Origin of the sequence: Marinococcus sp. PL1-022 (genome assembly GCF_033845285.1) — a bacterium.
Lineage (GTDB): Bacteria > Bacillota > Bacilli > Bacillales > Marinococcaceae > Marinococcus.
The window spans coordinates 1-56,663 of record NZ_JAWXCX010000001.1; the positions used below are offsets into that span (position 1 = coordinate 1).

63 protein-coding genes, 3 rRNA genes and 2 other annotated features (1 of these 68 running past the window's edge) are annotated in these 56,663 nt (G+C 48.3%); all 66 genes read left to right on the plus strand.

Annotated features, from left to right (window positions below; all coding sequences use genetic code 11):
- Window positions 1-94 precede the first annotated feature (94 nt).
- Window positions 95-1,667 (plus strand): 16S ribosomal RNA (locus SIC45_RS00005).
- A 198-nt stretch (window positions 1,668-1,865) separates the two neighbouring features.
- Window positions 1,866-4,798, plus strand: a 23S ribosomal RNA gene (locus tag SIC45_RS00010).
- 65 nt (window positions 4,799-4,863) lie between these two features.
- Window positions 4,864-4,980: ribosomal RNA gene (gene rrf / locus SIC45_RS00015) — 5S ribosomal RNA — on the plus strand.
- Together the 16S, 23S and 5S rRNA genes form the textbook arrangement of a ribosomal RNA operon.
- A 105-nt stretch (window positions 4,981-5,085) precedes the next feature.
- A complete protein-coding gene (locus SIC45_RS00020) occupies window positions 5,086-5,796 on the plus strand; it encodes an MgtC/SapB family protein (RefSeq protein WP_319630629.1) in 711 nt (236 codons plus the stop codon).
- A gap of 140 nt (window positions 5,797-5,936) precedes the next feature.
- Window positions 5,937-6,401 carry a CtsR family transcriptional regulator gene (locus SIC45_RS00025; protein WP_079475078.1) on the plus strand — a complete coding sequence of 155 codons (465 nt, stop codon included), beginning with the start codon at window positions 5,937-5,939 and terminating at the stop codon, window positions 6,399-6,401.
- 14 nt (window positions 6,402-6,415) lie between these two features.
- Window positions 6,416-6,985 (plus strand): UvrB/UvrC motif-containing protein, encoded by a 570-nt coding sequence (locus SIC45_RS00030; protein ID WP_319630630.1) that lies wholly within the window; start codon window positions 6,416-6,418, stop codon window positions 6,983-6,985.
- On the plus strand, window positions 6,985-8,049 hold the full coding sequence (locus SIC45_RS00035; RefSeq protein ID WP_319630631.1) for a protein arginine kinase: 1,065 nt from the start codon (window positions 6,985-6,987) through the stop codon (window positions 8,047-8,049). The genes SIC45_RS00030 and SIC45_RS00035 overlap by 1 nt, the downstream gene beginning before the upstream one ends.
- Before the next feature lie 30 nt (window positions 8,050-8,079).
- On the plus strand, window positions 8,080-10,536 hold the full coding sequence (clpC, locus tag SIC45_RS00040) for an ATP-dependent protease ATP-binding subunit ClpC (protein ID WP_298788767.1): 2,457 nt from the start codon (window positions 8,080-8,082) through the stop codon (window positions 10,534-10,536).
- Between the two features lie 132 nt (window positions 10,537-10,668).
- On the plus strand, window positions 10,669-12,057 hold the full coding sequence (gene radA / locus SIC45_RS00045; RefSeq protein WP_298788778.1) for a DNA repair protein RadA: 1,389 nt from the start codon (window positions 10,669-10,671) through the stop codon (window positions 12,055-12,057).
- Window positions 12,058-12,241: 184 nt separating this feature from the next.
- Entirely contained in the window at window positions 12,242-13,366 is a 1,125-nt protein-coding gene (locus tag SIC45_RS00050) for a PIN/TRAM domain-containing protein (RefSeq protein WP_298788766.1), read from the plus strand.
- 240 nt (window positions 13,367-13,606) lie between these two features.
- Window positions 13,607-14,302 (plus strand): 2-C-methyl-D-erythritol 4-phosphate cytidylyltransferase, encoded by a 696-nt coding sequence (ispD, locus tag SIC45_RS00055; RefSeq protein WP_298788764.1) that lies wholly within the window; start codon window positions 13,607-13,609, stop codon window positions 14,300-14,302.
- Complete coding sequence (ispF, locus tag SIC45_RS00060; RefSeq protein WP_319630632.1) at window positions 14,302-14,781, plus strand: 2-C-methyl-D-erythritol 2,4-cyclodiphosphate synthase; 480 nt, start codon at window positions 14,302-14,304, stop codon at window positions 14,779-14,781. Before ispD ends, ispF begins: the two co-directional genes overlap by 1 nt.
- A gap of 53 nt (window positions 14,782-14,834) precedes the next feature.
- Window positions 14,835-16,295, plus strand: coding sequence for a glutamate--tRNA ligase (gene gltX, locus SIC45_RS00065; protein ID WP_298788761.1), 1,461 nt, complete (start codon window positions 14,835-14,837; stop codon window positions 16,293-16,295).
- A gap of 9 nt (window positions 16,296-16,304) precedes the next feature.
- Window positions 16,305-16,522 (plus strand) — a binding site (T-box leader).
- Between the two features lie 89 nt (window positions 16,523-16,611).
- Window positions 16,612-17,286, plus strand: coding sequence for a serine O-acetyltransferase EpsC (gene epsC / locus SIC45_RS00070; RefSeq protein WP_298788759.1), 675 nt, complete (start codon window positions 16,612-16,614; stop codon window positions 17,284-17,286).
- Window positions 17,286-18,680, plus strand: coding sequence for a cysteine--tRNA ligase (gene cysS / locus SIC45_RS00075; RefSeq protein ID WP_319630633.1), 1,395 nt, complete (start codon window positions 17,286-17,288; stop codon window positions 18,678-18,680). The genes epsC and cysS overlap by 1 nt, the downstream gene beginning before the upstream one ends.
- 1 nt (window position 18,681) lies before the next feature.
- Window positions 18,682-19,098: a Mini-ribonuclease 3 gene (locus SIC45_RS00080; protein WP_319630634.1), complete on the plus strand. Its 417-nt coding sequence runs from the start codon at window positions 18,682-18,684 to the stop codon at window positions 19,096-19,098.
- Window positions 19,095-19,847, plus strand: coding sequence for a 23S rRNA (guanosine(2251)-2'-O)-methyltransferase RlmB (gene rlmB, locus SIC45_RS00085; protein WP_298788754.1), 753 nt, complete (start codon window positions 19,095-19,097; stop codon window positions 19,845-19,847). The genes SIC45_RS00080 and rlmB overlap by 4 nt, the downstream gene beginning before the upstream one ends.
- Window positions 19,844-20,356, plus strand: a complete 513-nt coding sequence (locus tag SIC45_RS00090; protein ID WP_298788752.1) for an NYN domain-containing protein — start codon at window positions 19,844-19,846, stop codon at window positions 20,354-20,356. Before rlmB ends, SIC45_RS00090 begins: the two co-directional genes overlap by 4 nt.
- A gap of 61 nt (window positions 20,357-20,417) precedes the next feature.
- Window positions 20,418-21,086 (plus strand): RNA polymerase sporulation sigma factor SigH, encoded by a 669-nt coding sequence (sigH, locus tag SIC45_RS00095; RefSeq protein WP_319630635.1) that lies wholly within the window; start codon window positions 20,418-20,420, stop codon window positions 21,084-21,086.
- Window positions 21,087-21,437: 351 nt separating this feature from the next.
- Window positions 21,438-22,265 carry an MIP/aquaporin family protein gene (locus SIC45_RS00100; RefSeq protein WP_298788748.1) on the plus strand — a complete coding sequence of 276 codons (828 nt, stop codon included), beginning with the start codon at window positions 21,438-21,440 and terminating at the stop codon, window positions 22,263-22,265.
- Between the two features lie 33 nt (window positions 22,266-22,298).
- Window positions 22,299-23,828: a glycerol kinase GlpK gene (glpK, locus tag SIC45_RS00105; RefSeq protein ID WP_298788746.1), complete on the plus strand. Its 1,530-nt coding sequence runs from the start codon at window positions 22,299-22,301 to the stop codon at window positions 23,826-23,828.
- Window positions 23,829-24,125: 297 nt separating this feature from the next.
- The gene (gene secE, locus SIC45_RS00110) at window positions 24,126-24,323 is read left to right on the plus strand and encodes a preprotein translocase subunit SecE (protein WP_298788744.1); all 198 of its coding nucleotides are present in this window, start codon (window positions 24,126-24,128) and stop codon (window positions 24,321-24,323) included.
- Between the two features lie 55 nt (window positions 24,324-24,378).
- Window positions 24,379-24,912: a transcription termination/antitermination protein NusG gene (nusG, locus tag SIC45_RS00115; protein WP_298788742.1), complete on the plus strand. Its 534-nt coding sequence runs from the start codon at window positions 24,379-24,381 to the stop codon at window positions 24,910-24,912.
- 179 nt (window positions 24,913-25,091) lie between these two features.
- A complete protein-coding gene (rplK, locus tag SIC45_RS00120) occupies window positions 25,092-25,517 on the plus strand; it encodes a 50S ribosomal protein L11 (RefSeq protein ID WP_022794455.1) in 426 nt (141 codons plus the stop codon).
- A 120-nt stretch (window positions 25,518-25,637) separates the two neighbouring features.
- Window positions 25,638-26,336 carry a 50S ribosomal protein L1 gene (gene rplA / locus SIC45_RS00125; RefSeq protein ID WP_022794456.1) on the plus strand — a complete coding sequence of 233 codons (699 nt, stop codon included), beginning with the start codon at window positions 25,638-25,640 and terminating at the stop codon, window positions 26,334-26,336.
- A 101-nt stretch (window positions 26,337-26,437) separates the two neighbouring features.
- Window positions 26,438-26,596, plus strand: a sequence feature (ribosomal protein L10 leader region).
- Window positions 26,597-26,640: 44 nt separating this feature from the next.
- Entirely contained in the window at window positions 26,641-27,147 is a 507-nt protein-coding gene (gene rplJ / locus SIC45_RS00130) for a 50S ribosomal protein L10 (RefSeq protein ID WP_298788738.1), read from the plus strand.
- A gap of 52 nt (window positions 27,148-27,199) precedes the next feature.
- Window positions 27,200-27,562 carry a 50S ribosomal protein L7/L12 gene (gene rplL, locus SIC45_RS00135; RefSeq protein WP_319630636.1) on the plus strand — a complete coding sequence of 121 codons (363 nt, stop codon included), beginning with the start codon at window positions 27,200-27,202 and terminating at the stop codon, window positions 27,560-27,562.
- Window positions 27,563-27,666: 104 nt separating this feature from the next.
- Window positions 27,667-28,263 carry a class I SAM-dependent methyltransferase gene (locus tag SIC45_RS00140; protein ID WP_319630637.1) on the plus strand — a complete coding sequence of 199 codons (597 nt, stop codon included), beginning with the start codon at window positions 27,667-27,669 and terminating at the stop codon, window positions 28,261-28,263.
- A 573-nt stretch (window positions 28,264-28,836) separates the two neighbouring features.
- Window positions 28,837-32,376 carry a DNA-directed RNA polymerase subunit beta gene (gene rpoB, locus SIC45_RS00145; protein ID WP_298788733.1) on the plus strand — a complete coding sequence of 1,180 codons (3,540 nt, stop codon included), beginning with the start codon at window positions 28,837-28,839 and terminating at the stop codon, window positions 32,374-32,376.
- A gap of 122 nt (window positions 32,377-32,498) precedes the next feature.
- A complete protein-coding gene (gene rpoC / locus SIC45_RS00150) occupies window positions 32,499-36,116 on the plus strand; it encodes a DNA-directed RNA polymerase subunit beta' (RefSeq protein ID WP_319630638.1) in 3,618 nt (1,205 codons plus the stop codon).
- Between the two features lie 77 nt (window positions 36,117-36,193).
- The gene (locus tag SIC45_RS00155; protein WP_022794462.1) at window positions 36,194-36,445 is read left to right on the plus strand and encodes a 50S ribosomal protein L7ae-like protein; all 252 of its coding nucleotides are present in this window, start codon (window positions 36,194-36,196) and stop codon (window positions 36,443-36,445) included.
- A gap of 117 nt (window positions 36,446-36,562) precedes the next feature.
- Complete coding sequence (gene rpsL, locus SIC45_RS00160; RefSeq protein ID WP_319630639.1) at window positions 36,563-36,985, plus strand: 30S ribosomal protein S12; 423 nt, start codon at window positions 36,563-36,565, stop codon at window positions 36,983-36,985.
- Window positions 36,986-37,021: 36 nt separating this feature from the next.
- Window positions 37,022-37,492 (plus strand): 30S ribosomal protein S7, encoded by a 471-nt coding sequence (gene rpsG / locus SIC45_RS00165; protein ID WP_022794464.1) that lies wholly within the window; start codon window positions 37,022-37,024, stop codon window positions 37,490-37,492.
- 51 nt (window positions 37,493-37,543) lie between these two features.
- On the plus strand, window positions 37,544-39,622 hold the full coding sequence (fusA, locus tag SIC45_RS00170; RefSeq protein WP_298788726.1) for an elongation factor G: 2,079 nt from the start codon (window positions 37,544-37,546) through the stop codon (window positions 39,620-39,622).
- A gap of 130 nt (window positions 39,623-39,752) precedes the next feature.
- A complete protein-coding gene (tuf, locus tag SIC45_RS00175) occupies window positions 39,753-40,943 on the plus strand; it encodes an elongation factor Tu (RefSeq protein ID WP_022794466.1) in 1,191 nt (396 codons plus the stop codon).
- A 332-nt stretch (window positions 40,944-41,275) separates the two neighbouring features.
- The gene (rpsJ, locus tag SIC45_RS00180; protein ID WP_027847395.1) at window positions 41,276-41,587 is read left to right on the plus strand and encodes a 30S ribosomal protein S10; all 312 of its coding nucleotides are present in this window, start codon (window positions 41,276-41,278) and stop codon (window positions 41,585-41,587) included.
- Window positions 41,588-41,630: 43 nt separating this feature from the next.
- Entirely contained in the window at window positions 41,631-42,272 is a 642-nt protein-coding gene (gene rplC / locus SIC45_RS00185) for a 50S ribosomal protein L3 (protein WP_022794468.1), read from the plus strand.
- Between the two features lie 18 nt (window positions 42,273-42,290).
- The gene (gene rplD, locus SIC45_RS00190) at window positions 42,291-42,914 is read left to right on the plus strand and encodes a 50S ribosomal protein L4 (RefSeq protein WP_022794469.1); all 624 of its coding nucleotides are present in this window, start codon (window positions 42,291-42,293) and stop codon (window positions 42,912-42,914) included.
- Window positions 42,914-43,201 carry a 50S ribosomal protein L23 gene (gene rplW, locus SIC45_RS00195; protein ID WP_022794470.1) on the plus strand — a complete coding sequence of 96 codons (288 nt, stop codon included), beginning with the start codon at window positions 42,914-42,916 and terminating at the stop codon, window positions 43,199-43,201. The genes rplD and rplW overlap by 1 nt, the downstream gene beginning before the upstream one ends.
- A gap of 32 nt (window positions 43,202-43,233) precedes the next feature.
- Entirely contained in the window at window positions 43,234-44,073 is an 840-nt protein-coding gene (gene rplB / locus SIC45_RS00200; RefSeq protein ID WP_022794471.1) for a 50S ribosomal protein L2, read from the plus strand.
- Window positions 44,074-44,133: 60 nt separating this feature from the next.
- Entirely contained in the window at window positions 44,134-44,412 is a 279-nt protein-coding gene (gene rpsS, locus SIC45_RS00205; RefSeq protein ID WP_022794472.1) for a 30S ribosomal protein S19, read from the plus strand.
- 23 nt (window positions 44,413-44,435) lie between these two features.
- The gene (rplV, locus tag SIC45_RS00210) at window positions 44,436-44,777 is read left to right on the plus strand and encodes a 50S ribosomal protein L22 (protein WP_022794473.1); all 342 of its coding nucleotides are present in this window, start codon (window positions 44,436-44,438) and stop codon (window positions 44,775-44,777) included.
- A gap of 3 nt (window positions 44,778-44,780) precedes the next feature.
- Window positions 44,781-45,440, plus strand: coding sequence for a 30S ribosomal protein S3 (gene rpsC, locus SIC45_RS00215; protein ID WP_091616712.1), 660 nt, complete (start codon window positions 44,781-44,783; stop codon window positions 45,438-45,440).
- 1 nt (window position 45,441) lies between these two features.
- Window positions 45,442-45,876, plus strand: coding sequence for a 50S ribosomal protein L16 (gene rplP / locus SIC45_RS00220; protein ID WP_022794475.1), 435 nt, complete (start codon window positions 45,442-45,444; stop codon window positions 45,874-45,876).
- The gene (gene rpmC, locus SIC45_RS00225) at window positions 45,866-46,069 is read left to right on the plus strand and encodes a 50S ribosomal protein L29 (RefSeq protein WP_091616711.1); all 204 of its coding nucleotides are present in this window, start codon (window positions 45,866-45,868) and stop codon (window positions 46,067-46,069) included. The genes rplP and rpmC overlap by 11 nt, the downstream gene beginning before the upstream one ends.
- Window positions 46,070-46,092: 23 nt before the next feature.
- The gene (gene rpsQ, locus SIC45_RS00230; RefSeq protein WP_091616709.1) at window positions 46,093-46,359 is read left to right on the plus strand and encodes a 30S ribosomal protein S17; all 267 of its coding nucleotides are present in this window, start codon (window positions 46,093-46,095) and stop codon (window positions 46,357-46,359) included.
- A 32-nt stretch (window positions 46,360-46,391) separates the two neighbouring features.
- Entirely contained in the window at window positions 46,392-46,760 is a 369-nt protein-coding gene (rplN, locus tag SIC45_RS00235; RefSeq protein ID WP_022794478.1) for a 50S ribosomal protein L14, read from the plus strand.
- A gap of 47 nt (window positions 46,761-46,807) precedes the next feature.
- A complete protein-coding gene (rplX, locus tag SIC45_RS00240) occupies window positions 46,808-47,131 on the plus strand; it encodes a 50S ribosomal protein L24 (RefSeq protein ID WP_079475115.1) in 324 nt (107 codons plus the stop codon).
- 31 nt (window positions 47,132-47,162) lie between these two features.
- Window positions 47,163-47,702: a 50S ribosomal protein L5 gene (gene rplE / locus SIC45_RS00245; RefSeq protein WP_022794480.1), complete on the plus strand. Its 540-nt coding sequence runs from the start codon at window positions 47,163-47,165 to the stop codon at window positions 47,700-47,702.
- A 64-nt stretch (window positions 47,703-47,766) separates the two neighbouring features.
- Window positions 47,767-48,165 (plus strand): 30S ribosomal protein S8, encoded by a 399-nt coding sequence (rpsH, locus tag SIC45_RS00250; protein WP_022794481.1) that lies wholly within the window; start codon window positions 47,767-47,769, stop codon window positions 48,163-48,165.
- A gap of 32 nt (window positions 48,166-48,197) precedes the next feature.
- The gene (gene rplF, locus SIC45_RS00255) at window positions 48,198-48,734 is read left to right on the plus strand and encodes a 50S ribosomal protein L6 (RefSeq protein WP_298788704.1); all 537 of its coding nucleotides are present in this window, start codon (window positions 48,198-48,200) and stop codon (window positions 48,732-48,734) included.
- Between the two features lie 45 nt (window positions 48,735-48,779).
- Window positions 48,780-49,139, plus strand: coding sequence for a 50S ribosomal protein L18 (gene rplR, locus SIC45_RS00260; RefSeq protein ID WP_298788702.1), 360 nt, complete (start codon window positions 48,780-48,782; stop codon window positions 49,137-49,139).
- 20 nt (window positions 49,140-49,159) lie between these two features.
- Window positions 49,160-49,660: a 30S ribosomal protein S5 gene (rpsE, locus tag SIC45_RS00265; RefSeq protein WP_022794484.1), complete on the plus strand. Its 501-nt coding sequence runs from the start codon at window positions 49,160-49,162 to the stop codon at window positions 49,658-49,660.
- Window positions 49,661-49,673: 13 nt separating this feature from the next.
- Window positions 49,674-49,862, plus strand: coding sequence for a 50S ribosomal protein L30 (gene rpmD, locus SIC45_RS00270; protein WP_298788699.1), 189 nt, complete (start codon window positions 49,674-49,676; stop codon window positions 49,860-49,862).
- A 32-nt stretch (window positions 49,863-49,894) separates the two neighbouring features.
- Entirely contained in the window at window positions 49,895-50,335 is a 441-nt protein-coding gene (rplO, locus tag SIC45_RS00275) for a 50S ribosomal protein L15 (protein ID WP_298788697.1), read from the plus strand.
- Window positions 50,335-51,627 (plus strand): preprotein translocase subunit SecY, encoded by a 1,293-nt coding sequence (gene secY / locus SIC45_RS00280; protein WP_298788695.1) that lies wholly within the window; start codon window positions 50,335-50,337, stop codon window positions 51,625-51,627. Before rplO ends, secY begins: the two co-directional genes overlap by 1 nt.
- Before the next feature lie 70 nt (window positions 51,628-51,697).
- Window positions 51,698-52,351 carry an adenylate kinase gene (locus SIC45_RS00285; protein ID WP_319630640.1) on the plus strand — a complete coding sequence of 218 codons (654 nt, stop codon included), beginning with the start codon at window positions 51,698-51,700 and terminating at the stop codon, window positions 52,349-52,351.
- Window positions 52,352-52,602: 251 nt separating this feature from the next.
- Window positions 52,603-52,911 (plus strand): KOW domain-containing RNA-binding protein, encoded by a 309-nt coding sequence (locus SIC45_RS00290; protein ID WP_022794489.1) that lies wholly within the window; start codon window positions 52,603-52,605, stop codon window positions 52,909-52,911.
- A 3-nt stretch (window positions 52,912-52,914) separates the two neighbouring features.
- The gene (gene infA, locus SIC45_RS00295; RefSeq protein ID WP_022794490.1) at window positions 52,915-53,133 is read left to right on the plus strand and encodes a translation initiation factor IF-1; all 219 of its coding nucleotides are present in this window, start codon (window positions 52,915-52,917) and stop codon (window positions 53,131-53,133) included.
- Window positions 53,134-53,203: 70 nt separating this feature from the next.
- Complete coding sequence (rpmJ, locus tag SIC45_RS00300; RefSeq protein WP_084687350.1) at window positions 53,204-53,317, plus strand: 50S ribosomal protein L36; 114 nt, start codon at window positions 53,204-53,206, stop codon at window positions 53,315-53,317.
- Window positions 53,318-53,335: 18 nt separating this feature from the next.
- Entirely contained in the window at window positions 53,336-53,704 is a 369-nt protein-coding gene (gene rpsM / locus SIC45_RS00305) for a 30S ribosomal protein S13 (protein ID WP_022794491.1), read from the plus strand.
- 26 nt (window positions 53,705-53,730) lie between these two features.
- A complete protein-coding gene (gene rpsK, locus SIC45_RS00310) occupies window positions 53,731-54,126 on the plus strand; it encodes a 30S ribosomal protein S11 (RefSeq protein ID WP_022794492.1) in 396 nt (131 codons plus the stop codon).
- Between the two features lie 131 nt (window positions 54,127-54,257).
- Window positions 54,258-55,202 (plus strand): DNA-directed RNA polymerase subunit alpha, encoded by a 945-nt coding sequence (locus SIC45_RS00315; RefSeq protein ID WP_298788682.1) that lies wholly within the window; start codon window positions 54,258-54,260, stop codon window positions 55,200-55,202.
- A 36-nt stretch (window positions 55,203-55,238) separates the two neighbouring features.
- Complete coding sequence (gene rplQ, locus SIC45_RS00320) at window positions 55,239-55,598, plus strand: 50S ribosomal protein L17 (protein ID WP_022794495.1); 360 nt, start codon at window positions 55,239-55,241, stop codon at window positions 55,596-55,598.
- A gap of 137 nt (window positions 55,599-55,735) precedes the next feature.
- Window positions 55,736-56,539 (plus strand): energy-coupling factor transporter ATPase, encoded by an 804-nt coding sequence (locus SIC45_RS00325; RefSeq protein ID WP_319630641.1) that lies wholly within the window; start codon window positions 55,736-55,738, stop codon window positions 56,537-56,539.
- A 4-nt stretch (window positions 56,540-56,543) separates the two neighbouring features.
- Window positions 56,544-56,663, plus strand: partial view of an energy-coupling factor transporter ATPase gene (locus tag SIC45_RS00330; RefSeq protein WP_319630642.1) — the start only. Its footprint extends 756 nt past the window's final position; 120 of the gene's 876 nt are visible here — the first part of the coding sequence; its start codon is at window positions 56,544-56,546; the stop codon falls past the right edge of the window.

Consider the following 56,663-nt stretch of genomic DNA (forward strand, 5'->3'; position numbering starts at 1 on the left):
AGCGGCAGATCGTTCTTTGAAAAGGAAAGACAAGCCAGAGCCCCAAAGAAAAGAACCAAATTTAGGGCATTTCGGATGCCACAGCATCAAACTTTTTACGGAGAGTTTGATCCTGGCTCAGGACGAACGCTGGCGGCGTGCCTAATACATGCAAGTCGAGCGCGGGAAGCCGGCGGACTCCTTCGGGAGGAAACCGGTGGAACGAGCGGCGGACGGGTGAGTAACACGTGGGCAACCTGCCGGACTGATGGGAATAACCCCGGGAAACCGGGGCTAATGCCCAATACGCCCTGACCTCGCCTGAGGTCAGCGGTAAAGCAGGGATCTTCGGATCCTTGCACAGTCCGATGGGCCCGCGGCGCATTAGCTAGTTGGAGAGGTAAGGGCTCCCCAAGGCGACGATGCGTAGCCGACCTGAGAGGGTGATCGGCCACACTGGGACTGAGACACGGCCCAGACTCCTACGGGAGGCAGCAGTAGGGAATCATCCGCAATGGGCGAAAGCCTGACGGTGCAACGCCGCGTGAGTGATGAAGGTTTTCGGATCGTAAAGCTCTGTTGACAGGGAAGAACCCACGTCAGTCGAACAGGCTGGCGTGCTGACGGTACCTGTCCAGAAAGCCCCGGCTAACTACGTGCCAGCAGCCGCGGTAATACGTAGGGGGCAAGCGTTGTCCGGAATTATTGGGCGTAAAGGGCACGCAGGCGGTTTCGTCAGTCCGATGTGACAGGCCACGGCTCAACCGTGGAAGGCCATTGGAAACTGCGAAACTTGAGGACAGAAGAGGAGAGTGGAATTCCACGTGTAGCGGTGAAATGCGTAGATATGTGGAGGAACACCAGTGGCGAAGGCGACTCTCTGGTCTGTACCTGACGCTGAGGTGCGAAAGCATGGGGAGCAAACAGGATTAGATACCCTGGTAGTCCATGCCGTAAACGCTGAGTGCTAGGTGTTAGGGGTTTCGATACCCGTAGTGCCGAAGCTAACGCATTAAGCACTCCGCCTGGGGAGTACGACCGCAAGGTTGAAACTCAAAGGAATTGACGGGGGCCCGCACAAGCGGTGGAGCATGTGGTTTAATTCGACGCAACGCGAAGAACCTTACCAGATCTTGACATCTTCCGCTACGCCTCGAGAGAGGCGGTTCCCCTTCGGGGGACGGAATGACAGGTGGTGCATGGTTGTCGTCAGCTCGTGTCGTGAGATGTTGGGTTAAGTCCCGCAACGAGCGCAACCCCTAATCTTAGTTGCCAGCATTCAGTTGGGCACTCTAAGGTGACTGCCGGTGACAAACCGGAGGAAGGTGGGGATGACGTCAAATCATCATGCCCCTTATGATCTGGGCTACACACGTGCTACAATGGATGGTACAACGGGATGCGAACCCGCGAGGGGGAGCCAATCCAGAAAAGCCATTCTCAGTTCGGATTGCAGGCTGCAACTCGCCTGCATGAAGCCGGAATCGCTAGTAATCGCGGATCAGCATGCCGCGGTGAATACGTTCCCGGGCCTTGTACACACCGCCCGTCACACCACGAGAGTTTGCAACACCCGAAGTCGGTGAGGGAACCCTTCTGGGACCCAGCCGCCGAAGGTGGGGCAGATGATTGGGGTGAAGTCGTAACAAGGTATCCCTACCGGAAGGTGGGGATGGATCACCTCCTTTCTATGGAGCAGTACCCCGGTCCCGCAGGGACCGGGCAGGGGCCTGGCTTGGCTTTCCTTTTGAGAGACACGATCTCTCTATTTGTTTTTTGCACGTGGGACCTTGACAACCGAATACCGAGACCAACACACACAAGCAACACAAGGCTGCCGGCTGTTTCGGCCGGCGGCCGCGTCGAAGAATGACCGCGTATCGAGTGGTTAAGAAGAAAAGGGCGCACGGTGGATGCCTTGGCACTAGGAGCCGAAGAAGGACGCGACGAACGGCGAAACGCTCCGGGGAGCTGTACGTAAGCTTTGATCCGGAGATGTCCGAATGGGGAAACCCGCCTTCCGTCATGGGAAGGCGTCCGGCCGCTGAACACATAGGCGCCGGACGGTAGACCCGGAGAACTGAAACATCTTAGTACCCGGAGGAAGAGAAAGCAAACGCGATTTCCCGAGTAGCGGCGAGCGAAACGGAATCAGCCCAAACCGGGATGCTTGCATCCCGGGGTTGTAGGACCCCCGCACGGCAGGCGGGGAGGATAGGCGAAGCGGCCTGGAAAGGCCCGCCAGAGACGGTAACAGCCCGGTAGCCGACATCCTCCCCCCGCCGGGGGTATCCTGAGTACGACGGGACACGAGAAATCCCGTCGGAAGCTGGGAGGACCATCTCCCAAGGCTAAATACTCCCTAGTGACCGATAGTGAACCAGTACCGTGAGGGAAAGGTGAAAAGCACCCCGGAAGGGGAGTGAAACAGATCCTGAAACCGTGTGCCTACAAGAAGTCGGAGCCCGTTAAGGGGTGACGGCGTGCCTTTTGTAGAATGAACCGGCGAGTTACGCTCGTCTGCAAGGTTAAGCCGCAAAGGCGGAGCCGCAGCGAAAGCGAGTCTGAAGAGGGCGATGCAGTAGGCGGGCGTAGACCCGAAACCAGGTGATCTACCCATGACCAGGGTGAAGGCCAGGTAACACTGGCTGGAGGCCCGAACCCACGCAAGTTGAAAATTGCGGGGATGAGTCGTGGGTAGCGGTGAAATGCCAATCGAACCTGGAGATAGCTGGTTCTCCCCGAAATAGCTTTAGGGCTAGCCTCGGGTATGAGAGTCCTGGAGGTAGAGCACTGATTGGACGAGGGGTCCTTCCCGGATTACCGAATTCAGTCAAACTCCGAATGCCAGCGACTTGCTGCCCGGGAGTCAGACGGCGAGTGCTAAGATCCGTCGTCGAGAGGGAAACAGCCCAGACCACCGGCTAAGGTCCCTAAGTCTGCGTTAAGTGGAAAAGGATGTGGAGTTGCTTAGACAACTAGGATGTTGGCTTAGAAGCAGCCATCATTGAAAGAGTGCGTAATAGCTCACTAGTCGAGTGACTCTGCGCCGACAATGTACCGGGGCTAAACGCAGCACCGAAGCCGTGGACTCTCCCGCATGGGAGAGATGGTAGGGGAGCGTTCCAGGGGCTTTGAAGCCGGACCGTGAGGACCGGTGGAGCGCCTGGAAGTGAGAATGCCGGTATGAGTAGCGAAAAGAAGGGTGAGAATCCCTTCCGTCGAAAACCCAAGGTTTCCTGAGGAAGGCTCGTCCGCTCAGGGTTAGTCGGGTCCTAAGCCGAGGCCGAAAGGCGTAGGCGATGGAAAACAGGTTGATATTCCTGTACCACCTCCGTTCCATTTGAGTGATGGGGGGACGCAGGCAGGCACGGCCGCGCGCTGCTGGACATGCGCGTTGAAGCTGGCAAGGCCGGGGGAGCGGCAAATCCCTCCCCCAGACGGCCAAGCGGTGACCAGGAGGGCCCTACGGGGCCCGAAGGGCCGGCACCTACCCTGCCAAGAAAAGCCTCTAGCGAGGAACGTGGTGCCCGTACCGTAAACCGACACAGGTAGGTGGGATGAGTATTCTAAGACGCGCGGGAAAACTCTCGTTAAGGAACTCGGCAAAAGGACCCCGTAACTTCGGGAGAAGGGGTGCTCCCCGGGGTGAATAGCCCCAGGGAGCCGCAGTGAAAGGGCCCAAGCGACTGTTTATCAAAAACACAGGTCTCTGCGAAGCCGTAAGGCGAAGTATAGGGGCTGACACCTGCCCGGTGCTGGAAGGTTAAGAGGAGGCGTTATCCCCCTTCGGGGGAGAAGCGCCGAATTGAAGCCCCAGTAAACGGCGGCCGTAACTATAACGGTCCTAAGGTAGCGAAATTCCTTGTCGGGTAAGTTCCGACCCGCACGAAAGGTGCAACGACTTGGGCACTGTCTCAACGAGAGACCCGGTGAAATTATAATACCTGTGAAGATGCAGGTTCCCCGCGACAGGACGGAAAGACCCCATGGAGCTTTACTGTAGCTTGACATTGGATGTGGGTACCACTTGTACAGGATAGGTAGGAGCCATCGAATCCGGACCGCCAGGTTCGGAGGAGGCGCTGGTGGGATACTACCCTGGTGGTATCGACATTCTAACCGCAGGCCGTGATCCGGCCTCGGGACCGTGTCAGGTGGGCAGTTTGACTGGGGCGGTCGCCTCCCAAACAGTAACGGAGGCGCCCAATGGTTCCCTCAGAATGGTCGGACATCATTCGCAGAGTGCAAAGGCACAAGGGAGCTTGACTGCGAGACCTACAAGTCGAGCAGGGACGAAAGTCGGGCTTAGTGATCCGGCGGCACCGCATGGAAGGGCCGTCGCTCAACGGATAAAAGCTACCCTGGGGATAACAGGCTAATCTCTCCCAAGAGTTCACATCGACGGGGAGGTTTGGCACCTCGATGTCGGCTCATCGCATCCTGGGGCTGAAGTAGGTCCCAAGGGTTGGGCTGTTCGCCCATTAAAGCGGTACGCGAGCTGGGTTCAGAACGTCGTGAGACAGTTCGGTCCCTATCCGTCGCGGGCGCAGGAAAGGTGAAAGGAGCTGTCCTTAGTACGAGAGGACCGGGATGGACACACCGCTGGTGTACCAGTTGTTCCGCCAGGAGCACTGCTGGGTAGCTACGTGTGGACGGGATAAGTGCTGAAAGCATCTAAGCATGAAGCCCCCCTTAAGATGACCTTTCCCCTCTACGGAGATAAGACCCCTTGAAGATGACGAGGTAGATAGGTCCGGCGTGGACGCATGGCGACATGTGCAGCGGACGGATACTAATCGGTCGAAGTCTTATCCACGCACAGCACGATACGCGGCAGTGGCTGCGGTCTCGGTATTTGGTTGTCAGGGCCCGACGGGCCAGTCCGGTGGCAACAGCGAAGAGGATCCACCCGTTCCCATGCCGAACACGGAAGTTAAGCTCTTCAGCGTTGATGATAGCCGGGGGTTCTCCCCCCGTGAAAGTAGATCGCTGCCGGGCGAGTTAAACCGTTTCCCTTTTCGGAGGGAGGCGGTTTTTTTATATGATGAGGCTTTAAACAAAGCAAAAAAGATAAGATATGATAAGAGAAAGGATGTGATTCAGATGGAGCAGTGGATGGAATATGAATCAATTATTATACTCATTCGTTTAATTCTTGCTGCTTTTTTGGCGGGAATAATAGGAATTGAGCGGGAATCGAAAGGCCATCCAGCTGGTTTTCGAACCCATATGCTGGTGGGGACCGGGTCCTGCTTAGTAATGCTGCTTGCCTTATTTGGCTTCCAGGATTATTTAAACCAAAACGGTGATCTGGTTGCTTATGATCCTTCACGTTTGGCCTCTTATGTGATAAGCGGGATTGGCTTCCTGGGTGCTGGCACTATTATAGTCCAGGGTGCCTCTATCCGGGGGCTGACCACTGCTGCCTCCATCTGGATAGTCGCTGCTATCGGGTTAACTATAGGAGCTGGTATGTTTTTTGCTGGTATTGCTGCAACAGTCATTGTATTGACAAGTCTTATCTTTTTAAATCATGTAGACAAATGGTTTAAAAACGTTTCTGATACAGACGTATTGTTTATAGCTATGGATAAAAAAGCTAACGAGCTTGGCGAAACGATTCAGCGACTCGAAAGTATGGAGGTTCAGGTTCAGAAAATAAAGGGTAAGGAATTTGACGAAGACGAAACACCTCTGCTTCATTATTATATTAAAATTCATCTGCCGGGAGGCGTGACTGAAACAGAACTGTATCAGTCTTTATATAAAATAGATAGCATAAAAGAAATAGAGCTGAATCCGTCCTATGATTGATTATCACAGGACGGATTTTTCATTTTGCCTTTCTCTAGCTTGAAAACAACTGAATAATATTATATATTATAGTCAAAGATAGTCAAAATCAATTTTTTGATAATAGCAAGACGAACCGGGGCGGAGAGGAGGTCGCGGGAATGAAAAGCATGTCTGATGTTATTGAAAATTATTTGAAACAAATTTTAACACAGAGTGAACAGGATTTAATTGAAATTAAAAGAAGTGAACTTGCAAAGCGTTTTGAGTGTGTCCCCTCCCAGATTAATTATGTTATAAGCACGCGTTTCACTATTGAAAAAGGCTATGTAGTAGAGAGTAAACGTGGCGGTGGCGGGTATATACGAATTACAAGGGCTAAAATTTCAGATCACGCAGAACTGCTTCGGCAAGTTTCAGATCTTGTGGGACACGGGATTGATCAAAGAACAGCTGAGAGCGTTATTATGCGTTTGTTTGAGGAAAAAGTCGTGAATAAACGTGAAGCAAATTTGATGCTTGCGGCAGTTGATAGGTCTATACTGGCCTTAAAGTATCCAGAAGAAAGGGATATTGTTCGTGCGCGGATCATGCAAGCTATGATAGAAAGTCTGCGCTATGAATAAGGGAGGGAAGATATATGATCTGTCAGAATTGCGGTCAGCGGCCGGCCTCTTTGCATTACACGAAAATCGTGAATGGAGCTAAAACAGAGCTTCATTTATGCGAAGAGTGCGCAAAAGAACAGGGGGAATCTTCTGAAACGGAGCATTCTTTCATGTCGGCTGCGGGCGGCTATACAATCCAGGACTTATTGTCGGACTTATTAAACATGGATCAGTCCAACACAGCTGGAAATGCTGAAAAGAAACAGCCGAAAAAAGCAGCCAGGCCGCTCATATGCGACAATTGCGGACTGACGTATAAACAGTTCACTAAAACCGGCCGTTTGGGCTGTGCTCATTGCTATCACGCATTTGAATCGAAGCTGACTCCTGTTTTTCGCCGGGTGCACAGCGGCAATACCAATCATACCGGCAAGGTTCCAAAGCACAGGCATGAAAAGCTGCATGCCCAAAGGGAGCTGGATGAGAAAAAACGCCAGATTACCATCCTCGTCCAAAATGAAGAGTTTGAAAAGGCTGCGGAATTAAGGGATGAAATCCGTACCCTTGAAAAACAGTTTCAGGGAAGGGAGGAAGACAGCTGATGGCATCCGAACACTTTTTTTCAGCAGCGATCAGTCCATGGATGCAGGAAGGCCCGGGGCCGGAAGGCGATATTGCTCTTAGCACCAGGGTCCGGCTTGCCCGTAATATAGAGCAGTACCCCTTCCCTGTGTTTGCTTCAGAAGAAGCAAGTGCAACACTTCTGCGCTACACTTCCTCCACTCTGTTGAATCAATCAGAAGAAGTAGGCTCTCTTGAAGCGTTGAACATGAATGAGCTTCGCCCGAATGAACGGCAGGTACTGGTGGAAAAGCATCTCGTCAGCCCGTATTTAATAAAAAACATGGAACATAGTGCTGTTCTTTTGAATAACGATGAATCAATCAGTATTATGGTTAATGAGGAAGATCATTTGCGTCTTCAATGTCTGAGTAACGGCATGCAGCTTGAAGAATGTTACAATGAAGCTGATCGTCTGGATGATTGGGCGGAAGCAAACCTCACCTATGCGTTTGACGAACGGCTCGGTTACTTAACAAGCTGTCCGACAAATGTGGGTACAGGTATGAGAGCTTCAGTAATGGTACACCTGCCCGCTTTAGTCTGGACCAATCAGCTTAGCCGTATTCTTCCGGCTATTCACCAGCTTGGTCTGGTCGTGAGAGGTATTTATGGAGAGGGCAGTGAAGCACTCGGCAACCTTTTTCAAATTTCCAACCAGATGACACTGGGAAAATCTGAAAAAGATATCATCGAAGATCTTCGCGGTGTAGTAATGCAGGTGATTCAAAGAGAACGCCATGCACGCGAATCCCTTCTTAGCTCTTCAAAGGTAAAGCTCGAAGACCGGGTGTTCAGGTCTTACGGTATCCTTGCATACAGCCGCACGATGACGACCAAAGAGGCGGCCAATCGTTTGTCAGACGTAAGACTTGGTATCGATCTGGATTTAATCAAAGGGATTTCGGGTAATATTTTAAATGAACTTATGTTACTGACTCAGCCTGGTTTTCTTGAACAGTATGCAGGAGAATCACTGACTCAGGAAGAAGCAGATATAAGACGGGCAAATGTGATCCGTGAAAGAATAAAACTTGAATTATAGATTCACCAATGCGTAGGAGGTGCGTGCAACATGATGTTCGGCCGTTTTACAGAACGAGCGCAAAAAGTATTGGCGCTAGCTCAGGAAGAAGCTATCCGCCTTGGCCATAATAATATAGGAACAGAGCATATTCTGCTCGGTTTAGTGCGTGAAGGTGAGGGTATTGCTGCCAAAGCTCTGCAGGCACTGAATTTGGATACAGACCAGATTCAGCAGGAGGTGGAAACCCTTATAGGCACAGGTCAGCAGGGATCGAAAACAATTCATTATACCCCAAGGGCGAAAAAAGTTATTGAGCTTTCCATGGATGAAGCAAGAAAGCTTGGCCATTCCTATGTGGGCACAGAACACATTCTGCTCGGCCTAATTCGTGAAGGGGAAGGCGTTGCAGCCCGGGTACTGAATAATCTTGGTGTCAGTCTGAACAAAGCCCGTCAGCAGGTGCTTCAGCTTCTCGGAAGCAATGAAGGAGCTTCGAGCTCTGGCAGCCAGCAGGCTCCAGGAGCAGGCGGGAGTGCCAACACCCCGACTCTTGACAGTTTAGCAAGGGATTTGACGGCAGTAGCGAAAGAAGAAGGCCTCGATCCGGTCATCGGAAGAAGCCAGGAAATTGAACGTGTTATTCAGGTATTAAGCCGCCGGACAAAAAACAACCCGGTTCTTATCGGGGAGCCTGGTGTAGGTAAAACAGCTATCGCTGAAGGCCTGGCGTTGTCGATCGTTTCCAATGAAGTGCCGGAAACGCTCCGCAATAAACGGGTTATGACTCTCGATATGGGTACTGTAGTTGCCGGCACGAAATACCGCGGTGAATTTGAAGATCGTTTGAAGAAGGTAATGGAAGAAATCCGTCAGTCCGGAAATGTGCTGTTGTTCATTGATGAACTGCATACATTAATCGGGGCCGGCGGCGCAGAAGGTGCAATCGATGCCTCGAACATCCTGAAGCCGTCACTTGCACGTGGAGAGCTTCAATGCATCGGTGCTACCACTCTGGATGAATACCGGAAATATATTGAAAAAGATGCTGCGCTTGAGCGTCGTTTCCAGCCAATTCAGGTGAATGAACCGACACTTGAAGAATCTATTCAAATTCTTGCCGGTCTGAGAGACCGTTACGAAGCCCACCACCGGGTAACTATCGGGGATGAAGCGATTGAACAGGCAGTGAAATTATCCGACCGGTATATTTCGGACCGTTTCCTCCCGGATAAAGCGATCGACTTAATCGATGAAGCCGGTTCACGGGTGCGTCTGCGTTCTTACACAGCGCCGCCGAACCTGAAAGAACTTGAGCAGAATCTCGAAGAAACACGCAAGGAAAAAGATGCGGCCGTGCAGAGCCAGGAATTCGAAAAAGCGGCCTCGCTCCGTGATTCCGAACAACGGCTTCGTGCAGAAGTCGAAGAGATGAAAAATGAATGGAAAGAAAAGCAGGGACAGGAAAACTCTGCAATTACGACAGAAGACATTGCCCAGGTGGTTTCAAGCTGGACCGGTGTTCCGGTATCCAAGCTTGCAGAAGAAGAAACAGACCGCCTGCTTCATATGGAAGATATCCTGCATAACCGGGTCGTCGGCCAGGATGAAGCAGTCAATGCTATTTCCAAAGCAGTGCGCCGTGCCCGTGCCGGCTTGAAGGATCCGAAACGTCCAATTGGTTCCTTTATTTTCCTCGGACCTACCGGTGTAGGTAAGACGGAACTGGCCCGTGCAGTTGCAGAAACGTTATTTGGCGATGAAGAGTCGATTATCCGAATCGATATGTCCGAATATATGGAACGGCACGCGACGAGCCGCCTGGTCGGTTCTCCTCCAGGCTATGTCGGCTATGAAGAAGGCGGACAGCTGACAGAAAAAGTGCGCCGCAATCCGTATTCCGTGATTTTGCTGGACGAAATTGAAAAAGCGCACCCAGAAGTATTTAACATTCTGCTTCAGGTACTTGAAGACGGTTTTCTTACCGACTCTAAAGGACGCCGGGTCGACTTTAGAAATACAGCGCTGATCCTTACCTCTAACGTCGGGGCAAGCACGCTGCGCCAGAATAAAAGTGTCGGCTTTGCGGCCCAGTCCACCGAGCAGAAATTCGATGATATGCGGGATAAAATCATGGGCGAGCTGAAAAATACGTTCCGTCCTGAATTTATTAACCGTCTGGATGAAATCATTGTCTTCCACAGCCTGGAAAAAGAGCACATCAAAAAGATCGTGCGCTTAATGACAGAACAGCTTAAAAAGCGTGTGGAAGAGCACGGTATCAGCATTGAAATTACCGATGCAGCACTCGATAAGATTGCCGATGAAGGTTTTGACCCTGAATACGGGGCCCGGCCGCTCAGACGTGCTCTGCAGCGTCACGTGGAAGACCGTTTATCCGACGAGCTGCTTAAAGGCACGCTTGAAGAAGGCAACACTGCTGTGATTGACGTGAAAGATGACGAATTCATTGTTGAAACGAAATCAGGCACGGCGAAAGCGCAATAAAGCTATACTCGAAACAGCTGCCTTGTGGCATATTGATGTCAGGGGGCAGCTGTTTTTCTTTTTATGAACGATAAAATCGTGTGGAATCGAAACGAAAAATGGATACAGCTCGTAGTAAAAGAGGAGGCTCGTATGGCAAAAGCAAAAACAAAATTTGTCTGCCAGGAGTGCGGGTATGAAACTCAAAAGTGGATGGGGCGCTGTCCAGCCTGCAACAACTGGAATACGATGGTAGAAGAAAAGGAAGCTCCGGCATCGAAAGCAGGCCGACGACCGGCGGCAAATGTATTCAGCGAAGCTGACAAACCGACACCGATTACCCAGGTGACTGGAGAAAAGGAAAACCGCATTTCAACGTCTGTAGGCGAACTAAACAGAGTGTTAGGCGGGGGGATCGTGCCCGGATCACTCGTGTTGGTCGGGGGAGACCCGGGGATCGGGAAGTCAACGCTGCTTCTGCAGGTTTCTGCTCTGCTTGCTTCTCAGAAGTACCGTGTCCTTTATGTTTCCGGAGAGGAATCGGTCAAGCAGACGAAAATGAGAGCGGAACGCCTCGGTGTGGAAGCAGATACGCTGTTTGTCTTTACAGAAACAAATATGGAGCGGATCGAAGCGGCGATGGAGGAAGTGAAGCCGGATCTTGTAATTATCGATTCGATTCAGACCGTCCATTCGGATGAAATTCAGTCGGCGCCCGGAAGCGTAGCGCAGGTGCGTGAATCAACCTCGACCTTTATGCACATTGCAAAAAATCAGGGCATTGCTGTATTTGTTGTAGGACACATGACTAAGCAGGGGTCGATTGCCGGACCGAAAATGCTCGAGCATATGGTGGATTCCGTGCTTTATTTTGAAGGCGAGCAGCATAATACGTACCGGATTTTACGGGCCGTGAAAAATAGATTTGGCTCGACGAATGAAATCGGGATCTTTGAAATGAAAGAGGCAGGCCTGAAGGAAGTAACAAATCCTTCAGAAATTTTTCTCGAAGAGCGGACGGAAGGCACATCGGGCTCGGCTGTTGTAGCTTCTCTGGAGGGGACCCGGCCGGTGCTTGTAGAACTGCAGGCACTGATCGCCCCTACGAGCTATGCTTACCCGCGGCGGACAGCTACAGGAATCGATCAGAACCGGATTGCACTTCTGATGGCAGTGCTTGAAAAGCGTCTTGGCATGCTTCTTCAAAACCAGGATGCCTATATTAACGTCGCCGGAGGCGTGAAGCTCGACGAACCGGCAGTTGATCTTGGTATTGCTATATGTGTTGCCTCGAGCTTTCGGAACCAATCCACGAACCCGGGGGACATTGTCATGGGAGAAGTCGGTCTTACCGGAGAAATCCGGCGTATTTCCCGGGTGGAGGAGCGCGTGAAAGAAGCAGCGAAGCTTGGATTTTCGCGGGCGATAATTCCATCGAAGAACATTGGTGGCTGGACATTTCCCGAAGGCATTCAGGTAGTAGGCGTCAAAACGCTTGAAGAAGCACTGGACGCTGCACTCGACCCGGCGCCGCTCAGATAAATTAAAGATGAAGGTCCTGATCGCTCTAGTAGGACCTTCACTATCCTTTTACCTAATAATTAAGAAAATTCAACGATTTTATGAACATATTGTATCAAATTGTCCAAAGTTATGATAAATATGACGTTAGTGGTTTGTACCAGAGGAAAAATGTTTATAATACACTTAAGGAGGTGTTTGGAAAGTGTTGGAAAAAATTGTACAGTTATTTTTTGTTCTTGCCGGTATTACGTTAGGATTTCTTTATATTCCTGAACTTATTTCTTTATTTCCTTTTTATACGTTTCCTGACTGGGTCTACAACACCTATATCGGCGCTACTGTTGGAGCGGTAATCGTGGGGTTTGTGTTTTGGGCCGTGAGCCTTTGGATCGCGGGGCCAATCGTCAACGGCATGCGATTCCTGGAAGAGAAGGTCGTGAAAGCTCCTGTCACAGACGTATTGTTCGGTACGCTCGGACTGATTTTCGGACTGGTGGTCGCCTTTCTTATTTCCCTTCCGCTCAATTCTATCCGTATTCCCGTAATTGATTCCGTGCTTCCCTTATTTTTATCCTTTTTCTGCGGCTATTTTGGCTTCCAGATTGGATTTAAAAAGCGTGATGAACTGTTGGGTCTTTTTTCAAGCTCAAAAAACGCTGCAGCAAAGGAAGAAGCAGCGCTGGCAGCTGCAGCCGCTTCAGAAGAAAATCAGGCATGGGAGAAGCTGCTCGATACAAGCGTGATTATTGACGGGAGGATTGCAGATATCTGCCAATCAGGATTTATTGAGGGGAAGCTGGTGATCCCGGAATTTGTACTTGAAGAGCTTCAGCATATTGCGGACTCTTCAGATGTATTAAAGCGTAACCGGGGTCGTCGCGGACTCGATATCCTAAACCGTATTCAAAAGGAACTTCCTATCGAAGTAGAGATTACGGATACTGATTTTGAAGACATTCATGAAGTGGACAGTAAGCTGGTGAAGCTTGCGAAAGTACGAAATGGTATTGTTGTGACCAATGACTTTAACTTAAATAAGGTGTGCGATCTTCAGGGTGTCAGCGTGTTAAACATTAATGATTTGGCGAATGCGGTCAAACCGGTAGTTCTTCCTGGCGAGGAAATGATGGTCCAGGTGATCAAGGACGGGAAGGAACAAAGCCAGGGAATTGGATACTTAGACGATGGCACAATGATTGTAGTCGAAAGCGGGAAAGGCTATATCGGCCAGGAAATAGAAGTGGTAGTTACGAGCGTTCTGCAGACGAGTGCGGGACGGATGATATTTGCAAAACCAAAGGTATCAAAACGCGAAAAAGCTTTATAATGAGATGCCCTGTGCCTGCGCAGGGCTTTTTTATGTAGATTTCCATCAGATATAAACAGCCGGCAGCTTTTCCTTTAGGGCAAGTTTTGGTAAAATTAATGTTTGATAAGCGGCGCGGTAGAATATATAGGGCGTTTTTCGGGTATCAGCATATTATTAACAGGCGGACTTTGCTGTAAGAGCAGAGAAAACGCGTTACATAACACCGGGACTACAATGTCTTGAAATTGGAGAGGTACTATGAACTATGCGGTAGTCATTCCTGCAGCCGGCCAGGGGAAACGAATGCAGGCAGGCCATAATAAACAATTTCTCGTTTTAGAAGAACGGCCATTAATAATTCATACTGCATCTGTTTTCGAGCAGGATCCGTGGTGTAGAGAAATTATTGTTGTTGCCAACGCTTCAGAAATTTATGACATGGAAGAGCTTTTCGAAGAGTGGGGCATTCGGAAGGTGAAGCAGGTGGTGGTGGGCGGAAACGAACGCCAGAATAGTGTGCATGAAGGGTTGAAACGCCTTCTTCCCGAGCACCGGGTCGTTCTGGTGCACGACGGGGCCCGCCCGTTCGTCGAACAGGAAGATATCCACCGTCTCGTGGAACAGGCCGAGCAAACGGGAGCAGCGGTGCTTGGCACAAAAATGAAAGATACCGTCAAACGTACCGATGGGGCGACGGTGCTTGAAACGATCGACCGTTCCAGCTTGTGGGCAGTACAGACTCCACAGGCGTTTCAGGCAGCAGTGGTGATGGAGGCCTACGATTACGCAGCGGCCCACCAGATTATCGGCACAGACGATACCAGCCTGGTAGAATACATGGGCCGGCCGGTAAAGATTGTGGAAGGAAGCTACGATAACATTAAGCTGACTACTCCTGAAGACATGGTGGTGGCCCGGGCGATTTTGCAGAAGCGAAGAGAGGGAAGAAAGTAATGAGAATTGGACATGGATATGATGTACACCAACTGCAGGAAGGCCGCCCTTTAATACTGGGAGGCATAAACATTCCTCATGATAAAGGACTCCTTGGACATTCGGATGCGGACGTTTTACTTCATGCAGTAACAGATGCGATACTGGGGGCAGTCGGGCTGGGCGATATCGGCAGGCATTTTCCGGACACGGATCCTGAATTTAAAGATGCTGATTCTGCAGACCTGCTTTCTCATGCCTGCAGTCTTGTACAAGCACAGGGATGGAAGCTTGGAAATGTCGATGCGACTATACTGGCCCAGCAGCCAAAAATGGCACCGCACATTCCGAAAATGAAAAAGCGGATCGGTGAACTGCTTGAAGCAGAAGCAGAGGACCAGGTGAACGTAAAAGCGACGACTACAGAAAAGCTTGGGTTTGTCGGCCGAAAAGAAGGTATTGCTGCTCATGCTGTTGTACTTCTGCAGCCGGCTGATTAAATATATGTAAAAATAGAGGATATAAAAAAGAAAGTCTACGGAGGGTGAAGGAAATGAGTGAAAAAGTACGTGTACGGTTTGCGCCGAGTCCGACCGGCCATCTTCATATCGGAGGAGCGCGCTCGGCACTGTTTAATTATTTATTCGCCAGAAGCCAGGGCGGAGATTTTATTCTGCGCATTGAAGATACAGATCAGGAGCGTAACGTGGAAGATGCTACTGCCCGTTTAATGGAAAGCCTGCGCTGGCTTGGCATCGAATGGGATGAAAGCGTGGATGTCGGCGGCCCGCATGCGCCTTATCAGTCGATGGAACGAATCGATCTGTATAAAGAATACGTCCAGCGTCTTCTCGATGAAGGCAAGGCCTATTACGACTACATGACAGAAGAAGAGCTTGCCCAGGAACGAGAAGAGCAGATGGCCCGTGGGGAAGCGCCGAAATACAGCGGGCGTGACAGAGACCTTACGCCGGCGCAGCGGAAAGCATACGAAGACCAGGGGATTAAGCCGGTCGTTCGTTTTCGTGTTCCGGAAGGACAGAGCGTCATCATTGATGACGTGGTAAGAGGAAACGTTATTTTCGAGTCCAACGACATTGGGGACTTTGTCATAGCCCGTAAAGACGGCATACCAACATACAACTTTGCGGTAGTGATTGATGATCATTTGATGGAAATTTCCCACGTGATCCGTGCAGAAGAGCATCTTTCCAATACACCGCGGCAGGCGCTGGTCTATGATGCCTTTGACTGGGAAAAGCCGCGTTTTGCCCACGCATCACTGATTTTGAATCCGAACCGCCAGAAAATGAGCAAGCGTGACGGATCTGTCATCCAATTTGTCGAACAATACCGTGATCTTGGATACCTGCCGGAAGCTATCGTGAACTTCCTGGCGCTGCTCGGGTGGTCTCCAAAAGGAGAAGAAGAGCTGTTTACCATTGAAGAATTAAAAGAACAGTTTTCGCTTGAGAGGGTCTCCAAGGCCCCGGCGGTCTTTGATACAGACAAGCTTGCCTGGATGAACAACCAGTATGTAAAAGAAGCGGACACAGAACGTCTGACACTGCTTGCACTTCCGCATCTTCAGGAAGCAGGAAAGCTGCCGGCAAAGCTTTCGGAAGAACAGTACGAGTGGCTGAAGCAGCTTGTCGGCATCTATCAGGAGCAAATGCATTATGCAGCAGAAATTGTCGAGCTGACAGATTTGTTCTTCAAAACAGAAATTGACTATACCCAGGAAGCCCGTGAGGTGCTCGAGCAGGAGCATGTAAGCACCGTGCTGGAGCACTTCTCGAAAGAGCTCGACGAAGCTCCGGACTTTGAACCGGAAACGGTGAAAAAAGCGGTAAAGGCTACCCAGAAAGCGACAGGCTATAAAGGCAAGCAGCTGTTTATGCCGGTCCGGGTGGCGACAACTGGTCAGACGCACGGACCGGAGCTGCCGGTAGCTATTTCGCTCCTTGGAAGAAACGTTGTACAGGCAAGGCTGCAGCAGGTCCTCTCTTCATAAATAAATATCTGTAAAACTATGACAGGAAGAAGTAAAAAACAACAGGCTTTATACAGAGATGCTCTCCGGTGGCTGAGAGAGGGCACTGAGCCGGTTTTTGAAATGCGTCCTGGAGTCCTCTGCTGAATATAGTAGGCAGCGGCGGCGTGCTCCGTTATGGCAAAAAGAGAAGTGCCTGTCCCGGCGCTTAAACAGAGTGGAACCGCGCTAAAAAAAGCGTCTCTGTGCGAATTCGCACAGAGACGCTTTTTTTATTGATATACTAAGCATACAAATATGAAAGCTTGAGAGAAGGCATAGAAAGTGGGGAAGCACCATGTGGAAAACGCTGAAAAATGATTTGGACGTCGTGTTTGACCAGGACCCGGCAGCACGGAACCGTCTGGAGGTGGTCTTCACGTATGCAGGTGTTCACGCTGTATGGTCACATCGTTTCGCTCATTGGCTGTGGAAGAAAAAAATGTTTTTCCTGTCACGGGTAATTTCACAGCTCAGCCGTTTTATTACCGGAATTGAAATTCATCCAGGAGCCGTAGTTGGCGAACGGCTATTTATCGACCACGGCATGGGAGTCGTTATCGGGGAAACATGTGAAATCGGTGATAATGTAACGATTTTCCAGGGAGTCACTTTAGGTGGTACGGGTAAAGAAAAAGGCAAGCGGCATCCGACGATTGAAGATCATGTATTAATCGCAAGCGGGGCTAAGGTGCTCGGTTCCATGACGATTGGAAAGCATTCCCGCATCGGTGCAGGTTCGGTCGTATTAAATGAAGTGCCGCCAAACTCAACGGTCGTCGGCATTCCGGGAAAGGTGGTTGTGCAGGATGGCGTCAAGATCAACAGAAACTCGCTCGACCACCAGAACCTACCGGACCCGGTAGCTGACAAGCTTCGTTCCCTTGAAGAGGAGATCGAAATGCTGAAAGAGCGGCTCCCGGAGCACGAAAGCGCAGACCATGAACAATCGGTGAAAGGAAGAGAGCAGTAATGGCGATTCATATATACAATTCATTAACCAATCAAAAAGAACTGTTTCAACCGATAGACCCGGACCGGATCACAATGTACGTGTGCGGGCCGACTGTGTACAACTACATTCATATCGGCAATGCCCGTCCTGCTATTGTTTTTGATGCTGTCCGCCGCTATCTGATGTACCGTGGATACAATGTGTACTACGTGTCGAATTTCACCGATGTGGATGACAAAATTATTAAAGCTGCCCAGGAAATGAATGAAGAAGTGCCGGTGCTCGCTAATCGTTTTATCGACACGTACCTTGAAGATATCGAATCGCTCGGAGTTGAAAAAGCGGATCTTCATCCGCGGGCGACCGAAACAGTGACAGAAATGATCGAGTTTATCGAGCAGCTGATCGCAAAAGGATTTGCCTATGAATCAAACGGCGATGTGTATTACCGCACAAAGAAATTCAAAAACTACGGAAAGCTTTCCTCGCAGTCGGTCGGAGATCTGCAAATGGGTGCGCGAATCGAAGTAGGCGAACAGAAAGAGGACCCGATGGATTTCACGCTCTGGAAAAAAGCGAAGGAAAACGAAATTGCGTGGAACAGCCCGTGGGGCGAAGGGCGCCCGGGATGGCATATTGAATGCTCGGCGATGGTGAAGAAATATATGGGAGACACTATAGATATTCATGCCGGCGGCCAGGATTTAAAATTCCCCCACCACGAAAACGAAATTGCCCAGACGGAAGCATTGACCGGCAAGCCGATGGCCAACTACTGGATGCACAACGGCTATATTAATATTAATAATGAAAAAATGTCGAAATCGCTCGGAAATTTCGTGCTGGTGCATGACATGATTCAGCAGCACGATCCGGAAGTGATCCGCTTTTTCATGATGCAGGCGCACTACCGCAATCCTATTAACTTTGATAACGATTTGCTTGAATCGGCCAGAGCCGGGCTGGAGCGGCTGCGCTCCACGCTTGAAAACGTCAAGCACCGCCGGGGTGAAAGTGCGGACGGCGGCAGCGGAGAAGGCCGGGAGGCGGCCGAACGGGCCAAGGTGCGCTTTCTGGAGGAAATGGATGATGACTTCAACACGGCAAATGCCATCAGTGTACTGTTTGACCTGGCCCGGGAAGCAAATAAATATATGCAGCAGCCACAGACAAGTATCGCCTCACTGGATGCGATTATTGAAACGATGACAGAAATTGGGGACGTGCTGGGGGTATCTTTGGAAAAAGAGGAGGAAATGCTCGATGAAGACATCGAACAGCTTCTCAAAGAGCGGGTGGAAGCAAGAAAAAATAAAAACTTTGCCCGTGCCGATGAAATCCGGGACCAGCTCGAGAACGACGGAATTTTATTAGAAGATACGCCACAGGGAACCCGGTGGAAGAGGAAGTAGCATGATAAACTATAGTAAAGTAGATGAAAAGCAGTTAAATGCTCTGGCGCTTGCGTATATGGGAGATGCAGTGCTTGAAACCCACATCCGTCATTATTTAATTTCGGAAGGGAAAGTGCGGCCGCAGGAGCTGCATAAGCAGGCTACCTCCTACGTATCGGCTCAGGCCCAGGCGGAAGTACTTCGGTCCATGTGGGAGGAAGGGTATTTAACTGAAGAGGAGACAGCCGTAGCCAGACGTGGACGCAACGCGAAATCCGGAAGCATCCCCAAAAACACGGACCTGGCCACCTACCGTATGAGTACAGCGTTTGAAGCAGTGATTGGGTATCTGTATTTTGCCGGCAGACAGGAACGGGTGAACGAAATTATTGCATTTGCGATAGACAAAACACAAGAAAGAGGCCAGTCATTATGAGCCAGGAATGGATCGCGGGGAAAAATCCTGTTATAGAAGCGTTGAAAGCCGACCGGAAAATTGAAAGAATTATGATCGCAGATACTGCCAAAAAAGGAGCAGCACAGGAAATAAGAGCTCTGGCAGGAAAAAAAGGAATAGCAGTGCAGGAGGTTTCAAAGAAAAAACTTGATGAGCTCGATGCAGGCGTACACCAGGGAGTAGCGGCGGCTGTGCCGGCTTATCAGTACGCAGGAATGGAGGATTTATTCCGAAAAGCAGAAAAGCAGCACGAGGACCCTTTTTTCCTTGTCCTGGACGGGGTGGAGGATCCTCATAATCTGGGTTCCATGATACGGACGGCGAATGCCTCCGGCGTACACGGCGTCATTATTCCGAAAAGACGGGCTGCAGGTGTGACCCAAACCGTAGTAAAAACATCGGCCGGAGCCGTCGAATATGTGCCGGTAGTCCGTGTAACAAACATTAATAAAACGCTCGATGAATTAAAGGAAAAAGGCCTTTGGATAGCCGGGACGGGAATAGAGAACGCCTCTGATTACAGGCAGATGCAGGCAGACATGCCGCTTGCTCTGGTAATCGGAAACGAAGGAAAGGGATTGAGCCGGCTTGTAAAGGAAGCCTGTGACTTTCTGGTACAGATTCCGATGCACGGAGCAGTTACTTCATTGAACGCTTCTGTCGCCGGTGGTGTTCTAATGTATGAAGTGATGCGTAAAAGACAGGAGAAGGGCAGGCAGACACCATGAAGGACATTCTTCTCGTAGATGGATATAACGTGATTGGCGACTGGCCGGAGCTGAAGCCGCTCCGGGCCGGTCATCTGGAAGAGGCACGGGACCGGCTTATTGATGCCATGGCGGAGTACCAGGCGTATAAAGGATGGAGAGTTATTGTTGTTTTCGACGCCCATATGGTTCCCGGCATTGGGAAAAACTATCAGCTGAAACGTGTGGAGGTAGTATATACGAGAGAACACGAAACAGCTGATGAGCGCATCGAAAAATTAGTCGGAGAGTTAAAAAACGTGGAAACGAGGGTACACGTCGCCACCTCTGATTATGCTGAACAGTCAATGACGTTTGGGAGCGGGGCATTAAGAAAATCAGCACGGGAGCTCCGGCATGAAACAAAGCTTGTCGAAAAAGGCATCGAAGAACAGCTTGAAAATCAAAAAAAAGCAATTCATAAGACTACTCTTCCTATTACGGAAGAAATGGCAGAAATTTTCGACAAATGGCGCAAAAGGGATCTGTAGGCAGTTGACGCTCTTATGAACACTCCGATATAATGATTGCTATATTTATACTACTACGCGCATGGGCGGAGGGATTGTATTGAGTACAGACCTCAAGAAACCGGAACAACGTCAAACCACCCGAACCGAAGATGAAATACTGATTGAATTTGCACGTGCAGGCGATAACCAGGCGTTAGAACGACTGATTGAGAAATACCGGCATTTAGTGCGGGCGAAATCGCGATCGTATTTTCTCATCGGGGGAGATTATGAAGATATTATACAAGAAGGAATGATCGGGCTGTATAAAGCTGTACGAGATTTCCGGGGGGACAAACTATCCTCTTTCCGTGCCTTTGCTGAGTTGTGTATTACAAGGCAGATCATTACAGCTATAAAGACGGCGACGAGACAGAAGCATTCGCCGCTGAACTCATATATCTCGTTGGATAAACCAGTGTATGAGGAAGATTCGGAACGCCCGCTGCTTGATATTTTAGTAGAGACCCACGCCAAAAGTCCGGAGGATCTGCTGATTATCAGAGAGAAGCAGGAGGACATGGAAACGAAAATTGGCAGTGTGCTGAGTGAACTTGAACAGCAGGTGCTGCAGCTCTACATCGATGGTCGTTCTTACCAGGAAATGTCCGGACTGCTCGGCAGAAGAAATAAATCAATCGACAATGCGCTTCAGAGAATCAAGCGAAAACTCGAAAACTGTGAAGAGTGGAATGCGTTAATCTCTTGAAGGACGGGCTTTGCATACCTTTTAATTTCAGAAAAATCAAAAATAATTATGTGACAAGTTATTGACAGCGTTTTCTCATAGTGGTAAGATTTATTTAAGTTAATACGTTAGGTTGAGTATATGAAAGCCGCACACCAGTCATTCCATTGGGATACGTGTGCGGCTTTTTCTAGGCTCACCCGGTTATTTCCGGTTGTTCATGCTAATTTTTATTCATTATTATGAAAGCGTTTTTCTGGAAAATAACTGGGGTTAAAGGTCTGGGTCTTACGGCGCCGCAACAAATAATAAGACGAACCGCCTAACGTTATGACGATAAGTAAGCTTTAATAAAAAAAGGAGGAAGAAAAAATGTCTGTTTATTTAGCGGAGCTTATCGGTACGATGATTCTTATTATCTTTGGCGGCGGCGTAGTTGCTAACATCAGTCTGAATAAATCAAAAGCTCAAGGCGGAGGCTGGATTGTAGTGGCGCTTGGGTGGGGGTTTGCAGTGGCAATGGCAGTTTACGCAGTAGGCCAGTTCTCCGGAGCGCACATTAACCCGGCAGTAACTCTCGGTCTTGCTTCTGTTGGGGAATTCGCATGGTCCCAGGTTCCGGGCTACATTATTGCTCAATTGATTGGTGCTGCGTTAGGCGGCGTAGTAGTTTATCTTCACTTTCTCGGGCACTGGAAGGAAACGGATGACCCGAATACAAAGCTTGGTGTGTTTTCAACCGACCCTGCTCTTCCGAACCGGTTTAACAACTTTCTGAGCGAATTTATCGGCACAGCTGTTCTTGTAGGCGGTATTTTAGGAATTGGCGCAAACCAGTTTACTGAAGGATTGAATCCTCTGATTGTCGGTTTTCTGATTGTAGCGATCGGCCTGTCGCTCGGCGGTACGACCGGGTATGCGATCAATCCGGCACGTGACCTTGGTCCGCGTATTGCACACGCATTGCTTCCAATTCCGGGCAAAAGAGATTCCAACTGGTCCTATGCCTGGATTCCAGTAGTAGCACCGGCAGCCGGCGGTGTGTTTGGTGCAATGGTTTACCGTTCGTTCTTCTTAGGAGAAGGCGCAATGGCACTGATGATTTACTCGGTCATCGTAGCAGTTTTCTTAGGAGGCCTGTACTACATGGGCCGGCGCTCTGCCAAAACGATTATGTCCAACCCTGAAGTGAAAAACTAATACAACTTATATACGAAAGAGGAGATGAGGCGGATGGAGAAGAAATACATTTTAGCAATCGACCAGGGAACAACAAGCTCGCGTGCCATTATTTTTAACGAAGAAGGAGAAATTGTAGGCACCGCGCAAAGAGAATTCAAGCAGTACTTCCCGAAATCCGGGTGGGTGGAGCATAACGCACAGGAAATCTGGACCTCTGTCCTTGCCGTACTCGCAGAAGTGCTTGGTGAAAACGGTATCCAGGCTGAAGAGATTAACGCAATTGGAATCACGAACCAGCGTGAAACAGCGGTGGTATGGGACAAACACACCGGGCGTCCTGTCTATAACGCAATTGTATGGCAGTCCCGGCAGACGATGGACATCTGCAATGAGCTGAACGAGCAGGGCTACGGTGAAATGTTCCGAAATAAAACGGGACTCCTGATTGATGCTTATTTCTCGGGAACGAAAGTGAAATGGATCCTCGATAATGTGGACGGTGCCCGGGAAAAAGCGGATAACGGAGATCTTCTGTTTGGTACCATTGATACGTGGCTCATCTGGAAGCTGTCCGGAGGCAAAGCCCATGTAACAGACTATACCAATGCCGGCCGGACGCTTATGTACAATATTTATGATCTGCAGTGGGACGACGAACTGCTTGAGGTTCTTGGCGTACCGAAGAGCATGCTTCCGGAAGTACGTTCTTCTTCCGAGGTGTATGCCAATACGGTAGATTACCACTTCTTCGGCCAGGAAGTTCCGATTGCCGGCGTAGCAGGAGACCAGCACGCTGCCCTGTTCGGCCAGGCATGCTTTGAAAAAGGGATGGCAAAGAACACGTATGGCACCGGCTGCTTTATGCTGATGCATACCGGAGACAAACCAGTGCCTTCTAATAACGGACTATTGACTACGATTGCCTGGGGAATTGACGGAAAAGTTGAATATGCTCTTGAAGGAAGTATTTTCGTAGCCGGCTCGGCTATTCAGTGGCTGCGCGATGGCCTGCGGATGTTTACGAACGCTCCGGACAGCCAGAAATACGCAGAGCGTGTCGACGATACGAACGGTGTATACTTTGTACCGGCATTTGTAGGGCTCGGGGCTCCTTATTGGGACAGTGAAGCGCGCGGAGCCATATTTGGACTCAGCCGTGGCACGGAAAAAGAGCATTTCGTAAGAGCTACGCTTGAATCGCTTGCGTATCAGACGAAAGACGTTCTCGGCGCGATGGAAGCGGACTCAGGTATTGAAGTGAAGTCTCTCCGTGTTGACGGTGGAGCCGTTTCAAACGATTTCCTGATGCAGTTCCAAAGTGATATTGTCGGTGTACCTGTAGAGCGCCCGGCTGTTATCGAAACAACTGCGATGGGAGCAGCATATTTAGCAGGAATTGCTACGGGCTTCTGGAGCAGCAAAGAAGAAGTGAAAAAGCAGTGGAAGAAAGAGAAACAGTTTGAACCGCAAATTAATGAGGATACGAGAACAGAACTGTACGACGGCTGGAAGGAAGCGGTGGACGCTACCAGAGCGTTCAAGCCGGGAAAAAAGAAAGCAACAACTCAGTCGTCTAACTAATAATTTATGAAGGGACCGGCGTTCCCTATGGAACGCCGGTTTTTATATGCCCTTTAATTTCTCCTTGATTATAGTACAGAAGTTGTTTATGATTGTTATTGGTAGAAATATATGTGCACCTAAAGCAAACAGACCGCAGAGCCCTTAGGAGCGGCTGTTTTTTTAATGGTTGAAAACAAGCCGGGCAAAGAAGCCTGATGGTACATGGATGCAGAAAAAGATGCAGATACATTGTTCGTACGAGACCTTATATTAATAATTCTATAACCGTAAACACCGGTTGATGGAGGTGGCTGCATGGCTGGGGGTACGAAAAAAGGCCCTATCCGCTTTCTCAAAGAAGTAGGGCAGGAAATGAAGCGTGTTACATGGCCGACACGCAAAGAACTAACGAAATATACAATTGTCACGGTGCTGACTGTCATCTTTTTTGTGATCTATTTTGCCGTTATCGATTTAGGGCTTTCTGAGCTTGTTCGTATATTTTTGGAGTAGTAACGGTTGAACGTTTGGAATAAAGGAGGGAAGGGACTTAGCTCCCACTCTAGATATGGAAAAAAGCTGGTATGTAGTCCATACTTATTCGGGCTATGAAAACAAAGTAAAAACGAACCTGGAAAAACGGGTGGAATCCATGGGGATGACGGATAAAATTTTCCGTGTGCTGGTACCGGTGGAAGAAGAAACAGAAACCAAAAATGGAAAAAGCAAGACGGTTTCCAAAAAGGTTTTTCCGGGGTATGTCATTGTTGAAATGGTAATGACAGACGACTCCTGGTACGTGGTTCGCAATACGCCTGGAGTAACCGGATTTATCGGTTCGACAGGAGCAGGGTCGAAGCCGACGCCGCTTTTACCGGACGAAGTAGATGCTATTCTCGGTCAGATGGGCGAGAAGGAACCAAAGGCAGAGGTGTACTTTGAACTTAAAGAAGCAGTGAAGGTTACCGAAGGGCCGTTTGCTGATTTCACCGGCACGGTCGAAGAAATTAATGCCGAGAAGCAGAAGGTCAAAGTTTATGTAAACATGTTCGGCCGCGAAACGCCGGTTGAACTGGAGTTTACTCAAGTAGAAAAAATCTAGAGCCGGCTTACGGTTTCCACTCTCTCACGAATTAACCATTGCTTATTTTGGCTGCAGGTGATAAAATCATCCTGTTTGGTATTGAAAGATATCACAGCCTAAAGCACATAGTGTTTTAGAATGAGTGGGAGGATACCTTGTATCCGGCTACCACATCACGGACGAAGGAGGTGTGTCGCGTGGCTAAAAGAGTCGAGAAGGTTGTTAAACTTCAAATTCCGGCTGGTAAAGCGAACCCGGCACCACCGGTAGGCCCAGCGCTTGGTCAAGCCGGTGTGAATATCATGGGATTCTGTAAAGAATTCAACGCTCGTACACAAGAGCAGACAGGAACAATCATTCCTGTAGAAATCAGTGTCTATGAAGACCGTTCGTTCACTTTTATTACGAAAACTCCGCCAGCTCCTGTACTTCTTAAAGAAGCAGCTGGAGTAAAAGGCGGTTCCGGTGAGCCTAACCGTAACAAAGTCGGTTCAGTAACCCGGGATCAGGTTCGTGAAATTGCTGAAACGAAAATGCAGGATTTGAACGCATCTGACGTTGATTCAGCAATGCGTATGGTTGAAGGAACAGCCCGCAGCATGGGCTTAAACGTTGAAGACTAATTGAAAGATTTGCCTTGCTGAAGGTTGTGTGCACGCCTCTGACGCTCTTGTCGAAGGGACGGCCCGCAACCTTTACTAGTGGGAGGTCTTACCGTTAAACCACAACAAGGAGGAAAAACAATGCCTAAAAGAGGTAAAAAATACCGCGAGGCGGCGCAGCTCATCGACCAGGAGCAGCAGTACAATGCTGAAGAGGCGATTGAGCTTGCGAAGAAAACATCGATCGTAAACTTTGATGCAACGGTAGAAGTAGCGTTTCGTCTTGGAATTGACCCGCGTAAAAACGATCAGCAGATCCGTGGCGCGATTGTACTTCCAAACGGAACAGGAAAAAGCCAGCGTGTGCTTGTTTTTGCTAAAGGCGAAAAAGCCCAGGAAGCAGAAGCAGCCGGCGCTGATTATGTAGGAGAAGAAGATCTGGTGAACCGCGTGCAGCAAGGCTGGTTTGACTTTGATGCAGTAGTAGCCACTCCTGACATGATGGCCCAGGTAGGGAAATTGGGCCGTACCCTCGGACCAAAAGGCCTTATGCCTAACCCGAAAACTGGTACGGTTACGATGGACGTTACAAAAGCTGTTGAAGAAATTAAAGCAGGTAAAGTGGAATACCGTGTCGATAAGTCCGGTAACATCCATGCGCCAATCGGCAAAGTATCCTTTGATACTGCAAGCCTGGTGGAAAACTTCAACACTGTTGCCGACGCGCTTCAAAAAGCAAAGCCGGCAGCTGCTAAAGGAACGTACATGAGAGGCGTTGCTGTAACGACTTCCATGGGTCCTGGCGTAAAAGTCAGCACTTCTTCGTTGAAATTCGCATAAATTAAACCGTAATACTTTTGTTTGCCGGCAGCTCCCGGGCGATCTTGAAAAAGCTCTTGACCCGGGTGCTGCTTCCATTTATACTAAATGACGGATCAGCCAACAATTTTATATTGTTGCCGCAGACAGCAGGAGTGCACAGCACTTAAATAAACATCCTGCCGAGGTACCATTCCTATACATTAAACGCTTTGGAGCGTTTTACGGGAGTAGTGTCTTCGTGTCTGCTAATTGAGACAGGAAGATTTTTTTGTGTCTGCGGTTGCGGGCGGCAAACAATAAAGAATGGCAGGAGGTGGAACGGATGAGCAAAGTAATCGAACAAAAGCAGGCGGTTGTTGATGAAATCGCAGCTAAGCTGAAAGACAGCGTATCAACCGTACTGGTAGACTATCGCGGTCTGGACGTATCGGAAATCACGGAATTGCGTGCGCAGCTTCGTGAAGCAGACGTTGATTTCAAAGTATATAAAAATACAATGGCGCGTCGTGCAGCCGAAGACGTGAATCTGAAAGACGAGTTGAACGACTACCTGGTAGGTCCTACGGCCATTGCAACAAGCAAAGAGGACGCAGTAGCACCTGCGAAAGTATTGTACAATTTCGCTAAAGATCACGAAGCACTGGAAATCAAAACGGGTGTCATTGAAGGCAGCGTTGTTTCCCAGGAGCAGATTCAGGAATTGGCCAGCCTCCCATCCCACGATGGACTTGTGGCTATGCTGCTTAGCGTTATGCAGGCGCCAATCCGTAACTTCGCACTGGCTACAAAAGCAGTGGCAGAGCAAAAAGAAGAAGAAGAGAGCGCCTAACCAACCGGCGTTTCAATCGGCTTAAATATTAATATTAAGAGGAGGATTATCCATGAGTAATCAAGAAATGATTGATGCGATTAAGGAAATGTCCGTTCTGGAACTGAACGAATTAGTAAAAGCAATTGAAGAAGAATTCGGCGTAACAGCAGCTGCACCAGTAGCAGCTGGCGGTGGCGGCGGTGAAGTCGTTGAGGAAGAGCAAACAGAATTCGACGTAGTACTCGAAAGCGCTGGATCTTCTAAAATCAACGTCATCAAAGTCGTCCGCGAAATCACTGGTCTTGGCTTGAAAGAAGCTAAAGCACTGGTAGACGGAGCTCCTGACACATTGAAAGAAGGCGTATCTAAAGAAGACGCTGAAGAAATGAAAGGTCAACTCGAAGAAGCAGGCGCTTCTATCGAATTGAAGTAAGCTTTCTATAAACTCATCCGCACCTGTGCGGGTGAGTTTTTTGTTGCAATAAACTCCCTGGCCCTGCTATGATAATATTCCAATAATCAGAACGGAGCGATGCTATGAGCGGTGAACAATATTTTCATGCAAACCCAAGTGCGGCAAGTAACGAGAAAGTCATTCATGCAGAGCTTCGGGGTAGAGACTGGTCGTTTATTACAGACAGCGGAGTATTCTCGAAACAAACGGTGGATTTTGGTACGGCAACGCTGCTTGAAACCTTTGAATGGCCGGAGGTGGATGGCGACATTATCGACATTGGCTGTGGTTACGGCGTAGTGGGAGTCACTCTCGCCAAAGAAACCACCCGGAGCGTTCTGCTTTTTGATATCAATCAACGTGCTGTGGAGCTGGCGAATAAAAATATCCAGCGCTGCCAGGCTGAGAATGCAAAGGCGGCGGAGAGTGATTTATTCAGTGCCTATCAAGGCAGAGCGGCAGCGATTTTGACAAACCCTCCTATCAGGGCAGGAAAAAAAGTGGTGCACCGGTTGTTTGAAGAAGCTTATGAAGCGCTAAGCCCCGGAGGCGAATGCTGGGTTGTCATTCAAAAAAAACAGGGTGCCCCTTCAGCGAAGGAAAAGCTTAACGAGCTGTTTCCGGTTGTGAAGAATGTGAAAAAGAATAAAGGCTATTATATTTTTCGTGCGTGTAAATAAATAAAACAGCACCATCAGAAGTTGACGGTGCTGTTTTGATATGGTATTATAATTTAATGCGTATAAGTGTCCGTACGCGTCAAACTACATGTAATATTCTACTTATAAAATTAGGTGATACCGTAAGAAGTATCATCCATTTCTTTTCTATTTGCCACTTCACGGCTGGGCTGAATTACGGTTGCAGCAAGCTTATCCACTAAAACGAGAACGTTTGTGCTTTTGATTCCTTCTTATTCTAACACACTCGAATGAGAAATGGGAGAATCGATCGTAATAAGTATTAGGAAAAACAATTCCATTTAAGATAATCAATATAAGTCAGGGAGAAGCAATCAGCGTTCTCAAACTGGCTATTCGGTTTGCGAAGCTTTTTTAACGACGACATGTGCGCGGGCTGTTCTCTGTGTTCTGATCCGCAGACTGTTTTATCAGAGCAGAAAGAGCCGTCCGTCTACATGACGACGCGTCTCTGCATTTATCACTATTTAGCTATATTACCGATAATTGCCTTGGAAAAACGCTTGTTTTTAAAACGGGCGGATATCATGCGAGATTTGAGGGGTGAATCTGTTGTCAAGTCAACTTATTCAATTTGGACGTCACCGCCAGCGGAGAAGCTATGCCCGAATCAATGAAGTCTTGGACCTTCCAAACCTCATTGAGATTCAGACGGCTTCTTATCAATGGTTTCTAGATGAAGGTATTCGCGAAATGTTTCAGGACATTTCGCCGATTGAAGATTTTACCGGAAACTTGGTGCTTGAATTCATCGATTACAATTTAGGAGAGCCTAAATACCCGATTGATGAATCAAAAGAACGCGATGCCACGTATTCTGCACCGCTCCGGGTCAAGGTTCGCCTGATGAACAAAGAGACCGGCGAAGTAAAAGAGCAGGAAGTATTTATGGGTGATTTCCCGCTTATGACCGACACAGGTACTTTTGTGATAAACGGGGCTGAGCGCGTTATCGTGTCCCAGCTCGTACGTTCACCAAGCGTATATTTTAACAATAAAGTAGACAAAAACGGAAAGCGTGGCCACACCGCAACCGTCATTCCGAACCGTGGTGCGTGGCTCGAGCTTGAAACAGATGCAAAAGACGTCGTTCACGTTCGTATTGACCGCACCCGGAAAATCCCGGTCACCGTTCTTCTTCGTGCGCTTGGGTTTGGCTCTGACCAGGAGATTATCGATCTTCTGGGTGAAGACCAGTACCTGCGGAATACGCTCGAAAAAGATAACACAGAAGGCAGCGAAAAAGCCCTTCTCGAAATTTATGAACGTCTCCGCCCTGGGGAGCCGCCAACGGTGGACAGCGCGAAGAGCTTATTAAATACGCGCTTTTTTGATCCGAAGCGGTACGATCTCGCAAATGTCGGGCGTTATAAAATGAATAAAAAACTTCATATCCAGAATCGTTTGTTCAATCAGCGTTTAGCAGAAACGCTTGCTGACCCAGAAACGGGAGAGGTCATTGCCGAATCGGGCACGATGCTCGACCGCCGGACATTGGACCGTCTGATGCCGTACCTGGAAAACAACCTTGGATTTAAACGGTACACCGTTTCCGGTGGAGTGGTGGAAGATGCAGATTTGGACGTACAGTCTATTAAGATTTATGCAGATGACGGTCAAGGCGAAGACCGTGAGATTAACGTAATCAGTAACGGAAATATTGATCATGATACGAAGAATATTACTCCTGAAGACATGATTGCTTCAGTTAACTATTTCTTCAATCTGCTTCACGGCGTCGGCCGTACAGATGATATTGACCACCTGGGCAATCGTCGTCTCCGTTCCGTCGGTGAGCTGCTTCAGAATCAATTCCGTATCGGGCTTTCCCGTATGGAGCGTGTTGTACGTGAGCGTATGTCCATTCAGGACCCAAGCTCCATCACGCCGCAGGCGCTTATCAATATTCGTCCGGTGATTGCTTCTATTAAAGAGTTTTTCGGAAGCTCGCAGCTTTCCCAGTTCATGGACCAGACAAATCCTTTGGCTGAATTGACGCACAAACGCCGTCTGTCAGCGCTTGGACCGGGCGGTCTGACCCGTGAACGTGCAGGCTTTGAAGTTCGTGACGTGCACTATTCCCACTACGGGCGTATGTGTCCGATCGAAACGCCGGAAGGTCCGAACATCGGTTTGATTAACTCCTTATCAAGCTACGCCAAGGTAAATAAATTCGGCTTCATCGAAACAGCTTACCGCCGTGTAGATCCGGATACGGGAGTGGTCACCGAGCAGTGTGACTATCTTACTGCCGATGAAGAAGACAACTACGTAGTAGCTCAGGCGAACGCTTCACTTGCTGAAGACGGCACGTTTGCCGACGATGAAGTTATTGCCCGTTTCCGCGGGGACAACACGATCGTTCCAAAAGAAAAAATCGACTATATGGACGTATCGCCAAAGCAGGCGGTTTCTGCTGCGACAGCGTGCATTCCGTTCCTGGAAAACGATGACTCCAACCGGGCATTAATGGGGGCGAACATGCAGCGTCAGGCAGTACCGCTTCTTGAACCGGAAGCTCCTCTTGTAGGCACCGGCATGGAATACGTTTCAGCGAAGGATTCAGGTGCTGCCATCATTGCACGTCACAAAGGCGTAGTTGAGCGGGCATCCGCACGTGAAATCTGGATCCGCCGCATTGAAGATGTAGACGGAAAAGAAGTAGAAACAGATATCGACAAATACCGTATGATGAAATACGTCCGCTCCAACCAGGGCACAAGCTACAACCAGCGTCCGATCGTTAAAGACGGAGACCGTATTGAAAAAGGCGAAGTACTTGCAGACGGTCCGTCGATGGACAACGGTGAAATGGCATTGGGCCGTAACGTATTAACCGCCTTTATGACCTGGGACGGCTATAACTATGAGGACGCCGTTATCCTGAGTGAACGGGTAGTAAAAGACGATGTTTACACTTCCATTCACGTCGATGAATACGAGTCAGAGGCCCGCGATACTAAGCTCGGACCGGAGGAAATCACCCGTGATATTCCAAACGTCGGCGAAGAAGCGCTGAAGGACCTGGATGACCGTGGTATTATCCGTGTCGGTGCGGAAGTGAAGGATGGCGACATTCTTGTTGGGAAAGTAACGCCAAAAGGCATGACAGAGCTTTCCGCAGAGGAACGTCTGCTTCACGCAATCTTTGGGGAAAAAGCCCGCGAGGTACGGGATACTTCGCTTCGTGTTCCGCACGGTGCAGACGGCATTGTACTCGACGTAAAAATCTTTAACCGTGAAGATGGAGATGAACTTCCGCCGGGAGTGAATCAGCTTGTCCGGGTATACCTCGTTCAGAAGCGTAAGATTCACGAAGGGGATAAAATGGCAGGCCGTCACGGAAACAAAGGTGTTATTTCGCGTATTCTTCCAGAAGAAGATATGCCTTACCTGCCGGATGGAACACCGATTGACCTCATGCTGAACCCTCTCGGGGTGCCTTCGCGTATGAATATCGGACAGGTGCTTGAAATGCACCTGGGCATGGCGGCTCGTTCCCTGAACCTTCACATGGCAACACCGGTATTTGACGGTGCCCGTGAAGAGGATGTTTGGGAAACTATTCAGGAAGCCGGCCTCGCCCGGGACGGAAAGACTGTATTGTATGACGGGCGAACCGGGGAAACCTTTGACAACCGTATTTCAGTCGGGGTCATGTATATGATCAAGCTTGCCCACATGGTGGACGACAAGCTTCACGCCCGTTCAACCGGACCTTACTCCCTCGTTACCCAGCAGCCGCTTGGTGGTAAAGCCCAGTTCGGCGGCCAGCGTTTCGGGGAAATGGAAGTATGGGCGCTTGAAGCGTACGGTGCAGCCTATACGCTGCAGGAAATTCTCACGGTGAAATCCGACGACGTTGTCGGCCGTGTGAAGACGTACGAAGCGATTGTTAAAGGTGAAAACGTTCCGGAGCCTGGCGTTCCCGAGTCGTTTAAAGTTCTGATTAAAGAGCTTCAAAGCCTTGGCATGGACGTAAAAATGCTTTCAAGCAATGAAGAGGAAATCGAGATGAAAGAGCTCGATGACGAAGATGAACAACCCGGAGATAACTTGAATCTTAGAATCGAGTCCACGGAAAACGCATAAGGTCTCATCGGTAAAACGGAGAACACGGGGTGTCTAATTAAAAGCTTTTCAGCTTTTTGTAGGCACCTCTTGTCCCTCTTTCAGCCATGCCACCTTTAAAGATTGAAAGGGAGGTCGACCTCTTGATAGACGTCAATAACTTTGAATATATGAAAATTGGACTTGCCTCTCCGGAAAAAATTCGTTCCTGGACACACGGCGAAGTGAAAAAGCCAGAAACGATCAACTACCGGACGTTAAAACCGGAAAAAGACGGGCTGTTCTGTGAGCGTATTTTTGGTCCGACCAAGGACTGGGAATGCCACTGCGGTAAATACAAGCGTATTCGCTATAAAGGCGTAGTCTGCGACAGATGCGGAGTAGAAGTTACCCGTTCGAAGGTGCGCCGGGAACGCATGGGCCACATTGAACTTGCAGCTCCGGTATCTCACATTTGGTACTTTAAAGGTATTCCGAGCCGTATGGGACTTGTTCTTGATATGTCCCCGCGTTCGCTCGAAGAAGTTATTTATTTTGCTTCCTATACAGTAACGGAGCCAGGGGACACACCGCTTGAATACAAGCAGCTGCTTTCCGAAAGAGAATACCGTGCGTATTACGATAAGTACGGCAAAACCTTCTCTGCTCAAATGGGTGCAGAAGCCATCCGTAAGCTTCTCCAGGATATTGATCTTGAAAAAGAAGTACACGGCTTAAAAGGCGAACTCGAAACAGCACAAGGTCAGCGCCGCACCCGTGCGATCAAGCGTCTGGAAGTGCTTGAAGCATTCCGTCACTCCGGCAACCATCCAGCATGGATGATTCTCGATGTGCTCCCGGTTGTTCCTCCGGAAATCCGTCCGATGGTTCAGCTTGACGGCGGCCGGTTTGCAACATCTGACCTGAACGATCTGTACCGTCGTGTTATCAACCGGAACAATCGTTTGAAACGTCTTCTTGATCTGGGAGCACCAAGCATCATTGTGCAGAACGAAAAGCGTATGCTCCAGGAAGCTGTCGACGCCTTGATCGACAACGGGCGCCGCGGCCGTCCGGTTACCGGTCCCGGCAACCGGCCGCTGAAATCTCTTTCTCACATGCTGAAAGGGAAGCAGGGGCGTTTTCGTCAGAACCTTCTCGGTAAACGTGTCGACTATTCCGGTCGTTCCGTTATCGTGGTCGGGCCGAGCCTGAAAATGTATCAGTGCGGACTTCCTAAAGAAATGGCACTTGAACTGTTCAAGCCGTTTGTAATGAAAGAGCTCGTAAACCGGAGCCTGGCACACAACATTAAGAGCGCTAAACGGAAAGTGGAACGCGTGCATCCGGAAGTCTGGGACGTGTTAGAAGACGTTATCCGTGAACACCCGGTTCTTTTGAACCGTGCTCCGACGCTTCACCGCCTTGGTATTCAGGCGTTCGAACCGACGCTGGTCGAAGGGCGCGCCATCAAGCTTCACCCGCTCGTATGTACAGCGTATAACGCCGACTTTGACGGGGACCAGATGGCCGTACACGTACCGCTTTCGGCAGAAGCACAGGCAGAAGCCCGCGTGCTTATGCTTGCAGCGCAGAACATCCTGAACCCTAAGGATGGTAAGCCGGTTGTTACACCATCCCAGGACATGGTGCTTGGAAACTATTATCTGACCCTTGAGCGTGAAAACGCGATGGGTGAAGGCTCTACTTTTAACGATATAAAAGAAGTGCTCACTGCTTATCAAAACGGCTATGTGCATCTGCACACCCGTATTGCTCTGCCTGTGCGTGCGTTAAATAAAACGAACTTCAGTGAAGAAGAGATGAGCAAGCTCGTCTTAACGACACCAGGAAAGCTCATTTTCAATGAAATACTGCCGACGTCGTTCCCTTACGTGAACGAGCCGACAGCATTAAACCTTGAGCAGGAGCTCCCGGAAAAATATGTAGTACCGAGCACGACAGATGTAAAAGAAGAATTAAAAAACCGCGAACTCATTCAGCCATTTAAAAAAGGCTTCCTGGGTGACATCATTGCAGCGGTGTTTAAAAACTTCCAGATCATTGAAACGTCGAAAATGCTTGACCGTATGAAGGATCTTGGCTTCCATTACTCCACAAAAGCAGGAATTACGGTTGGTATTTCCGATATTGTGGTGCTTCCGGACAAGCAGGACGTGCTCTCGGACTCCGAAGAGCAGGTCTCGAAGGTAATGAAGCAGTTCCGGCGCGGTTTAATTACCGAAGAAGAACGCTACGATAAAATCATCAGCATCTGGGGCAGTGCCAAAGACATCATCCAGGACAAACTCATGGGCACGCTTGATATTCGCAACCCTATTTTCATGATGAGTGACTCCGGTGCCCGTGGTAACGCCTCGAACTTCACGCAGCTTGCAGGTATGCGCGGACTGATGGCCAATCCATCCGGACGAATCATCGAGCTTCCTATTAAATCGAGCTTCCGTGAAGGACTTACAGTGCTTGAGTACTTTATTTCCACGCACGGTGCGCGTAAAGGTCTGGCAGACACAGCGCTTAAAACTGCCGACTCGGGTTACCTGACCCGTCGTCTTGTGGATGTGGCCCAGGACGTTATCATCCGTGAAGACGACTGCGGCACTGACCGCGGCCTTTCAGTGGCAACGCTCCGTGAAGGCAACGAAATCATTGAAAAGCTTCAGGATCGCCTGATCGGCCGTGTAGCCTTTGAAACAGTGCGTCATCCTGAAACAAACGAAGTACTGGCTCAAAAAGGCGAGCTTCTGAATGAAGATTCGGCCCGTATTATTGAAGAAGCCGGCGTTGAAAAAGTTGTTATCCGCTCTGTCTTTACGTGTGATACACATCACGGCGTCTGCAAAAAATGCTACGGCCGTAACCTTGCCACTGGAGCCGATGTTGAAGTGGGCGAAGCAGTAGGAATCATCGCTGCCCAGTCGATCGGTGAGCCGGGTACTCAGCTTACTATGCGTACGTTCCACACAGGCGGCGTAGCCGGGGATGACATTACCCAGGGTCTTCCTCGTATCCAGGAGCTTGTTGAAGCCCGTAATCCGAAAGGGCAGGCTGTCATTTCTGAACTCTCCGGCGAAATTGTCGATGTGAAGGATCTGACGGATAAAAAAGAAGTTACGGTGCAGGGTGCGCTTGAAAGCCGCTCTTATACAACTCCGTACGGTGCCCGCCTCCGTGTAAGTGTAGGAGACCAGGTGGAAGTCGGCCAGGCTCTTACTGAAGGTTCCATCGATCCGAAAGAACTGCTGAAAGTTACCGGACTTGACCAGGTACAGCAGTATCTTCTGAAGGAAGTTCAGAAGGTATACAGCATGCAGGGCGTTGAAATTGGCGACAAGCACATTGAAGTAATGGTCCGCCAAATGTTCCGTAAAATCCGGATCACTGATTCCGGTAATACAGACGCTCTTCCTGGCAGTCTGGTGGAAGTGCACGCGTTTGAAAAAGCAAATCGTGAAGCACTTCAAAAACACCATCAGCCAGCCGTCGGACAGCCGGTCATTCTTGGTATCACGAAAGCATCGCTTGAAACGGATTCCTTCCTTTCAGCCGCTTCGTTCCAGGAAACGACAAGAATTCTTACGGACGCAGCGATTCGCGGCAAGCGCGACGAGCTGTTAGGCCTGAAAGAGAACGTTATTATCGGGAAGCTGGTTCCGGCCGGTACGGGCATGCAGCGTTACCGCAGCCTTGAACAGGTTCTCCCGGAAGAAGCCGTGGAGGAAATGCAGGAATCAGGCGAAGAAGTGTATTCGTCGGAATGAAATAGTGTTGACATCGCAAAAACGCGGTGATATGCTATCTAAGGTGCGTTAAGCTCCTGTGCTTTGGAGGATGAATGATGTCTTATGAAAAAGTAACACAGGCTGACGAAGTTTTAATTGGAACTAAACAAACGCTTAAAGCGATTGAACATGGCACAGCTTCCGAAATCATTGTGGCAGAAGATGCCGCTGCAGAAATTCAGCAGCGTATTCTTAAAGCAGCAAATGAAAGCAGTGTTTCCATCCAGTTTGTCGATTCGATGAAAAAACTTGGAAAAGCTTGCGGAATTGATGTAGGAGCGGCTACGATCGCTTTAAAAAAGCAATAACGAGTTTTTGCTGGTGGGGTTTCGGATCTCATCGGCAAAAACTTTCATTTTGCTTATCAATGAACCACCTGGAACGGTGGTCTTGAAATAACTTAGTCGGAAAGGAGGAAAACAACTATGCCAACTATTAATCAGCTGGTTCGTAAAGGCCGTCAGATGAAGACTAAAAAGACTGACTCTCCGGCATTGAACCGAGGTTACAATAGCTTGCGTAAAGTCCCAACAGATCAAAATGCTCCTCAAAAACGTGGTGTATGTACTCGTGTAGGAACACTTACTCCGAAGAAACCAAACTCGGCTCTTCGTAAGTATGCCCGTGTGCGCCTTACTAACCAAATTGAGGTTACAGCATACATTCCCGGTATTGGCCACAATCTCCAGGAGCACAGTGTAGTATTGATCCGTGGAGGCCGTGTTAAGGACCTTCCTGGTGTGCGTTATCACGTTGTTCGTGGCGCCCTTGATACTGCCGGTGTACAAAACCGCATGCAAAGCCGTTCTAAATACGGAACTAAACGCGGGAAGAAAAAGAAAAAATAACAGCTAATTCATAATATAAAGAAAGGAGGAGGATTTATGTCTCGTAAAGGACCAGCACCACGCCGTGATGTTCTGCCTGATCCTATTTATAACTCCAAGCTTGTTACACGCATGATCAACCGTGTAATGAATGATGGCAAAAAAGGAAAAGCGCAAAATATCCTATACAGAGCATTTAACCTCGTGCAGGAGCGTTCCGGTCAGGAGCCGATGGAAGTTTTCGATCAGGCTATGAAGAACGTTATGCCTGTACTGGAAGTAAAAGCCCGCCGTGTAGGGGGAGCTAACTATCAAGTACCAATCGAAGTTAAACCAGATCGTCGTACGACCCTGGCGCTTCGTTGGATCGTAAGCTACGCCCGTCTTCGTGGAGAAAAAACCATGGAAGAGCGTCTTGCAAATGAAATTCTTGATGCTTCCAATAACACAGGATCTGCTGTTAAGCGTCGCGAAGATACTCATCGTATGGCTGAAGCAAACAAAGCGTTTGCTCACTACCGCTGGTAAGAACTACCGCGGAAAATACTACTTTGATGAATGGAAGGAGAAAGAAAGTCCATGGCACGTGAATTCTCCTTGGAAAAAACCCGTAATATCGGAATCATGGCTCACATTGATGCTGGGAAAACAACAGCAACGGAGCGTATCCTTTATTACACGGGTCGTATCCATAAAATTGGTGAAACCCATGAAGGTGCTTCTCAAATGGACTGGATGTCACAGGAACAAGAGCGTGGTATTACTATCACCTCTGCTGCGACAACAGCCCAGTGGAAAAACCACCGTATCAATATTATCGACACTCCAGGACACGTAGACTTTACCGTAGAGGTAGAGCGTTCCCTGCGTGTGCTTGACGGAGCTGTTGCTGTATTGGATGCGCAGTCCGGCGTGGAGCCACAGACAGAAACTGTATGGCGCCAGGCAACTACCTATCATGTTCCACGTATTGTTTTTGTTAACAAGATGGACAAGGTAGGAGCGGATTTTATTTATTCCTTAAGCACACTGACAGATCGTCTCGGAGCGAATGCTCAGGCAATTCAGCTTCCGATCGGTGCTGAAGATGACTTTGAAGGAATTATCGATCTTATCGAAATGCAGGCTTACTACTACCTGGATGATCTCGGAACCCGCGCGGAAGCGCGTGAAATTCCGGAAGAATATCAGGCGCAGGCGCAGGAATACCGTCAGAAGCTGGTAGAAGCTGTATCAGAGCTTGATGAAGATCTTATGATGAAATACCTTGAAGAGGAAGAAATCACAAATGAAGAGCTCAAGCTGGCAATCCGTAAAGGAACGCTGAACGTTGAGTTTTATCCAGTACTCTGTGGTTCTGCCTTTAAAAACAAAGGTGTTCAGCTTATGATCGATGCTGTGCTCGACTATCTTCCATCTCCGTTGGATGTTCCTCCTATTAAAGGGAAATATCCGGATTCGGAAGAAGAGGAAGAGCGTCCGGCAGACGACAGCGGGAAGTTTTCTGCACTGGCCTTTAAAGTGGCCACAGACCCTTACGTTGGTAAACTTACTTTCTTCCGGGTGTACTCTGGTACACTTACTTCCGGGTCGTATGTCAAAAACTCCACCAAGGACAAGCGTGAACGTGTAGGCCGTATTCTTCAAATGCACGCAAACTCCCGTGAAGAAATTTCAACGGTGTATGCCGGTGATATTGCAGCGGGTGTCGGTTTGAAAGATACGAGTACCGGTGACACCCTTGTGGCAGAAAAAGACAACATCGTACTTGAATCGATGGACTTCCCTGAACCGGTTATTTCCCTTTCTGTAGAGCCAAAATCGAAAGCGGACCATGACAAAATGAGTATCGCTCTCGGAAAGCTTGCAGAAGAGGATCCAACCTTCCAGACAGAAACAGACGAAGAAACTGGACAAACGATCATCAAAGGTATGGGTGAGCTTCACCTTGATATCATCGTTGACCGTTTGAAACGGGAATTCAAAGTAGAAGCAACTGTAGGTGCCCCTCAGGTATCCTATCGTGAAACTATCCGCCAGGAAGCTAACTGCGAAGGTAAATTCGTACGTCAGTCTGGTGGACGCGGTCAGTACGGTCACGTTTGGGTGAAATTTGAGCCAAACGAAGAAGGCGCCGGCTTTGAATTTGTAAACAAAATCGTCGGCGGTGTGGTACCTCGTGAATATGTACCTTCCGTGCAGTCCGGCATTGAAGAATCCCTTCAAAGCGGCATGCTTGCCGGTTATCCGGTAATCGACGTAAAAGCTACTCTTTTTGACGGTTCCTATCACGATGTCGACTCTAACGAGATGGCATTTAAAGTTGCCGCTTCCATGGCTCTGCGTGAAGCAAAGCAAAAATGTAAGCCGGTACTGCTTGAACCGTTAATGAAAGTAGATATCGTGGTTCCAGAAGAATACATGGGCGACGTCATGGGTGATGTAACATCCCGCCGTGGCCGTGTAGACGGTATGGAAGCACGGGGCAACTCTCAGGTTATCCGGTCGTTCGTACCGCTTGCTGAGATGTTTGGCTACGCTACGACCCTTCGTTCGAACACGCAGGGCCGCGGAACGTATTCCATGTTCTTCGATCATTACGAAGAAGTGCCAAAAAGTGTTTCTGAAGATGTTATCAAGCAGGCAACAGGACAGTAAAAATCCGGCGGCTCGATGATTGTATGCATGACCGATTTATTGTAAGCTAAGGTAGGGCGTTTACTGGTAGCAGCGCCCGCCTGGCTGCTATACAACATTAATTACCTGAAATAAAGGGAGGACAATTATAATGGCAAAAGAAAAATTCGACCGTTCGAAAACGCATGCGAACATTGGTACTATCGGTCACGTTGACCATGGTAAAACAACTTTGACTGCTGCGATCACAACGGTACTTCACAAAAAATATTCCCGCGGAACGGCTATGGCCTATGACGCAATCGACGGTGCACCTGAAGAGCGTGAGCGTGGAATTACGATCTCTACTGCACACGTAGAGTACGAAACAGATTCCCGTCACTATGCACACGTTGACTGCCCAGGTCACGCTGACTATGTTAAAAACATGATCACTGGTGCAGCTCAAATGGACGGAGCGATTCTCGTTGTGTCTGCAGCTGACGGCCCAATGCCTCAGACTCGTGAGCACATCCTGCTTTCCCGTCAGGTTGGTGTACCATCCATCGTTGTTTTCTTGAACAAAGTTGACATGGTAGACGACGAAGAGCTTCTCGAACTCGTAGAAATGGAAGTTCGCGACCTCTTATCCGAATATGACTTCCCTGGTGACGATGTACCAATCATCAGCGGTTCTGCTCTGAAAGCCCTTGAAGGCGACGAAGAGTATGAAAACAAAATTCTTGAACTGATGGAAGCTGTAGACAACTACATTCCAACTCCAGACCGTGACAAAGACAAGCCGTTCATGATGCCAGTAGAGGACGTATTCTCTATCACAGGCCGTGGCACAGTTGCAACTGGCCGTGTTGAGCGTGGCGTTCTTAACGTTGGGGATGAAATTGAAATCATCGGTATCGATGAAGACTCCCGCAAATCCACGGTTACTGGTGTGGAAATGTTCCGTAAGCTTCTTGACTATGCAGAAGCTGGCGACAACATTGGTGCGCTTCTCCGCGGTGTTTCCCGCGATGACATCAAACGTGGTCAGGTTCTTGCAAAGCCAGGTTCGATTACTCCACACACTAACTTCAAAGCAGAAGTTTATGTACTTTCCAAAGACGAAGGTGGACGTCATACTCCATTCTTCTCTAACTACCGCCCACAGTTCTACTTCCGTACTACGGACGTAACTGGTATCATCCAACTGCCTGAAGGCGTTGAGATGGTAATGCCTGGCGATAACGTAGAAATGACAGTTGAGCTTATCAACCCGATCGCTATCGAAGAAGGAACTAAGTTCTCTATTCGTGAAGGTGGCCGTACAGTTGGCGCCGGCGTTGTTTCTACTATCCAAAAATAATCATCCGGTTATTCTCCTCTAATGCTGAAAAGCATTAGAGGTTTTTTTGTTTCTTCCATATTAATAAAGGATTAATAAAGGCTTTTACAATTAAATGAGAAAAAGGGTGAGATATATCGAGATTTTTTCGAAAAAACCCTTGCGTAAAAGGCGAACGATCACTATAATAGATGAAGTGTGACCATGGGAGACATAGAAATACTTCTATATCCACCCACGGTCAGGCGATGATGCGGAAGGTTGCTGACACACCCGGGTCCATTGCCATGACCAGGTGTGAGGAAATTTTCGCGGAGTATGTCTGTAAAATCGGACGAGAAGGAGGGCTTTTAATGGCAGCTAATGAAAAAATTCGTATTCGTTTAAAAGCGTATGATCACAGAGTGTTGGATCAATCCGCTGAAAAGATTGTAGACACGGCAAAACGTTCTGGTGCAGGTGTTTCTGGACCGATTCCATTGCCAACAGAGAAATCTGTTTATACAATTCTTCGTGCTACGCACAAATTTAAAGATGCTCGTGAGCAATTTGAAATGCGTACACATAAACGTTTAATCGACATTTTAACGCCAACGCCGCAAACGGTAGATTCGCTTATGCGTTTAGATTTACCGTCGGGTGTAGACATCGAAATCAAATTATAATAACAAATATATGAAAATCAAAATTTATTAGGAGGTGTGACTCATGGCCAAAGGAATCTTGGGTAAAAAACTCGGCATGACGCAACTGTTTAAAGAAAACGGCGAACTGCTTCCAGTTACGGTCATTGAAGCAGAACCAAACGTTGTGCTTCAAAAGAAAACTACTGAGTCCGATGGATACGAAGCCATTCAGCTAGGTTTCCACGACAAAAAAGAAGCACGCGTAATCAAACCGGAAAAAGGACATGCTGAGAAAGCAAACACGACCCCCAAGCGCTTCGTTAGAGAAATCCGCGGGACAAACCCAGAGGATTACGAGGTTGGTCAAGAGGTCAGTGTAGCAACATTTGCAGAAGGAGATATCGTAGACGTCACTGGAAAATCCAAAGGGAAAGGGTTCCAGGGTGCGATCAAGCGCCATAACCAATCCCGCGGACCAATGACGCACGGCTCCCGTTTCCACCGTGCCCCTGGTGCGATGGGTGTTATCGACCCTAACCACGTATTGAAAGGTAAAAAGCTCCCTGGACGTATGGGTAACAACACCGTTACAGTACAGAACCTGGAGATTGTTAAAGTAGATACCGAGCGTAACGTGCTTTTAGTTAAAGGCAACGTTCCTGGTGCGAAACGCAGCTATGTAACAGTACAGAACGCTGTGAAAGCAAACACTGAAAAAGCATAATAGAAAGGAGGGCGCAAGATGCCAACAGTAGATTTACTAAACCAAACCGGTTCCCGCGTAGGAGATATCGAATTAGCAGACACTGTTTTCGGTATTGAACCAAATGAGCACGTTTTGTATGACGCAGTAATTATGCAGCAAGCATCATTACGACAAGGAACGCACAAAGTAAAAAACCGTTCCGAACGCCGCGGCGGCGGACGCAAGCCATGGCGCCAAAAAGGCACAGGCCGGGCCCGTCAAGGTTCCATCCGTTCCCCGCAATGGGTGAAAGGTGGTATCGTGTTCGGTCCGACGCCAAGATCTTACGGCTACAAGCTTCCGAAAAAAGTTCGCCGTCTGGCGATCAAATCAGCACTTGCAAGCAAAGCACAGGAAAATGATCTTGTCGTGCTTGATGAGCTGAAGTTTGATGCTCCAAAAACGAAAGAGATGGTTAAAGTACTTTCTTCTCTTTCCATTGATACGAAGGTACTGATTGTTACTGGCAACGACGACGAAACTGTCGGTCTGTCCGCACGCAATCTTCCTAACGTAACATTCCTTACGGCAAGCAGTGTGAACGTCCTGGACGTTGTTAAACATGACAAATTGGTCATGACACAGGACGCCGTGAAGAAAGTAGAGGAGGTGTTCGCATAATGGAAGCACGTGACTTGATTAAAAAACCCGTTATTACAGAACGCTCCGCTGACTTGATGGATGAAAAGAAATACACGTTTGAAGTAGACGTGAAAGCTAATAAATTCCAAATCAAAAACGCGGTTGAAGAAATCTTTGATGTTCAGGTAGAAAAAGTAAATACAATGAACAAAAAGGGTAAATTCCGTCGTTTTGGCCGTCATGAAGGGTACAAGCCCAACCGTAAAAAAGCGATCGTGACGCTTACAGCAGATAGCGAAGATATTGAATTCTTCGAAGGTGCTTAATTAACAAATAGATACGAAGGAGGGTAATGAGCATGGCTATCCAAAAGTATAAACCGACCACAAACGGCCGCCGTCACATGTCGGTAAACAAGCACAGCGAAGTCACTTCAGAAACACCAGAACGTTCGCTGCTTGAACCGCTTCACAAAAAAGGCGGTCGTAATAATCAGGGTCGTATGACAAGTCGTCACCAAGGCGGCGGTCATAAACGTCAATACCGTGTTATTGACTTCAAACGTAATAAAAATGACGTACCAGGTAAAGTTGCTGAGATCGAGTACGACCCAAACCGTTCAGCAAACATCGCGCTTATCAACTACGTTGATGGCGAAAAACGGTACATCCTTGCTCCAAAAGGGTTGAAAATCGGTCAGGAAATCATGGCTGGTTCGAGTGCAGATATCAAGCTTGGTAATGCATTGGACCTTCGTGATATTCCGGTAGGTACTGTTATTCATAACATCGAATTGAAGCCGGGCCGCGGCGGACAGCTCGTTCGTTCTGCTGGCGCAGAAGCCCAGGTTCTCGGTAAAGAAGGCAAGTACGTACTCGTGCGTCTTCGTTCCGGTGAAACCCGCCTGATCCTCGCTTCCTGCCGTGCAACTGTCGGACAGGTTGGAAACGTAGAGCATGAACTGGTGAACATCGGTAAAGCCGGACGTTCCCGTTGGTTAAACAAACGTCCACACGTTCGTGGTTCCGCAATGAACCCTAGCGATCACCCACACGGTGGTGGTGAAGGCCGTGCGCCAATCGGACGCGTTGCACCTGTGTCCCCTTGGGGTCAGCCTGCAGTTGGCTATAAAACAAGAAAACGTAATAAAGATTCCAATAAATATATCGTACGGGGCCGTCGCCGTAAGAAAAAATAATAAAAAGATGAAGCTGCGGTTCTCCGGAATCGCAGGTTAATCGCGAAAGGAGGTTCTCTCATGGGTCGTAGTTTAAAAAAAGGACCTTTCGTCGACTTGCACTTGATGAATAAAATCGAGAGACTAAACGATTCGAACAATAAAGAAGTTATTCGTACCTGGTCACGCCGTTCCACAGTATTCCCGGAATTTGTCGGCCACACGATTGCAGTGTACGACGGACGCAAGCACGTACCTGTTTATGTATCTGAAGATATGGTAGGCCATAAGCTTGGTGAATTCGCACCAACGAGAACATTTAAAGGCCATAAAAATGACGATAGAAAAACGAAAAGATAAGACCTGAGGGGAGGTAAAGAAACATGGAAGCAAAAGCAGTAGCAAAGCAGATCCGTATAGCCCCCCGCAAGGCTCGTCTTGTGATAGACCTAGTCCGGGGAAGATCCGTCGGAGAAGCTATTGCCATCCTTAAGAACACGCCAAAATCGGCGTCTCCGATTGTTGAAAAAGTTATCAACTCTGCTATCGCCAACGCAGAGCACAACTATGAGATGGAACCAGAAAATCTTTACATCAGCCAAGCATTCGTAGACGAAGGAGTAACACTCAAACGTTTCCGCCCACGTGCAATGGGGCGCGCAAGCCGCATTAACAAACGTACGAGCCACATTACTGTAATCGTCGAAGAAAAAAAGGAGGGATAACGCGTGGGACAAAAAGTTAATCCTATCGGACTTCGTGTTGGAGTCATCCGTGATTGGGAATCAAAATGGTATTCGGAAAAAGAATACGCGACTTTGCTTCATGAAGACTACAGAGTGCGTCGTCACATCGAAACGAAGCTTGTTGATGCTTCTATTTCTACTGTGGAAATCGAACGTGCGGCAAACCGTGTAAACATTACGATCCATACTGCGAAACCAGGAATGGTTATCGGCCGCGGTGGGTCGGAAGTAGAAGCACTTCGTAAAGAATTGAATAACCTGACTAACAAACGAGTACACATTAATATCGCAGAAATTAAGCAGGCAGATATGGATGCTCGTCTCGTAGCGGCAAACATTGCCCGTCAGCTTGAAAACCGTATTTCCTTCCGTCGTGCAATGAAACAATCCATTCAGCGTACAATGCGCGCAGGAGCAAAAGGGATCCGGACAGAAGTGAACGGCCGCCTGGGTGGCGCAGACATCGCCCGCTCTGAAAGATACAGTGAAGGAACAGTACCTCTCCATACGTTGCGTGCAGATATTGATTACGGCACTGCAGAAGCAGATACAACGTACGGTAAACTGGGTGTAAAAATCTGGATTTATCGCGGGGAAGTCCTTCCAACGAAAGGAACGAACAAAGAGGAAGGAGGCAAATAATATGTTATTGCCAAAACGCGTAAAATATCGTCGCGAACACCGTGGCAAAATGAGAGGCCGTGCAAAAGGCGGCAAAGAAATCACTTTTGGCGAGTACGGACTGCAGGCAGTAGAAGCTTCCTGGATTACGAACCGTCAGATTGAATCTGCACGTATTGCTATGACTCGTTATATGAAACGTGGCGGTAAAGTCTGGATCAAAATCTTCCCGGACAAGCCATATACAGCAAAACCCCTCGAAGTCCGCATGGGTTCCGGTAAAGGTTCTCCTGAAGGCTGGGTAGCTGTCGTAAAACCAGGAAAAATCATGTTCGAAATTGCCGGGGTTAATGAAGAAATTGCCCGTGAGGCGTTGAGACTTGCAGCTCACAAGTTACCGATTAAAACGAAATTTGTGAAACGCGAAGAAGTGGGTGGTGAGGCAAATGAGAGCTAATGAATTGAGAGATCTAACCACAGTGGAAATCGAAGATCAAACAAAAAGCCTGAAAGAAGAACTTTTTAACCTTCGTTTTCAATTAGCGACCGGTCAGTTGGAAAATCCCGCCCGCATCCGTACTGTAAGAAAAGATATTGCACGTGCCAAAACCGTGTTGCGTGAACGTGAACTCGGGATGAACAAAGGCTAAAAGGAAAAGGAGGTTAAACCAATATGGCTGAAGAACGTAACAACCGTAAGGTTTATAGCGGCCGCGTGACATCTGATAAAATGGATAAAACGATTGCCGTTGTTGTTGAAACGTATAAAAAAGACCCGTTGTACGGCAAACGTGTCAGAGACTCCAAAAAGTTTAAAGCTCACGATGAAGAAAACACTGCAAAGGTTGGCGACATCGTCCAGATCATGGAAACCCGCCCGCTGTCGAAAGACAAGCGTTTTCGTCTCGTGAAAGTAATCGAAGAATCAGTTATTCTTTAAATCGTTTTTAAAGAAAGGAGGTACCGTGACCTATGATCCAACAAGAATCACGCTTAAGAGTAGCGGATAACTCTGGTGCCCGCGAAGTACAGTGTATAAAAGTTTTAGGCGGTTCCGGCCGTAAAACGGCTAACATCGGTGATATGATTACATGCACTGTCAAACAAGCAACACCAGGGGGCGTTGTCAAAAAAGGCGAGATTGTTCAGGCAGTTATTGTACGTTCCCGCAGCGGCGTCCGCCGTCCAGACGGTTCTTACATTCGCTTTGACGAAAACGCAGCTGTAATCGTACGTACGGACAAAGGACCACGTGGAACACGTATCTTTGGCCCAGTAGCAAGAGAGCTTCGTGATGAGCAGTATATGAAAATTATCTCCCTTGCACCGGAAGTTCTGTAATACAAATATCATGCGAAGTCATGATGTCCCGTTAAGGAGGTGCGAAAATGGCCCAAAATAAGCTTCATGTTAAACAGGGTGAAAAAGTAAAAGTAATCAGCGGCAAGGATAAAGGCAAAGAAGGCGTTATCCTTAAAGCAATGCCTGCACAGGAACGTGTAATCGTCGAAGGTGTTAACATCGTGAAAAAACATGCGAAGCCTTCCCAGGAAAACCCACAAGGCGGTATCTTAAATCAAGAAGCTGCCATTCACGTATCAAACGTTATGCCGCTTGATCCGAAATCCGGCGAACCAACCCGTGTTGGTCACAAGGTAGAGAACGGCAAAAAAGTACGTGTCGCCAAAAAATCAGGTGAAGCCCTGAACTAAGTAAGACAAAGGACGAGAGGAGGTCACACGAATGAACGCTTTAAAAGAAAAGTATCAAACATCAATCGTACCGAGTCTGCACGAGAAATTCGACTACTCTTCTGTAATGGGAGTACCGAAGGTTGATAAAATTGTTATTAACATGGGTGTTGGTGAAGCAGTACAAAACCCTCGCTCATTGGATAAAGCAGTAGAAGAGCTGGAAGCAATCAGTGGGCAGAAGCCTTTGATTACAAAAGCAAAACGTTCTATTGCAGGATTTAAACTTCGTGAAGGTATGCCAATCGGTGCAAAGGTCACTTTGCGCGGAGCACGTATGTATGACTTCCTGGAGAAACTAATCCACGTCACGCTTCCACGTGTCCGTGACTTCCGCGGGGTGTCAAATAAAGCATTTGACGGCCGTGGCAACTACACACTCGGTGTGCGTGAACAATTGATCTTCCCGGAAATTTCCTACGATCAGGTAGAAAAAGTTCGCGGAATGGACATTGTTATCGTTACTACTGCTTCGACAGATGAAGAATCTTACGAACTGCTCGATCAAATGGGCATGCCGTTTCAAAAATAAATTATTCGCGTAAACGCCGGCAGACGCCGGCGCACGACCCCGTAACTGGGAGGGAGGTATTCAAATGGTCATGACAGATCCGATTGCTGATATGCTTACTCGTATCCGCAACGCAAACATGGTGAACCACGAAAAAGTAGAATTTCCTGCATCGAACCTAAAAAAAGAAATCGCTGAAATCCTCAAGCTGGAAGGTTTCATCCGCGACGTTGAATATGTTGATGATAAAAAACAGGGAATGATCCGCTTATTCTTAAAAGCAGGTACGGAAAACAAGAAAGTCATTTCCGGTATCAAACGTATCAGTAAACCAGGTCTCCGTGTTTATGCAGGATCCAACGAGGTTCCTAAAGTGCTGGGCGGACTTGGTATCGCAGTAATTTCTACATCTAAAGGCGTTATGTCTGATAAAGAAGCAAGAAAACAAAACGTTGGCGGCGAAGTACTCGCATACGTTTGGTAATAAAATCGTTATAAAGAACGGAGGTGTGCAATATGTCTCGTATTGGCCTGAAACCAATCGAAATTCCAGAAGGCGTCACAATCGCTAAAGACGGAAATACAGTTACAGTTAAAGGACCAAAAGGTGAATTGAGCCGTGAGCTTCACCCGGTTATTACTGTGAACATTGGAGAGTCGGAAGTGACTTTTGAACGCCCTTCTGACAATAAAACGTACCGCTCGCTTCATGGTACGACCCGAAGCCTTGTAAACAACATGGTAGAAGGTGTAACAAAAGGGTACGAAAAGAACCTCGAGCTCGTCGGCGTAGGTTATCGTGCGCAGAAGACTGGCGAGAAGTTAGTGTTAAACGTTGGTTACTCCCACCCGGTAGAATTCGTTTCCGAGGAAGGAATCGACATCGAAGTACCTTCTAACACGAAAGTGACAGTCCGCGGTATTGATAAAGAACGCGTTGGTGCAGTCGCTTCCAACATTCGCTCTGTACGTCTTCCTGAACCTTACAAAGGTAAAGGAATCCGCTACGAAGGTGAAGAAGTTCGCCGCAAAGAAGGTAAAACGGGTAAATAATCGGTTAATTAACATCGCAACAAGCACGAAAGGAGGAACTGTACGATGGCTCAAGCAACAAGTTATGAAAAACGCAAGAAACGCCATATGAGTATCCGCCGTAAAATCAGCGGCACACCAGAACGTCCTCGTCTGAACGTTTTCCGTTCTGCAAAGCATATTTATGCGCAGCTGATTGACGACGAAGCAGGAGTGACTCTGGCAGCGGCATCGACAATGGAAAAAAATTCCGGAATCGAAAACGGCGGCAATAAAGAGGCAGCCCGTAAAATTGGGGAAACTCTCGCCAAGCGTGCTACAGAAAAAGGCTATGACACAGTCGTTTTTGACCGGGGTGGATTTGTTTATCACGGCCGGGTTCAAGAACTCGCTGAAGCAGCCCGCGAGAACGGACTAAAATTCTAAAAAGCAAGGGAGGGACAAGAATGCAAAGTATTGATCCGAATAAACTGGAACTTGAAGAACGTGTTGTAACCATCAACCGTGTCGCAAAAGTTGTAAAAGGTGGACGTAACTTCCGCTTTGCAGCACTCGTAGTAGTTGGAGACCGTAACGGCCATGTCGGCTTTGGCCAGGGAAAAGCTATTGAAGTACCAGAAGCAATCCGTAAAGCGGTAGAAAACGCTAAAAAGGACCTTGTGCAGATTCCGATCGTAGGAACAACTATTCCACACGAAATCACTGGTCACTTTGGCGCAGGCAACGTTTTATTGAAGCCTGCATCTGAAGGTACTGGAGTAATCGCTGGAGGACCGGTACGTGCCATCTTAGAGCTTGGCGGCGTACAGGACATTCTGTCGAAATCTCTTGGTTCCAACAATCCTATTAACATGGTTCGCGCTACTATCAACGGATTAACTTCTTTGAAAACAGCTGAAGAAGTAGCTAAATTGCGTGGTAAGAGCGTCGAAGAATTGTTAGGATAAGGGGGGAAAGCAAATGGCCAAACAATTGGAAATCACCCTTAGCCGCAGCATGATCGGACGTCCGGAAGAGCAGCGCGTAACAGTCCGTACACTTGGTTTGCATAAAATAAACCGTACGGTAGTAAAAGAAGACAATCCCGCAATCCGCGGTATGGTGAACAAAGTGTCTCACCTGCTGACGGTAAAAGAACTGGACCAATAAATCTCATTTCTAAATGACAGGGAGGTGGCAGCATGAAACTCCACGAACTTCAGCCTGCAAAAGGCAAAAACAAACAGCGTAACCGTGTGGGCCGCGGGCCGGCTTCCGGCAACGGCAAAACTTCCGGCCGCGGACAAAAAGGGCAGAATGCCCGTTCCGGCGGTGGTGTACGTCCAGGTTTTGAAGGTGGGCAGAACCCTATCTTCAAGCGTTTGCCAAAACGCGGCTTTACGAACATTAATCGTAAAGAATACGCTATTGTTAATGTGGAAACGCTCAACAGCTTCGACAATGGTACAACAGTAACTCCAGAAGCGTTGCTTGAAAAAGGCGTAATCAGCAAATACAAAGATGGCGTGAAAATTTTAGGCGACGGCAAGTTGGAGAAAGAGCTTCAAGTGCACGCGAACAAGTTCTCTGCTTCAGCAGTGCAAGCAATTGAGGCAGCAGGCGGAAAAACCGAGGTGGTCTAATGTTCCGCACGATTATCAACATGTTTCGTGTGAGTGACATTCGGAACAAGGTGTTGTTCACCTTAGCCATGTTGATTATATTTCGGATCGGAAGTTTTATTCCGGTGCCTGGGACAAACCGCCAGGTGCTAAATTTCTCTGATGAAGCAAGTGCATTTGGCTTTTTAAACACGTTTGGAGGCGGGGCGCTGTCGCAGTATTCGATATTTGCGATGGGCGTCATGCCATACATTACCGCTTCAATTGTGGTACAATTGCTTCGTATGGACGTTGTGCCTAAATTTTCGGAATGGGCAAAGCAGGGGGAAGCAGGAAGACGGAAACTGAATCAGTTTACCCGTTATTTCACTATTGTTCTTGCGTTTGTTCAGGGACTTGGGATGTCTGTTGGGTTTAACAACTATTTTCCAGGACTTATTCCGAACCCAAATGCTGCTAAATATATATTTATTGCGTTGATAATGACAGCCGGCACGGCTTTTTTAATGTGGCTTGGTGAGCAAATCACTGCAAAAGGTGTGGGGAACGGTATCTCTATCCTGATCTTTGCCGGTATTGCGGCGGGTATTCCTAATGGAATCAACCAAATTTATGCGACGCAGATCCAGGATGCTGGCGGAGAGTTATATATAGGCATTATCACTATAGCGCTTCTGGCAGTAGCAGTTCTTGCTATTATTGTAGGCGTCATTTTTGTACAGCAGGCGCTGCGCAAAATTCCTATTCAATACGCAAAACGAACTGTTGGACGGAGCCCGGTTGGCGGGCAGTCGACACATCTTCCTTTGAAAGTAAACGCTGCAGGGGTTATCCCGGTAATTTTTGCTTTGGCGTTATTTATTTTTCCGCCGACAGCAGCCAGCTTTATTGGGGAAGATAATGCGATTGCCAACTGGATTGTAAATAACTTTGATTATACGCAGCCTATAGGAATGGTCGTATATGCAGCTTTAATCATTGCGTTTACGTACTTCTATGCCTTTGTTCAGGTGAATCCGGAACAAATGACGGAAAACCTGAAAAAGCAGGGTGGCTACATTCCCGGCATACGCCCAGGGTTTGCCACTGAAAAGTACATCCGGCGGACGCTTTACAGACTTACATTCGTCGGAGCCCTGTTTTTAACCGTGGTTGCCATCATTCCAGTCTTTTTCATCACACAGATGGGTCTCCCACAGTCGATTCAAATTGGCGGTACAGGCCTTCTAATCGTTGTAGGGGTTGCTTTGGAAACGATGAAGCAAGTAGAAAGCCAGTTAGTTAAACGGAACTATCGCGGTTTCATTAAATAGAATTGGCCTCGAAGACGAAGCTCGCCTATGCCGCTTCCCTTCGGGTAAAATAGTCGTTGGAGGAGATAGCGTGAATCTGATATTGATGGGGCTGCCGGGTGCTGGAAAAGGCACGCAGGCTGCAACAATAAGTGAAGAATACAATATTCCCCACATTTCTACTGGGGATATGTTCCGCACAGCCATTAAAGAAGAGACCGAGCTTGGCAGACAGGCAAAGTCTTACATGGATGCTGGTGATTTAGTTCCAGACGAAGTCACAAACGGTATTGTTGAAGAACGCTTGCAGAAAGAAGACTGCCGAAACGGATTTTTGCTCGATGGTTTTCCTAGAACTCCGGCTCAGGCCGGGGCACTGGAAAAAATGCTGTCAGATATGGGCAGGCAGCTCGACTACGTACTGAACATTGATGTTCCAAAAGAAAAACTTGAAGAACGTCTTACCGGCCGTCGCGTTTCACCTTCTTCAGGCAGGACGTATCATGTGATTTACAACCCACCGAAGCAGGAAGGTATTGATGACGTAGACGGAAGTGAACTCGTTCAGCGCGATGATGATAAACCGGAGACGGTTAAGCGCCGTTTGGAAGTAAACATTGAACAGCAGCAGCCGCTGATTGATTTCTATGAAGAAAAAGGATATCTCCGCAACATCGATGGAGATCAGGATATAGATAAAGTATTTCATGACATTGAAGCACTCTTGAAAGACCTTCGTGCATGATTGTTTGTAAAACGGGTCGGAAACTCGTTATAATACGGGAAGTGCGATGCGGCAAAAGCGTTTCATAAGTGACGGGGAGCCCATCGGATGCGATCCGGGAACATGATGCAATACCATCATTTTAGGGGTACACTGAATTTGCCTAGAGCAAACACGTATACACCCTCTCCGATGGTTGGACAGCCCAGGCCGTGTAGTACGGCTTCAGGCTGCTAAATCCTAACGAAGCCTAAGGAAAAGAGGATGCATGCATGAAAGATTCGGAGTCAAGGCGACCCGATCTGGGACAAATCGTTCGAGTGACCCGGGGGCGCGAAGCTGGTCAGTACGCGGTAGTAATTGATGTGCTGGATGATAAGTTTCTTATGCTGGCGGACGGGGAAAGACGAAAGTTCGATCGGGGAAAGAAGAAAAACACGTCCCACGTAGAATTGCTTTCGTATATTTCGCCGGAAGTACAGTCGAGTTTGATAGAAACCGGCCGAGTGACTAACGCGAAAATCCGGCACGCTCTTTACACCTTTTTTGAACAAGAAGCCTTATTTGAAAAGGAGAATTAATTCATGGCTAAAGATGATGTTATTGAAATGGAAGGCACGGTGGTTGAGCCTCTTCCAAACGCTATGTTTCGTGTTGAGCTTGAAAATGGACACAAAATTTTAGCGCATGTTTCCGGTAAGATCCGTATGCACTTTATCCGGATTCTTCCTGGTGATAAAGTAACTGTAGAAATTTCACCGTACGACCTTTCCCGCGGACGTATTACGTACCGCTACAAATAGACCCGCAAGTTCATTCTTGAGCACTCTTACCAATGCATGGCTTACATGCAGTGAAGGAGGTAAATGGAAAATGAAAGTAAGAGCTTCCGTTAAAAAGATTTGTGACAATTGTAAAGTTATTCGCCGTAAAGGTTCGGTAATGGTAATTTGCTCGAACCCGAAGCATAAACAAAGACAAGGATAATAAAAAGGAGGTGCCCGCATGGCACGTGTTGCAGGAGTAGATATTCCGCGTGATAAGCGTATTGCTATTTCACTCACTTACGTATACGGCATCGGCAAATCGCTTGCAGTTCAGGTTCTGAACGAAGCTGACGTTGACCAGAACACCCGTGTGCGTGATTTAACAGAAGACGAGCTGGCCCGTATCCGTACGGCTATTGATAACAACCATACGGTAGAAGGGGATCTTCGCCGTGAAACTTCCCTCGACATCAAACGCTTGATGGAGATCGGAAGCTACCGCGGGATCCGTCATCGTCGTGGACTGCCGCTTCGCGGACAAAACACGAAGAACAATTCCCGTACCCGTAAAGGCCCGCGTCGTACAGTAGCAAACAAACGTAAATAATTTATTTATAAAGGAGGTTACCTATTATGGCAAAAGCAAAGTCGAACGCACCACGTAAACGCCGTCAGCGCAAGAATATAGAGTCGGGTGTGGCTCATATCCGCTCGACGTTTAACAACACGATTGTAAACATTACGGACGTGCAGGGGAACACACTTGCATGGGCAAGCGCTGGAGTGCTTGGTTTCAAAGGTTCCCGTAAATCCACTCCGTTCGCAGCTCAAATGACTGCGGAAACAGCAACAAAAGCTGCAATGGAACACGGATTGAAAAGCGTAGAAGTTACAGTGAAAGGTCCAGGAGCTGGACGTGAAGCTGCAATTCGTTCCCTTCAGGCAACCGGTGTAGAAGTTACGGTTATTCGTGATGTTACGCCAGTACCTCATAACGGGTGCCGCCCGCCAAAACGTCCACGTGCATAACTGAAAGCGAACATGACTATTGCAAAGGAGACAGGCTGGAAGGTGTGCTTTTGCATCCCGCTTTCCTGTTTTCCTTAATTTCCGGCACCGGCTGCCGGATGTACGACGTTTGAAGGAGGGTACGCAAACAAATGATCGAAATTGAAAAGCCTAACATTGAAGCGGTCGAAGTGAGCGAAGATGCCAAGTTTGGCAAATTTGTTGTTGAACCATTGGAACGTGGTTATGGTACTACCCTGGGGAATTCCCTGCGTCGTATTCTTTTATCCTCGTTACCGGGAGCAGCGGTTTCTACAGTTCAAATCGATGGGGTTCTTCACGAGTTTTCAACGATTGAAGGCGTACTTGAAGACGTAACGACCATTATTTTGAATTTGAAAAAGCTCGCTTTGAAGGTGTACTCTGATGATGAAAAAGTGCTTGAAGTGGATGTGCAGGGAGAAGGTACAATCTCTGCTAGGGATATTACACACGACAGCGACGTGGAAATCCTGAATCCGGATCTTCATATCGCTACCTTATCCAAAAACGCCAACCTGCATATGCGCCTTACCGCTCATCGCGGACGCGGCTATGTCCCGGCTGATGGAAACAACAGCGACGACCTTCCAATCGGTGTCATTCCCATTGATTCTATTTATACGCCGGTCGAGCGTGTGAATTACCAGGTGGAAAATACCCGCGTCGGGCAGATTACCAACTACGACAAGCTAACGTTGGATGTCTGGACAGACGGAAGCATCCGTCCCGAAGAGGCAGTATCTCTTGGTGCGAAGATCATGAATGAGCACTTGAATATCTTTATCGGTCTGACCGATCAGGCACAGAATGCGGAAATCATGGTGGAGAAAGAAGAAGACCAAAAAGAAAAAGTGCTTGAAATGACAATTGAAGAGCTTGATCTTTCGGTCCGTTCCTATAACTGCCTGAAACGCGCAGGCATCAATACTGTGCAGGAGCTGACGCAAAAGTCAGAGGAAGATATGATGAAAGTCCGCAACCTTGGACGCAAATCGCTGGAAGAAGTTCAGGAAAAGCTCGGTGAACTCGGACTCGGCTTGCGCGAAGAGGACTAATCATAAATATTTGTTTGACCAAAGGAGGGAATTGTAATGCCATACTCAAAGCTTGGACGCGACACATCGGCAAGAAAAGCGCTCTTTCGTGATTTGACTACCGACCTTATTATTAACGGCCGGATTGAAACAACTCACGCAAAAGCGAAGGAAGTACAGCCGATCGCAGAAAAAATTATTACTCTCGGAAAACGTGGAGATTTGCACGCCCGCCGTCAGGCAGCTGCATTTGTTCGCAAGGAAACAGCTAACGAAGAAGGACAGGATGCTGTTCAGAAGCTGTTCTCTGAAATCGGTCCTCGTTACGAAGACCGTCAAGGCGGGTACACGCGCGTACTGAAACTCGGACCGCGCCGTGGGGACGCTGCTGAAATGGCTATCATCGAACTTGTATAAACGGGAAGCCCTCGTTTATACATTTCTTTCATTTGCAAATGAAGGTTACATGTAAAAGAGGCAGGACGATGTCTGTAAAGACTGCGTCTTGCTTTTTTTCTATGCAAAAATTGGACATTAAAGGGAGGGGAGAGGGCATGGCGATTATTGAGCTCCGGGATCTTGAATACCAATACGAGGAGAGCGGCGAGAAGGTGTTGAAAGGATTAAATAAAAAGATTCATCAGGGGGAATGGCTTTCAATTATAGGAGCCAACGGTTCGGGGAAATCGACCCTCTCCCGTCTCTTTAACGGCCTGTCCCAGCCAACCGGAGGATACGTTCTTGTGCTGGGTAAAAAAACAACAGAGGAAGAGTCTCTGCAAATGATCCGGCGGGAAGTGGGCATGGTTTTCCAGAACCCGGAGCATCAGTTTGTGGCACCGACAGTGCGTGATGACATTGCTTTTGGAATGGAAAACGCCGGAATTCCGCGCGAAGTGATGCTTGAACGTATTGATGAGGTCAGCCGCTGGGTAAACATTGAACATATTTTACATATGGAGCCCCACCGTCTGTCCGGAGGCCAGAAGCAACGGGCAGCGATAGCCGGAATTCTTGCTTTGCGCCCGCAGGTGATGGTGTTTGATGAATCCACCTCGATGCTTGATCCGAACGGCAGAAAAGAAATTTTGGAAACAATGAACCGGCTGTGCCGCGAATCGGGCATCACCATCGTATCGATTACTCATTATCTCGAAGAAGCCTTCATGTCCGACCGTATTTGGTACATGAAAGCAGGACAAATCGAAAAAGATGTAACCACAGCGAGCATTCCGGACCAGCTGGAGTGGATGGAGGCAGAAGGGATGCCTCTTCCGTATAAATATCAGCTTTACCGGGAAGCAAAGAAGCGGGGGATCGACATACGAACACTCCGTACCATGGTTGAAGGAGAGTAGCAGCATGGAGGTAAATTTTCAAAACGTAAGCCATGTGTACATGAAAAAAACACCATTTGAAACGCTGGCACTTAAAAATATAAACGCCCGCTTCCGCTCTTCTTCCGTGACGGCTGTCATTGGG

Coding starts and splice junctions, on each gene's coding strand:
- SIC45_RS00020 (WP_319630629.1), top strand. CDS start 5,086: ATGGAGCAGTGGATGGAATATGAATCAATTATTATACTCATTCGTTTA.
- SIC45_RS00025 (WP_079475078.1), top strand. CDS start 5,937: ATGAAAAGCATGTCTGATGTTATTGAAAATTATTTGAAACAAATTTTA.
- SIC45_RS00030 (WP_319630630.1), top strand. CDS start 6,416: ATGATCTGTCAGAATTGCGGTCAGCGGCCGGCCTCTTTGCATTACACG.
- SIC45_RS00035 (WP_319630631.1), top strand. CDS start 6,985: ATGGCATCCGAACACTTTTTTTCAGCAGCGATCAGTCCATGGATGCAG.
- clpC (WP_298788767.1), top strand. CDS start 8,080: ATGATGTTCGGCCGTTTTACAGAACGAGCGCAAAAAGTATTGGCGCTA.
- radA (WP_298788778.1), top strand. CDS start 10,669: ATGGCAAAAGCAAAAACAAAATTTGTCTGCCAGGAGTGCGGGTATGAA.
- ispD (WP_298788764.1), top strand. CDS start 13,607: ATGAACTATGCGGTAGTCATTCCTGCAGCCGGCCAGGGGAAACGAATG.
- ispF (WP_319630632.1), top strand. CDS start 14,302: ATGAGAATTGGACATGGATATGATGTACACCAACTGCAGGAAGGCCGC.
- gltX (WP_298788761.1), top strand. CDS start 14,835: ATGAGTGAAAAAGTACGTGTACGGTTTGCGCCGAGTCCGACCGGCCAT.
- epsC (WP_298788759.1), top strand. CDS start 16,612: ATGTGGAAAACGCTGAAAAATGATTTGGACGTCGTGTTTGACCAGGAC.
- cysS (WP_319630633.1), top strand. CDS start 17,286: ATGGCGATTCATATATACAATTCATTAACCAATCAAAAAGAACTGTTT.
- SIC45_RS00080 (WP_319630634.1), top strand. CDS start 18,682: ATGATAAACTATAGTAAAGTAGATGAAAAGCAGTTAAATGCTCTGGCG.
- rlmB (WP_298788754.1), top strand. CDS start 19,095: ATGAGCCAGGAATGGATCGCGGGGAAAAATCCTGTTATAGAAGCGTTG.
- SIC45_RS00090 (WP_298788752.1), top strand. CDS start 19,844: ATGAAGGACATTCTTCTCGTAGATGGATATAACGTGATTGGCGACTGG.
- sigH (WP_319630635.1), top strand. CDS start 20,418: ATGGGCGGAGGGATTGTATTGAGTACAGACCTCAAGAAACCGGAACAA.
- SIC45_RS00100 (WP_298788748.1), top strand. CDS start 21,438: ATGTCTGTTTATTTAGCGGAGCTTATCGGTACGATGATTCTTATTATC.
- glpK (WP_298788746.1), top strand. CDS start 22,299: ATGGAGAAGAAATACATTTTAGCAATCGACCAGGGAACAACAAGCTCG.
- secE (WP_298788744.1), top strand. CDS start 24,126: ATGGCTGGGGGTACGAAAAAAGGCCCTATCCGCTTTCTCAAAGAAGTA.
- nusG (WP_298788742.1), top strand. CDS start 24,379: ATGGAAAAAAGCTGGTATGTAGTCCATACTTATTCGGGCTATGAAAAC.
- rplA (WP_022794456.1), top strand. CDS start 25,638: ATGCCTAAAAGAGGTAAAAAATACCGCGAGGCGGCGCAGCTCATCGAC.
- rplJ (WP_298788738.1), top strand. CDS start 26,641: ATGAGCAAAGTAATCGAACAAAAGCAGGCGGTTGTTGATGAAATCGCA.
- rplL (WP_319630636.1), top strand. CDS start 27,200: ATGAGTAATCAAGAAATGATTGATGCGATTAAGGAAATGTCCGTTCTG.
- SIC45_RS00140 (WP_319630637.1), top strand. CDS start 27,667: ATGAGCGGTGAACAATATTTTCATGCAAACCCAAGTGCGGCAAGTAAC.
- SIC45_RS00155 (WP_022794462.1), top strand. CDS start 36,194: ATGTCTTATGAAAAAGTAACACAGGCTGACGAAGTTTTAATTGGAACT.
- rpsL (WP_319630639.1), top strand. CDS start 36,563: ATGCCAACTATTAATCAGCTGGTTCGTAAAGGCCGTCAGATGAAGACT.
- rpsG (WP_022794464.1), top strand. CDS start 37,022: ATGTCTCGTAAAGGACCAGCACCACGCCGTGATGTTCTGCCTGATCCT.
- fusA (WP_298788726.1), top strand. CDS start 37,544: ATGGCACGTGAATTCTCCTTGGAAAAAACCCGTAATATCGGAATCATG.
- tuf (WP_022794466.1), top strand. CDS start 39,753: ATGGCAAAAGAAAAATTCGACCGTTCGAAAACGCATGCGAACATTGGT.
- rpsJ (WP_027847395.1), top strand. CDS start 41,276: ATGGCAGCTAATGAAAAAATTCGTATTCGTTTAAAAGCGTATGATCAC.
- rplC (WP_022794468.1), top strand. CDS start 41,631: ATGGCCAAAGGAATCTTGGGTAAAAAACTCGGCATGACGCAACTGTTT.
- rplD (WP_022794469.1), top strand. CDS start 42,291: ATGCCAACAGTAGATTTACTAAACCAAACCGGTTCCCGCGTAGGAGAT.
- rplW (WP_022794470.1), top strand. CDS start 42,914: ATGGAAGCACGTGACTTGATTAAAAAACCCGTTATTACAGAACGCTCC.
- rplB (WP_022794471.1), top strand. CDS start 43,234: ATGGCTATCCAAAAGTATAAACCGACCACAAACGGCCGCCGTCACATG.
- rpsS (WP_022794472.1), top strand. CDS start 44,134: ATGGGTCGTAGTTTAAAAAAAGGACCTTTCGTCGACTTGCACTTGATG.
- rplV (WP_022794473.1), top strand. CDS start 44,436: ATGGAAGCAAAAGCAGTAGCAAAGCAGATCCGTATAGCCCCCCGCAAG.
- rplP (WP_022794475.1), top strand. CDS start 45,442: ATGTTATTGCCAAAACGCGTAAAATATCGTCGCGAACACCGTGGCAAA.
- rpmC (WP_091616711.1), top strand. CDS start 45,866: ATGAGAGCTAATGAATTGAGAGATCTAACCACAGTGGAAATCGAAGAT.
- rpsQ (WP_091616709.1), top strand. CDS start 46,093: ATGGCTGAAGAACGTAACAACCGTAAGGTTTATAGCGGCCGCGTGACA.
- rplN (WP_022794478.1), top strand. CDS start 46,392: ATGATCCAACAAGAATCACGCTTAAGAGTAGCGGATAACTCTGGTGCC.
- rplX (WP_079475115.1), top strand. CDS start 46,808: ATGGCCCAAAATAAGCTTCATGTTAAACAGGGTGAAAAAGTAAAAGTA.
- rplE (WP_022794480.1), top strand. CDS start 47,163: ATGAACGCTTTAAAAGAAAAGTATCAAACATCAATCGTACCGAGTCTG.
- rpsH (WP_022794481.1), top strand. CDS start 47,767: ATGGTCATGACAGATCCGATTGCTGATATGCTTACTCGTATCCGCAAC.
- rplF (WP_298788704.1), top strand. CDS start 48,198: ATGTCTCGTATTGGCCTGAAACCAATCGAAATTCCAGAAGGCGTCACA.
- rplR (WP_298788702.1), top strand. CDS start 48,780: ATGGCTCAAGCAACAAGTTATGAAAAACGCAAGAAACGCCATATGAGT.
- rpsE (WP_022794484.1), top strand. CDS start 49,160: ATGCAAAGTATTGATCCGAATAAACTGGAACTTGAAGAACGTGTTGTA.
- rpmD (WP_298788699.1), top strand. CDS start 49,674: ATGGCCAAACAATTGGAAATCACCCTTAGCCGCAGCATGATCGGACGT.
- rplO (WP_298788697.1), top strand. CDS start 49,895: ATGAAACTCCACGAACTTCAGCCTGCAAAAGGCAAAAACAAACAGCGT.
- secY (WP_298788695.1), top strand. CDS start 50,335: ATGTTCCGCACGATTATCAACATGTTTCGTGTGAGTGACATTCGGAAC.
- SIC45_RS00290 (WP_022794489.1), top strand. CDS start 52,603: ATGAAAGATTCGGAGTCAAGGCGACCCGATCTGGGACAAATCGTTCGA.
- infA (WP_022794490.1), top strand. CDS start 52,915: ATGGCTAAAGATGATGTTATTGAAATGGAAGGCACGGTGGTTGAGCCT.
- rpmJ (WP_084687350.1), top strand. CDS start 53,204: ATGAAAGTAAGAGCTTCCGTTAAAAAGATTTGTGACAATTGTAAAGTT.
- rpsM (WP_022794491.1), top strand. CDS start 53,336: ATGGCACGTGTTGCAGGAGTAGATATTCCGCGTGATAAGCGTATTGCT.
- rpsK (WP_022794492.1), top strand. CDS start 53,731: ATGGCAAAAGCAAAGTCGAACGCACCACGTAAACGCCGTCAGCGCAAG.
- SIC45_RS00315 (WP_298788682.1), top strand. CDS start 54,258: ATGATCGAAATTGAAAAGCCTAACATTGAAGCGGTCGAAGTGAGCGAA.
- rplQ (WP_022794495.1), top strand. CDS start 55,239: ATGCCATACTCAAAGCTTGGACGCGACACATCGGCAAGAAAAGCGCTC.
- SIC45_RS00325 (WP_319630641.1), top strand. CDS start 55,736: ATGGCGATTATTGAGCTCCGGGATCTTGAATACCAATACGAGGAGAGC.